Source organism: Aliiroseovarius crassostreae (genome assembly GCF_025137635.1).
Taxonomy (GTDB): Bacteria; Pseudomonadota; Alphaproteobacteria; order Rhodobacterales; family Rhodobacteraceae; genus Aliiroseovarius; species Aliiroseovarius crassostreae.
This window is the reverse complement of the sequence record NZ_CP080772.1, coordinates 852,929-910,599: the sequence shown is the minus strand read 5'-3', so window position 1 is coordinate 910,599 and position 57,671 is coordinate 852,929. Positions and strand designations below refer to the sequence as shown.

50 protein-coding genes and 1 tRNA gene (2 of these 51 running past the window's edge) are annotated in these 57,671 nt (G+C 57.7%); 21 read left to right on the top strand and 30 right to left on the bottom strand.

Annotated elements, in window-relative coordinates:
• Positions 1-952: the beginning of a right-handed parallel beta-helix repeat-containing protein gene (locus K3J57_RS04360; protein ID WP_259797247.1), read on the bottom strand. It extends 1,340 nt beyond the left edge of the window; 952 of the gene's 2,292 nt are visible here — the first part of the coding sequence; it begins with the start codon at positions 950-952; its stop codon lies beyond the left edge, outside the window.
• 377 nt (positions 953-1,329) lie between these two features.
• A complete protein-coding gene (locus K3J57_RS04355) occupies positions 1,330-2,991 on the bottom strand; it encodes a lysine--tRNA ligase (RefSeq protein ID WP_259797246.1) in 1,662 nt (553 codons plus the stop codon).
• Positions 2,992-3,149: 158 nt separating this feature from the next.
• Here K3J57_RS04355 and K3J57_RS04350 point away from each other — a divergent pair, with 158 nt between their 5' ends.
• The gene (locus K3J57_RS04350) at positions 3,150-3,521 is read left to right on the top strand and encodes a tellurite resistance TerB family protein (protein WP_259797731.1); all 372 of its coding nucleotides are present in this window, start codon (positions 3,150-3,152) and stop codon (positions 3,519-3,521) included.
• A gap of 243 nt (positions 3,522-3,764) precedes the next feature.
• Entirely contained in the window at positions 3,765-4,463 is a 699-nt protein-coding gene (locus K3J57_RS04345; protein WP_259786465.1) for a glutathione S-transferase N-terminal domain-containing protein, read from the top strand.
• A 5-nt stretch (positions 4,464-4,468) separates the two neighbouring features.
• Here K3J57_RS04345 and dacB read toward each other — a convergent pair whose 3' ends face one another.
• From dacB to K3J57_RS04330, 3 genes are all read right to left on the bottom strand, one after another.
• Entirely contained in the window at positions 4,469-5,974 is a 1,506-nt protein-coding gene (dacB, locus tag K3J57_RS04340) for a D-alanyl-D-alanine carboxypeptidase/D-alanyl-D-alanine endopeptidase (protein WP_259797245.1), read from the bottom strand.
• A gap of 111 nt (positions 5,975-6,085) precedes the next feature.
• Entirely contained in the window at positions 6,086-6,682 is a 597-nt protein-coding gene (locus K3J57_RS04335; RefSeq protein WP_259797244.1) for a nicotinate-nucleotide adenylyltransferase, read from the bottom strand.
• A 57-nt stretch (positions 6,683-6,739) separates the two neighbouring features.
• The gene (locus K3J57_RS04330) at positions 6,740-7,102 is read right to left on the bottom strand and encodes a hypothetical protein (protein ID WP_259797243.1); all 363 of its coding nucleotides are present in this window, start codon (positions 7,100-7,102) and stop codon (positions 6,740-6,742) included.
• Between the two features lie 289 nt (positions 7,103-7,391).
• Between K3J57_RS04330 and ettA the strand changes: the two genes are divergently transcribed.
• The gene (gene ettA / locus K3J57_RS04325; RefSeq protein WP_259776956.1) at positions 7,392-9,047 is read left to right on the top strand and encodes an energy-dependent translational throttle protein EttA; all 1,656 of its coding nucleotides are present in this window, start codon (positions 7,392-7,394) and stop codon (positions 9,045-9,047) included.
• Positions 9,048-9,122: 75 nt separating this feature from the next.
• On the top strand, positions 9,123-10,409 hold the full coding sequence (locus K3J57_RS04320) for a hypothetical protein (protein WP_259797241.1): 1,287 nt from the start codon (positions 9,123-9,125) through the stop codon (positions 10,407-10,409).
• On the opposite strand, the gene K3J57_RS04315 is transcribed toward K3J57_RS04320, so the two are convergent.
• From K3J57_RS04315 to K3J57_RS04300, 4 genes are all read right to left on the bottom strand, one after another.
• A complete protein-coding gene (locus K3J57_RS04315) occupies positions 10,406-10,783 on the bottom strand; it encodes an acyl-CoA thioesterase (protein ID WP_259797240.1) in 378 nt (125 codons plus the stop codon). The two genes, K3J57_RS04320 and K3J57_RS04315, sit on opposite strands and share 4 nt — an antisense overlap.
• Positions 10,784-10,932: 149 nt before the next feature.
• Complete coding sequence (gene hpaR, locus K3J57_RS04310; RefSeq protein ID WP_055189313.1) at positions 10,933-11,358, bottom strand: homoprotocatechuate degradation operon regulator HpaR; 426 nt, start codon at positions 11,356-11,358, stop codon at positions 10,933-10,935.
• Complete coding sequence (locus K3J57_RS04305) at positions 11,358-11,753, bottom strand: 5-carboxymethyl-2-hydroxymuconate Delta-isomerase (protein WP_259797239.1); 396 nt, start codon at positions 11,751-11,753, stop codon at positions 11,358-11,360. Before K3J57_RS04305 ends, hpaR begins: the two co-directional genes overlap by 1 nt.
• Before the next feature lie 311 nt (positions 11,754-12,064).
• Positions 12,065-12,778, bottom strand: a complete 714-nt coding sequence (locus tag K3J57_RS04300) for an FkbM family methyltransferase (protein ID WP_259797237.1) — start codon at positions 12,776-12,778, stop codon at positions 12,065-12,067.
• A gap of 42 nt (positions 12,779-12,820) precedes the next feature.
• On the opposite strand from K3J57_RS04300, the gene K3J57_RS04295 reads away from it, so the two are divergent.
• From K3J57_RS04295 to pta, 6 genes are all read left to right on the top strand, one after another.
• Positions 12,821-13,813, top strand: coding sequence for a type 1 glutamine amidotransferase (locus K3J57_RS04295; protein ID WP_259797235.1), 993 nt, complete (start codon positions 12,821-12,823; stop codon positions 13,811-13,813).
• A 233-nt stretch (positions 13,814-14,046) separates the two neighbouring features.
• A complete protein-coding gene (locus K3J57_RS04290) occupies positions 14,047-15,432 on the top strand; it encodes an aminotransferase family protein (protein WP_259778853.1) in 1,386 nt (461 codons plus the stop codon).
• Positions 15,433-15,535: 103 nt separating this feature from the next.
• Positions 15,536-16,135: a GNAT family N-acetyltransferase gene (locus K3J57_RS04285; RefSeq protein ID WP_259797233.1), complete on the top strand. Its 600-nt coding sequence runs from the start codon at positions 15,536-15,538 to the stop codon at positions 16,133-16,135.
• A gap of 60 nt (positions 16,136-16,195) precedes the next feature.
• Positions 16,196-17,659, top strand: coding sequence for a MocR-like pyridoxine biosynthesis transcription factor PdxR (pdxR, locus tag K3J57_RS04280; RefSeq protein ID WP_259786455.1), 1,464 nt, complete (start codon positions 16,196-16,198; stop codon positions 17,657-17,659).
• A gap of 113 nt (positions 17,660-17,772) precedes the next feature.
• Entirely contained in the window at positions 17,773-19,548 is a 1,776-nt protein-coding gene (gene xsc / locus K3J57_RS04275) for a sulfoacetaldehyde acetyltransferase (protein ID WP_259786454.1), read from the top strand.
• A gap of 104 nt (positions 19,549-19,652) precedes the next feature.
• Complete coding sequence (gene pta / locus K3J57_RS04270; RefSeq protein WP_259794170.1) at positions 19,653-20,669, top strand: phosphate acetyltransferase; 1,017 nt, start codon at positions 19,653-19,655, stop codon at positions 20,667-20,669.
• Here pta and K3J57_RS04265 read toward each other — a convergent pair.
• The 5 genes from K3J57_RS04265 to K3J57_RS04245 all read right to left on the bottom strand — a co-directional run bounded on the left by K3J57_RS04265 (position 20,662) and on the right by K3J57_RS04245 (position 29,303).
• Positions 20,662-21,531 (bottom strand): phosphate acyltransferase, encoded by an 870-nt coding sequence (locus tag K3J57_RS04265; RefSeq protein ID WP_259794169.1) that lies wholly within the window; start codon positions 21,529-21,531, stop codon positions 20,662-20,664. The genes pta and K3J57_RS04265 overlap by 8 nt on opposite strands.
• Positions 21,532-21,564: 33 nt before the next feature.
• Complete coding sequence (locus K3J57_RS04260; protein ID WP_259787008.1) at positions 21,565-22,779, bottom strand: urate hydroxylase PuuD; 1,215 nt, start codon at positions 22,777-22,779, stop codon at positions 21,565-21,567.
• 213 nt (positions 22,780-22,992) lie between these two features.
• Positions 22,993-26,109 (bottom strand): methyl-accepting chemotaxis protein, encoded by a 3,117-nt coding sequence (locus K3J57_RS04255; RefSeq protein ID WP_259797231.1) that lies wholly within the window; start codon positions 26,107-26,109, stop codon positions 22,993-22,995.
• A 229-nt stretch (positions 26,110-26,338) separates the two neighbouring features.
• Positions 26,339-27,589, bottom strand: coding sequence for an imelysin family protein (locus K3J57_RS04250; RefSeq protein WP_259797230.1), 1,251 nt, complete (start codon positions 27,587-27,589; stop codon positions 26,339-26,341).
• Positions 27,590-27,677: 88 nt separating this feature from the next.
• Positions 27,678-29,303, bottom strand: a complete 1,626-nt coding sequence (locus K3J57_RS04245) for a GMC family oxidoreductase (RefSeq protein WP_259797228.1) — start codon at positions 29,301-29,303, stop codon at positions 27,678-27,680.
• Positions 29,304-29,425: 122 nt separating this feature from the next.
• Between K3J57_RS04245 and K3J57_RS04240 the strand changes: the two genes are divergently transcribed.
• Positions 29,426-29,614 (top strand): hypothetical protein, encoded by a 189-nt coding sequence (locus K3J57_RS04240; protein ID WP_259794165.1) that lies wholly within the window; start codon positions 29,426-29,428, stop codon positions 29,612-29,614.
• On the opposite strand, the gene K3J57_RS04235 is transcribed toward K3J57_RS04240, so the two are convergent.
• From K3J57_RS04235 to K3J57_RS04225, 3 genes are all read right to left on the bottom strand, one after another.
• Positions 29,611-30,075, bottom strand: a complete 465-nt coding sequence (locus tag K3J57_RS04235) for a hypothetical protein (RefSeq protein ID WP_259794164.1) — start codon at positions 30,073-30,075, stop codon at positions 29,611-29,613. The genes K3J57_RS04240 and K3J57_RS04235 overlap by 4 nt on opposite strands.
• 405 nt (positions 30,076-30,480) lie before the next feature.
• Positions 30,481-30,556 (bottom strand) — tRNA-Thr (locus K3J57_RS04230).
• 39 nt (positions 30,557-30,595) lie between these two features.
• The gene (locus K3J57_RS04225; RefSeq protein ID WP_259794162.1) at positions 30,596-32,269 is read right to left on the bottom strand and encodes an ABC transporter permease; all 1,674 of its coding nucleotides are present in this window, start codon (positions 32,267-32,269) and stop codon (positions 30,596-30,598) included.
• 186 nt (positions 32,270-32,455) lie between these two features.
• Here K3J57_RS04225 and K3J57_RS04220 point away from each other — a divergent pair, with 186 nt between their 5' ends.
• Positions 32,456-33,331, top strand: coding sequence for a hypothetical protein (locus K3J57_RS04220; protein ID WP_259794160.1), 876 nt, complete (start codon positions 32,456-32,458; stop codon positions 33,329-33,331).
• 6 nt (positions 33,332-33,337) lie between these two features.
• On the opposite strand, the gene nadC is transcribed toward K3J57_RS04220, so the two are convergent.
• From nadC to K3J57_RS04200, 4 genes are all read right to left on the bottom strand, one after another.
• Positions 33,338-34,186 (bottom strand): carboxylating nicotinate-nucleotide diphosphorylase, encoded by an 849-nt coding sequence (nadC, locus tag K3J57_RS04215; RefSeq protein ID WP_259794157.1) that lies wholly within the window; start codon positions 34,184-34,186, stop codon positions 33,338-33,340.
• Entirely contained in the window at positions 34,183-35,751 is a 1,569-nt protein-coding gene (locus K3J57_RS04210) for an L-aspartate oxidase (protein WP_259797226.1), read from the bottom strand. Before K3J57_RS04210 ends, nadC begins: the two co-directional genes overlap by 4 nt.
• Positions 35,752-35,756: 5 nt before the next feature.
• Positions 35,757-36,806, bottom strand: a complete 1,050-nt coding sequence (nadA, locus tag K3J57_RS04205) for a quinolinate synthase NadA (RefSeq protein ID WP_055192425.1) — start codon at positions 36,804-36,806, stop codon at positions 35,757-35,759.
• A gap of 226 nt (positions 36,807-37,032) precedes the next feature.
• Entirely contained in the window at positions 37,033-37,293 is a 261-nt protein-coding gene (locus tag K3J57_RS04200; protein WP_055191428.1) for a DUF2312 domain-containing protein, read from the bottom strand.
• Positions 37,294-37,549: 256 nt separating this feature from the next.
• Here K3J57_RS04200 and K3J57_RS04195 point away from each other — a divergent pair, with 256 nt between their 5' ends.
• Positions 37,550-37,765, top strand: a complete 216-nt coding sequence (locus K3J57_RS04195) for a hypothetical protein (RefSeq protein WP_055191426.1) — start codon at positions 37,550-37,552, stop codon at positions 37,763-37,765.
• A gap of 41 nt (positions 37,766-37,806) precedes the next feature.
• Here K3J57_RS04195 and K3J57_RS04190 read toward each other — a convergent pair whose 3' ends face one another.
• From K3J57_RS04190 to K3J57_RS04160, 7 genes are all read right to left on the bottom strand, one after another.
• Positions 37,807-39,900, bottom strand: a complete 2,094-nt coding sequence (locus K3J57_RS04190; RefSeq protein ID WP_259794154.1) for a 3-hydroxyacyl-CoA dehydrogenase NAD-binding domain-containing protein — start codon at positions 39,898-39,900, stop codon at positions 37,807-37,809.
• A gap of 155 nt (positions 39,901-40,055) precedes the next feature.
• Positions 40,056-40,370: a TraR/DksA family transcriptional regulator gene (locus K3J57_RS04185; RefSeq protein WP_173485562.1), complete on the bottom strand. Its 315-nt coding sequence runs from the start codon at positions 40,368-40,370 to the stop codon at positions 40,056-40,058.
• Between the two features lie 92 nt (positions 40,371-40,462).
• A complete protein-coding gene (locus K3J57_RS04180) occupies positions 40,463-41,626 on the bottom strand; it encodes a FliM/FliN family flagellar motor switch protein (RefSeq protein ID WP_259794153.1) in 1,164 nt (387 codons plus the stop codon).
• A 122-nt stretch (positions 41,627-41,748) separates the two neighbouring features.
• On the bottom strand, positions 41,749-44,433 hold the full coding sequence (locus K3J57_RS04175; protein WP_259794852.1) for an ATP-binding protein: 2,685 nt from the start codon (positions 44,431-44,433) through the stop codon (positions 41,749-41,751).
• A gap of 5 nt (positions 44,434-44,438) precedes the next feature.
• A complete protein-coding gene (locus K3J57_RS04170) occupies positions 44,439-44,738 on the bottom strand; it encodes a hypothetical protein (RefSeq protein WP_259797224.1) in 300 nt (99 codons plus the stop codon).
• 8 nt (positions 44,739-44,746) lie between these two features.
• On the bottom strand, positions 44,747-45,115 hold the full coding sequence (locus tag K3J57_RS04165; RefSeq protein WP_259794851.1) for a response regulator transcription factor: 369 nt from the start codon (positions 45,113-45,115) through the stop codon (positions 44,747-44,749).
• A gap of 187 nt (positions 45,116-45,302) precedes the next feature.
• Positions 45,303-46,619, bottom strand: a complete 1,317-nt coding sequence (locus K3J57_RS04160) for a helix-turn-helix domain-containing protein (protein WP_259794151.1) — start codon at positions 46,617-46,619, stop codon at positions 45,303-45,305.
• A gap of 221 nt (positions 46,620-46,840) precedes the next feature.
• On the opposite strand from K3J57_RS04160, the gene K3J57_RS04155 reads away from it, so the two are divergent.
• The 7 genes from K3J57_RS04155 to K3J57_RS04125 all read left to right on the top strand — a co-directional run bounded on the left by K3J57_RS04155 (position 46,841) and on the right by K3J57_RS04125 (position 54,625).
• Complete coding sequence (locus tag K3J57_RS04155) at positions 46,841-48,184, top strand: substrate-binding protein (RefSeq protein WP_173485630.1); 1,344 nt, start codon at positions 46,841-46,843, stop codon at positions 48,182-48,184.
• Between the two features lie 110 nt (positions 48,185-48,294).
• On the top strand, positions 48,295-49,326 hold the full coding sequence (locus K3J57_RS04150) for a branched-chain amino acid ABC transporter permease (protein ID WP_173485558.1): 1,032 nt from the start codon (positions 48,295-48,297) through the stop codon (positions 49,324-49,326).
• A 3-nt stretch (positions 49,327-49,329) separates the two neighbouring features.
• A complete protein-coding gene (locus K3J57_RS04145) occupies positions 49,330-50,535 on the top strand; it encodes a branched-chain amino acid ABC transporter permease (protein WP_259797222.1) in 1,206 nt (401 codons plus the stop codon).
• 14 nt (positions 50,536-50,549) lie between these two features.
• Positions 50,550-51,308, top strand: a complete 759-nt coding sequence (locus K3J57_RS04140; RefSeq protein WP_173485556.1) for an ABC transporter ATP-binding protein — start codon at positions 50,550-50,552, stop codon at positions 51,306-51,308.
• A 25-nt stretch (positions 51,309-51,333) separates the two neighbouring features.
• Positions 51,334-52,119 (top strand): ABC transporter ATP-binding protein, encoded by a 786-nt coding sequence (locus tag K3J57_RS04135; RefSeq protein ID WP_371732372.1) that lies wholly within the window; start codon positions 51,334-51,336, stop codon positions 52,117-52,119.
• 105 nt (positions 52,120-52,224) lie between these two features.
• Positions 52,225-54,171: an acetate--CoA ligase gene (gene acs / locus K3J57_RS04130; protein WP_259786437.1), complete on the top strand. Its 1,947-nt coding sequence runs from the start codon at positions 52,225-52,227 to the stop codon at positions 54,169-54,171.
• A 181-nt stretch (positions 54,172-54,352) separates the two neighbouring features.
• Positions 54,353-54,625, top strand: a complete 273-nt coding sequence (locus K3J57_RS04125; RefSeq protein WP_259786436.1) for a YMGG-like glycine zipper-containing protein — start codon at positions 54,353-54,355, stop codon at positions 54,623-54,625.
• A gap of 70 nt (positions 54,626-54,695) precedes the next feature.
• Here the strand turns inward: K3J57_RS04125 and K3J57_RS04120 are convergent, their stop codons facing one another.
• Together K3J57_RS04120 and K3J57_RS04115 are read right to left on the bottom strand one after the other, a co-directional pair.
• Entirely contained in the window at positions 54,696-56,225 is a 1,530-nt protein-coding gene (locus tag K3J57_RS04120) for a class I adenylate-forming enzyme family protein (protein ID WP_259797220.1), read from the bottom strand.
• Complete coding sequence (locus K3J57_RS04115) at positions 56,222-57,379, bottom strand: acetyl-CoA acetyltransferase (protein WP_259797219.1); 1,158 nt, start codon at positions 57,377-57,379, stop codon at positions 56,222-56,224. The genes K3J57_RS04120 and K3J57_RS04115 overlap by 4 nt, the downstream gene beginning before the upstream one ends.
• 106 nt (positions 57,380-57,485) lie before the next feature.
• Between K3J57_RS04115 and K3J57_RS04110 the strand changes: the two genes are divergently transcribed.
• On the top strand, positions 57,486-57,671 hold the beginning of the coding sequence (locus tag K3J57_RS04110) for a helix-turn-helix domain-containing protein (protein WP_082392538.1). 357 nt of this gene lie beyond the right edge of the window; 186 of the gene's 543 nt are visible here — the first part of the coding sequence; its start codon is at positions 57,486-57,488; its stop codon lies off the right edge, out of view.

The following is a 57,671-nucleotide window of genomic DNA, read 5'->3' as shown; positions in this document are numbered from 1 at the left end:
TGAGCAACGAGTCGGATTTTTCATAAGCCGCCTGCATGTCGATCGGCGCGCTCACGTCGATCCGGCGGCCACACATATCCAGAACCTCGTGGTCGGTATAGTTCAGCAGCGCCTGGAACGCCTTTTTGAAGCCCAGCATCTCGTCGCCAAACGCGTCGATATAGGTGGGCAGGTCAAAGCTGCGGGTGAGCGAGAGATAGACATCATCTGCCATGCTCAGCGTGCCTTCGAACCGGACATCCGCATGCAACGTCATGCTGTTTGCAATCCGAAACGTGCCTTCGGGGACCAGAAGCGTGCGCCCGTTGGCCGCGGCATCCGCGGCAAGGAACGCGTTGCGATCATCCGTCACGCCATCCCCCGCAGCGCCAAAATCGCGCACATCAACCCAATCCATCATGTCGCGCAGATAGGCGCCGGTGACATCCTCGATCACGATGTCATCCACCCGCACCACCGCTCCGTTTGATCCGGTGAATTCCAGCCCGAGATGCCCATAGGCCACATCCGCGCCCCAGATCATATCAACCCCGTTGCGCGCGCCCGATCCGATGATCGCGGCCACTTCGACCACCTCACCATAAGCGGTGAGCGGCACCGAGGGGCCGACCTCGACATAGCCATTGGCGTGGCTGTTATTGGATTTGAACGGCTTTGCCACCGCGCGCACCGATGGCAGCGGCCCACTGATTGCCTTGACCTTGGCGGAGATGCGCAGATAGCAGCCCTGTTCATATTGGGTCTGCCCGGTATAGGTCAGCTTGAGGGAGTTGACATTCTTGAACAGCTCAACGCAGCCATCAAAATCCTGATCAGCAGGCACAAGCGCAGCGTTGGAGGCGGTGTCATATGTGGACGAGCCCGGCGCCCCATCCCCGCTGGACCAGACATCCAGACCATCTGCGAAAGGGGGCGGCATAAAGACCACCCCGTCGGTAAGAGCCTTGTTCATCGAATTCCCTTTCAGGTCAAAAATACTGCCTCACCCGAGGGGCCGGTGGTTCCGGACACGGGTGGTCGGACACATGATCCGAAACGCTGAAAGGGGTAACAAAGTGGGTTTAACGCGGGTTAACGGGGGCGAACGTTGCGTCTGTGGCGGCTGGACAGGGGCGCTGCCCCTCGCGCTGCGCGCTCACCCCGAGGTATTTATGGCAAGAAAAAAGGCAGGGGCGCAGAGCCGCCTGCCTTTCGTTTTCTTAAAGCGTTTCGAGATTAACTTGAGACACAAGTTGATTTCGAAACGCCCGCAACATCAGTAGGTTTCGGGCGTTTCGCCTCATTATTGTGTCTCAATAATAAGGCGAAACGCTTTAGGGGCGGATTGGTTTACCCAACCAGCTCTCCGGCCAGTGCGCGGTCAATCAGCGCAGCGGTGTCCTCGACACCGTAAAGCGCGGCAAAGCCGCCAAAACGCGGACCTTGGGAGGCACCGAGCAGCACCTCGTAAAGGGCCTGGAACCATTCGCGCAGATTTTCAAACCCATGCACCTTGCCCACGGCAAAGACGATGGATTGCAGGAACTCATCGGAGGTGAAATCCACCTGCGGAAGCGGGTCATCATTGCCGACGATCTCATTCTTCTTGGCAATCAGTTCCAAGGCCTTGTCACCATCACGGAACGCCGCGGCCAGATCGGCCATGGCGGCACGTTCGAGATCGGTGGGCAGGCGGAACACTTTTTCCGGCTCGACAAAGTCTTCGTAATATTTCACCGCATACCCTGCCGCCGCATCCAGATCCGGATGGGTTTCCGGCGAGGCCTCGGGCGCGTAGCGCTGGATGAAGCCCCAAAGCTGCGCCTTGTCATGGGCCGACGCCACCGACGCCAGGTTAAGCAGCATCGAGAACGGCACCACCATATTCGACACCGGCACGTCGCCACCGTGAATATGCCAGACCGGATTGTTCAACTGCGCCTTAAGGTCCTGTTTGTGATAGGCATTCAGCTGCTGGTGATACTCATCCATCGCCTTGGGAATCACGTCAAAATGCATCCGCTTGGCCGTTTTCGGCTTGAGATACATGAAATAGGCCAAGCTTTCGGTTGAGGCATAGGTCAGCCATTCGTCGATTGAAATCCCGTTGCCCGAGGTCTTGGAGATCTTCTGGCCATTGGCATCCAGAAACAGCTCATAGGTGAAATGCTCAGGTGCGCGCCAGCCCAGAATGCGGCAGATCTTGTCATAGATCGGCGTGTTGGTGCTGTGGTCCTTGCCATACATTTCGAAATCCACATTCAGCGCCGCCCAGCGGGCGCCGAAATCCGGCTTCCATTGCAGCTTCACGCGCCCCCCCGTGACCGGCAGGGTCCATTCGCGGCCCTCTTCGTCATCAAAGGTGATGGTGTGGGTCTCGGCGCAGACCTTTTTCATCGGCACATAAAGCACACGGCCCGTCTCCGGGTGGATCGGCAGGAAAATCGAATAGGTCTGACGACGCTCTTCCCGGAGGGATTTCAGCATCACCTCCATCACCTCGTCATATTTCTCAACCGCGCGTTTCAGCACCTCGTCGAACTGGCCGCTCTGGTAAAATTCCTTGGCCGAGTAGAACTCGTATTTGAACCCGAACGTATCCAGGAAGCGGCGCAGCATCGCGTTGTTGTGATGGCCAAAGCTTTCATGCGTGCCAAAGGGATCCGGCACCGAGGTGAGCGGCTTTTGCAGATGCTCCTGCAGGCTGTCGGCATTTGGCACATTGCCCGGCACCTTGCGCATCCCGTCCAGATCGTCCGAAAAACAGATCAGCTTGGTGGGGATGTCCGAAATCACCTCAAACGCGGTTTGGATCATCGTGGTGCGCGCCACTTCGCCAAAGGTGCCGATATGCGGCAGACCCGACGGGCCATAGCCGGTTTCAAACAGCACAAACCCCTTCTCAGGCGCGCCCTTCTGATAGCGTTTGAGCACCCGGCGCGCTTCTTCAAAGGGCCAGGCTTTCGAAGCCATCGCGGCCTCACGCATTTCAGGGCTGATCTGATCAGTCATCTGCTGTTTCCTTTATCTCTCCGGGCGGTTTGCCCTTAGGCTCCACTCCCTATTGATAAGGGGGCGCGGGGTCAATATTCTGCATTGCAACAAAAGGAGCATTCCAAGTGCAAGACATTCCGCATTCCCTGACCGCCCAGGACAGCCTGGTTGCCGTGATGATGGCCGTATCTGCGTCAGATGAAGAAATCACGTCCGCTGAACTTCTGACCATCGAACGCGTGGTCAATCACCTGCCCGTTTTCGCCAGCTATGACCCGGACCGGATGAAAACCGTGTCGCAGACCGTGTTTGACCTGTTCGCAGTCGAGGATGGGCTGGACGCGCTGTTTGGCCTGGTGCGTGACAACCTGCCCGAGCACCTGTGGGAAACCGCCTATGCGCTGGCCTGCGATGTGGCTGCGGCGGACGGTGTGCTGCATGGGCCGGAACTGCGCATTCTGGAAGAGATCCGTTATGAGCTCGATATCGACCGGCTGCATGCCGCCGCGATTGAGCGCGGCGCACGGGCACGGCATATGGTGCTGTAAGGCGGCACGTTTCAGTTAAGGCAAAGCAAAGGGGCCGCGCGGCCCCTTTTTCATGTCGCGTTTCATGTCGAGCACCCCGCCCGCGGCCCCCACGCGCAGGGGCTCACAACTCCGTGACGTCTCGTCACCTTGAAGGGGCGACCTGCCTGCCCCATATCCGGCGTCAACACAACGCGACACCACTTTCAAAAGTTTAAAGTTTCGGCTTTTCACCCTTTGAAAGTTTAAACTTTGGGGAAAACCATGTTGCAAAAGTTTAAAATTACCAATCGCTGGCCAGCCACGCGTCCGGACGTGATCCAGCTCTATTCGCTGCCCACACCAAACGGGGTGAAGGTCAGTGCGATGCTTGAGGAAACCGGGCTGGACTATGAGCCGCATCTGGTAAATTTCGGAACCGATGATCAGTTCACCCCCGAGTTCCTGTCCCTCAATCCCAACAACAAGATCCCGGCGATCATTGATCCCAACGGGCCAAATGGTGCGCCGCTTGGCCTGTGGGAAAGCGGGGCCATTTTGATTTACCTTGCTGAAAAATCGGGGAAATTCTTGTCGACGGATCCTGCCCAGCGCGCAGAAACGCTCCAATGGCTGATGTGGCAAATGGGCGGTCTTGGTCCGATGCTCGGGCAGTTTGGCTTTTTTCACGCCTATGCGGGCAAAGAGATTGACGACAAACGGCCGCGGGATCGCTATCTGAATGAAGGCAAGCGGTTGCTCGGAGTGCTCGATCAGCGCCTTGACGGGCAGCGCCATATCATGGGCGATGACTACACCATCGCAGACATTGCCACATGGCCCTGGATCCGGGCGATCATGACTGGCTATGATGCGGCAGATGAAATGGAATTATCCAATTTTTCCAATGTGATGGAGTGGTTTGATCGCTGCTGGTCCCGCCCGGCATCACAGGCGGCGGTGACTATTCCTGCACGCCCATAATCCCGTCAGGTTCCGTAAAGAGCCGCCCAACGGTTGATCAACTGATGCTGGAGCCAGCGGGCGCGCGCGCTCCAGCTTTTCGCCCCTGCAGGCCGCTCGCGGTCGGCGCGTTTCACCGCACGCCTTTTGCCCATGTCGGCTGAAAAAATCGCAAAGGCAAGCGTCGTGCCATCCGCTGTGGTGACATAGCCTGACAGGGCCGAAACAAAGTTCAGCGTGCCGGTTTTGGCACGGATGGCATGCCCGGCTCCCGCCAGTTTCTTACCATCCTTCCCACGCGGGGTGATCTCTTTCATCAACCCGTGCAGCGCCCGGTCCGGCCCCAGCTTCACAAGCATCGACACCATGTCCCTTGCGGGCAGGCGCGAGGCATCCGACAGGCCACTATGATCTGCGAAACGCACTGATTTTGCACCTAAATTCTCTCTTGCCCAATCGCTCATCATCTTGCCGGATTCGGCGAGGGTGCGGGGCTTTCCACCGCGTTGTTTCGAGGCTGAAAGCCCGACAACCTCCGCCGTGAGATTGGTGGAATATTTCAACATCTTGCGCGACACAGTCGCCAGATCTGCACTGCGATGTTCAGCCAGAACCGTTCCCCCCGGCAAGGAGCGCACCTCACCCGGCTTTGGCAGGGCAATCCCATGCGCGCGCGCCAGAACCTGAAACACATCCGCCGCATAAAGGCCCGGCCTGCGCACGGGCAACCAACGAGAGCCCCCTTTGCCCAGCGCGCCACGCGCCACGGTCCAGTTGTCGATCCCGGCAGACGCTTTGTAGGTGTAGACCGGCAGATCCCGGTTCACCACCTGCATCCGCGCCGTGCTGACCGCGGGGCGCACCCGATCCGACCGCGCATCCATCGCCACCGAATAACTTTCCCCGGTGCGTTTCCACTCGAAATGCACCCGGTTGTAATTCAGGTTCAACCCAGACACAGACGGGTTATAGCCCAGGTGATCCGGCTGGTCCGGGTCGATCGAGCGCTGATACGGCAAGGCGTTTTCATAAAAGAGAAACTTCCCGTCCACACGGGTTATTCCCTTTTTCTTCAGCGCCTTGACCAGACCTTCCAGCGCATTTGTGTCAAGGGAAGGGTCCGCCCCCCCCACCAGCACAAGGTCTCCCTTCAACCTGCTGCCGGACACAGGACCCGTCGCCAGAACGCGGGTGGAAAACCGATGCCCCTGCCCCAGATGTGCCAGCCCGTAAGCCGTGGTCACCGCTTTCGCCACCGAGGCTGGCGGCAGACCCAGATCGGCATTGCGCGCCTCAAGCACCAGCCCACTGCGGGCATCGGCCACGACAAACCCCACTTTCCCCGAGAGTTTCGCCTGCTCCAGAAGGGCTTCAAGACTGGGAATTGCAGCTTTGGCCGCCCCGCCCGGACGCAGCTTTGGCACAGGGCTTGCAGCCGGAGCCTCGGCAATTGCGGTCGAAGAAAGGGCGGCTGTGACAATCCCGCCGCCAAGCCCGGCCAGAAGACCACGCCGTGTGATTGGTGTTTTCATAAGGGCTTCGTACTATGCAGTTTCTTTGACGAGTAAACCCCGTCACGAAGATCATTTCAACCGTTGAGCACACCGGGGGCTTGAACGGGCTACCATGGACAAAACGCGCCGCTACCAATGCCCTTTTGCGCGGATCTGCGACGAAGAAATATCACGCATCGGCGCGTTGATCAGCGTCCAGGCCGGGGCTTTGCTGTTTGCCAATCGCTGCGCGTCGCGCCCGCGCAGCCGCGCATTCCGGTAGATGAGCGCGGCGACCGACATGCGCGCCTGCACCCGGTCGCCGGGCCGGGCAATCACGCCCACCGGCACATGGTCCATGATCCAGCGCCAATTGTCCCAGCGATGAAATTCGGCCAGATTGTCCGCCCCCATCAACCAGACAAAGCGCACCTGCGGATACAGCCGTTGCAAGGCGGCAAGCGTTTCTGCGGTATAACGTGTGCCCGTGCGCCGTTCGAGATCGGTCACCTCAACACGCGGATGCACCATCACCTCACGCGCATGTCTCAACCGGTCATCCATAGGCGCGGGGCCATGTTTTTTCAGGGGGTTACCGGGGGAGACCAGCCACCACACCCGGTCCAACCCAAACCGTTTCAGCGCCTCTCGGGTGATGTGCACATGGCCGTCATGGGCGGGATCAAAAGATCCCCCTAACAGCCCGATCACCTGACCGGGCGCAGCATATGGAAGTGCGTGGCGCATAGGGGTAGGACTTAGCGGAATGTGTTTTGAATTTGGAGTGGAAAATTCTTCATTGGCTCAATCACATTTCATGAAATTGTGCAAAACCTCTGACCAGGCCTGGGCGGGATCGAAATCCTTGGCCAAACCGCTTTCATTGCCGCCAGTAAACGCTTCGATCCCGTGTTGAACCATATATGACGCAGAATGTGTGGGCACGGGCATGGAGTGAAGCGATGCGCAGAATTTTGCACCCGTCGCCCCCTGCCCCGTATAGGCGGTGAGTACCGGGGCCATATGTTCCTCCCATCCTTCGGGATCTTGCTGAACCACGCCCATCATCAACACAGGGATCGCCTGATGCGCTGTCTTGTCCAAAACCCGATGCGTGTCAAAAACCCCACGCGCATACATCAGCAACGTCAGTTCAGCTGCCGCCACATAATTCTTCTTTTGGAAGCAATCCCAAACACCCGGCTGCAAATCCGCAGGGGAAAGATCAGGGCCCGCCTGCGCAAGCGGGATACAGCCGACAGGCGATGTTGCCTTTAGATTCCCCGGCGTTTCCAAATTTGTAACTTGCGCCAAAGCGGCCTGTCCAAAAACCAAAGCACACAAAACAACGGGGATGATGTTTTTCATAGGGCGCCCTCAATACTCAAACTCAATTGCCCTTTCCTCGCACATTCGCTAGACCAGCGCAAACCGCGACTTTCTACGGAGCATCCCTATGGCCGCTTATCAATATGTCTACCACATGGACGGCGTTTCCAAGACCTATCCGGGTGGCAAGAAATGCTTTGAAAACATTCGCCTGAGCTTTCTGCCCGGTGTGAAGATCGGTGTGGTCGGTGTCAACGGCACCGGTAAATCGACCCTGATGCGCATCATGGCCGGGATCGACAAGGATTTCACCGGCGAGGCTTGGGCCGCCGAAGGGGCCAAGGTCGGCTATCTGCCGCAGGAACCGGAGCTGGACCCGTCACTTGATGTGCGCGGCAACGTGATGCTGGGCGTGAAGGCCAAGAAGGACATTCTGGATCGCTACAACGAGCTGGCGATGAACTATTCGGACGAAACCGCCGAAGAGATGGCCCAACTGCAAGATGAGATCGACGCGCAGAACCTGTGGGATCTGGACGCGCAGATCGACGTTTCGATGGAGGCCCTGCGCTGCCCGCCGGATGATGCGGATGTCTCCACGCTTTCGGGCGGTGAGAAACGCCGCGTGGCCCTGTGCAAGCTGCTCTTGCAAGCGCCCGACATGCTGCTGCTTGATGAGCCGACCAACCACTTGGACGCCGAAACCATCGCCTGGCTGCAACAGCACCTGATCGACTACAAAGGCACCATCCTGATCGTCACCCACGACCGGTATTTCCTGGATGACATCACCGGCTGGATCCTCGAACTCGACCGTGGCCGCGGCATTCCGTATGAGGGCAATTACTCGGCCTGGCTGGAGCAAAAAGCCAAGCGGCTGGAGCAGGAAGCGCGGGAAGACAAGGCCAAGCAAAAGACGCTGGAGCGCGAACTTGAGTGGATGCGTCAGGGCCAGAAAGCCCGTCAGGCCAAGTCGAAAGCCCGGATTGCCGCCTATAACGAGATGGCTGGCCAGTCCGAGCGCGACAAGGTGGGCCGCGCCCAGATCGTCATCCCGAACGGCCCGCGCCTGGGTGGCAAGGTGATCGAAGTCACCGGGTTGAAGAAACACATGGGCGACAAGCAGCTGATTGAAAACCTTGACTTTTCCCTGCCGCCCGGCGGGATTGTCGGCGTGATCGGTCCGAACGGCGCGGGTAAATCAACGCTCTTCAAAATGCTGACCGGTCAGGAACAACCTGACGAGGGCACGGTTGAACTGGGCGACACGGTGAAACTCAGCTATGTCGATCAGTCGCGCGATGACCTGAACGACAATGACACGGTCTGGGAAGCGATTTCCGGGGGCGCTGAGATCATTGAACTGGGCGACGCACAGGTGAACTCGCGCGCCTATTGTTCATCCTTCAACTTCAAGGGCGGCGATCAGCAGAAGAAACTCAACCTGCTGTCGGGAGGCGAGCGCAACCGGGTCCATATGGCGCGCCTGCTCAAGGAGGGCGGCAATGTGCTGCTGCTTGACGAACCGACCAACGACCTCGACGTGGAAACGCTACGTGCGCTCGAAGACGCGCTGGTGGATTTCGCCGGCTGCGCCGTGGTCATCTCGCACGACCGCTTCTTCCTCGACCGGATCTGCACCCATATCCTCGCCTTCGAAGGCGACGCCCATGTGGAGTGGTTCGAAGGCAACTTCGAGGATTACGAAGAGGACAAGAAACGGCGTCTGGGCCCGGATGCACTGGAACCCAAGCGGTTGAAGCACAAGAAATTTACGAGATAAATCCCCACTCCACCTAAGCTTGAATGGCATCTTCTACAATGCTAAGTTGCATGCACAATCTCGAATGGTATGTGCATGCAATTTCAGTCTATTCCACTAAAAAGCCTATCCGTAAACAAAGCAAATGATCGACACGGCCCCGAGCCAAGCGAAGATGCTGCTATAGCATGGCTATTCACCAATAAAGGCAAGCATATGTTAGCGCTTGCTACAGATATTGCGAAACAAGGTCGGATTCTAAATGCCCCGCTTGTAAAACCCAACGGGCGAGATTTCGTTGTTCACGACGGAAATCGACGTGTCACATGCCTTAAACTGATTAATGATCCAGAAAGAACGCCCCAAGCGTTTAGAGCTGCGTTTCGAAAACTCTCTGAGCAATTCTCAGTATCCGAAAATTACCAAGTAGATTGCCAAGTTGAAACTGACCAAAGCTTGATAGACGTTACTTTGAGCAGAAGGCACAACGGCACTGACGGTGGGCGTGGCCAGTTAGATTGGGACACACGAGCGAAGGCAAATCACGCAAATCGAGTTGGGGGCACAAACCAGTATCCTATTGCAGAGGCAATCGAAGGTTTTCTTAAAGCGGAGGGCTTCACCGACGCCGAGAAAGTTGGTCGTTCAACGCTCTACAGGCTGGTGAATGCAAAAAAGAGGCAGTCACTGATTGGTGTGTCTTTAACTCAGGATAGCAAACTAAAACTAGAACGCCCAAAAGACGAAGTGCTGACCGTTCTCACAAAAATCGCTAATGACATCATATCCAAAGATGTCACGCTTAAGCGAATTCTAGATTCTGAAGGAGTGGACAGCTATTTCGAAGAACTTAGGCAGTCAGGGTTACTCTTCACTCCACATAAACACAACTCTAACACCTCTTCCAACAGCAACGGCAAAGCACCCCAAAAAAAATCTCCGCCAAGACGTGACACCCTGATACCAAACAGCATCGCAAGCCAAGTTCAATGGAAACCTAGGCAAGGCAAAATTCAAAGGCTTTGGGAAGAGCTTCAGTTCAAACTCACACTCTCCCGACATGAGCTTACCATCGCAATCGCATTCCGCGTTCTAATTGAGCTAACTACCAACCAATACCTTAATCTCAAAGGCATTAGTCTTAGTGGAAAGCTGGCGAAAGATGTTCGCAGTGCTACCGATGATTTGAAAGCAGCAGGAAAAATCACAGACAAAGAGCTGAGAGATCTTCACCGCGTATCGAATGACACCAGTTCTCCACGAGAGTTAGAAGCTCTCAACCGAGTAATCCATAGTAGTAGCTTCTCAATGAGCCGAGAGGACCTCATCGGGCTCTGGGATAGCTTCGAACACTATCTGATTGAGTGTATCAGGGCAGATTAACCCGGCACCGCCACCTTGTTCCCGTCCTCGTCCAGATGCACAAAGACAAACACGCCTTCGGTGACGCGGGTTTGCGACCGGCCACGGTCGCGTTCGGACCAGGCTTCGAGATGGATGGCGAGTGAGGTGGTGCCGATGCGACCGACGCGGCCGTAGATGCACAAGACGTCGCCCACTTTGACCGGAGAGATGAACTTCATCGCGTCGATGGCCACGGTGGCCACGCGGCCCCCTGCCCGTTCCGCCGCCAACACGCCGCCCGCGATATCCATCTGAGAGAGCACCCATCCGCCGAAAATGTCGCCCGCGATATTGGTGTCCTTCGGCATCGCAAGTGTGCGCAGGATGATGTTGCCGTCTGGTGTATCGCTCATAGGTCCGCTCCTCTTTGCCCCCGTCTGTGCCCCAAGGGTAAGCGAAACGGCGCGGCCCGCAAGCAGGCCGCAGCGTCACATGTTTGTTGGCGCGCAATTTGCCCGAAAACCGGCGCGCACTGTTCCCATTGCGCCTGGGCAAAATCCGGTCAGTGGACCTCAGCCACCTCACGCAGTTCGGTCAGAAGATCCAGCAGGGTTTCCATCTTTTCTTCGCCAAACCGCCCTTCGAGGTTTTCGTAAAGCACGGCGGATTTGGCAGACATCTCTGCGTATTTCTGTTCGCCAGCGGGGGCAATCTTGACCCGGCGACGGCGGCCATCGCTGTCATCCACCCGCTCGATATAGCCCCGTTCCGTGAGATTCTTCAGGATCCGGCTCAGGCTGGGCGGCATCAGCACACAGCGTTCCGCCAGTTCGGTGGCGCAGCAGGGTTTGCCCTCAGCCAGCACGCGGATCACGCGCCACTGCTGCACCGTCAGCCCGATCTGGTCAAGCTCGTGGCGGAAAGGTTTCAGCGTGGCCTCGCGGGCGTGCAAAAGTGCAATGGGCAGGGCGCGATCAAGACTTTTCATCAATTGGTCCTCTCTCGGAGGGCCCATGGGATGGGGGGCCATCCCGTTCGGCTCATCCGGGTTTCGATCCCCTGGACGGGAAGGCTGAAACTGACGGGCGCATCGCCCGGCTGCGGGGTCAGCGCGGTTTTCACCGCTGCGTAAGAGCAATCGACGACACCTTCGCGCATAGCATCGTCCCGGCCCGGTCCCTGTCTCAGTCTTCTGTTCAGGACGTGACAAAGTTCTGCGTCTTCGGTGATGGGCCGCCCATTGGCGCCGATACCCGTGCACCGAACACCACCCGACAGGTGCTTTCCGGGAACAGGCAGGGCGTCACACAGTCGTTTTGCCAAGGCACCGTGATTGGCAACCTTGCCCAGCTCAGGGCTGTTTTCAAACGTCAAATGCGACATGCACCCTCCTAAACAACACAGGTTTGTGCGGCTGCGCCTCGCTCCCCCGTATTGCCCAATACAGAACACCCCACCGAGGTGAGGCCGTTTGAATTTACGCGTTAAGAATTCTTCCGCCTTGCCTTAGATCAAGTCCGGCGCAGGTGCTTTGCAAAAAAATGGCTGAAAAACCGGAGGTCGATCACGTTTTTTTCGGGGGGAGCACGGGGCGGGTATTACAGGATCCAACTGAAACCATGATGGATCAGGGGGGATGGCGGTGTGGCCTCGCGTGCCTCACCGCCTCCGAAAACATCTACGACCGCGTAAGATCAGCCCGCGTCCCGCACACAGGTCCAGACCGTCCGGGTCGAAACATCCTCTTGCTTCACAAACCCCGCCCCGGTCAGGATTTTCTTGCATTCCTGCATCCCCTCCACACCATAGACCTTGGGGTGGAACTCCACCACAACAGCGCGGAAGCGAGACAGGTCCGCGCCACGCAGCAGGTCAAGCTCGCCCCCTTCGATATCCATCACCAGCACATTTGCGCCAATCTCGGACGCGGTGGTGTCAAAATCACGGGTGGGCACGTCGACGCGGCGGCGCTTTTCGTTGTCTTCCCCCACCAAGGACGATCCAAGATAGCTGTTGTGAAGGTAAAACGGGATCGTGTCGGGGCGGTCATCTCCGGTCAGGAGCACCTGGTTGTGAACGGAAATCCGATCTTCGATCCCATTCAGAACATACAGGTCGTTGATCGTGTCGATCAGTTCGGGGTTCGCTTCATAGGCATGCACCGCAGCCGGGGCGCAATTCGTTGCAATGACCCCGCCAACCACACCAAGACCAATCCCGATTTCCAGCACGGTATCGCCCTGCTGCACCACGGCAAGAGAGCCTTTGATCTCTTCCCCTTCATAGCGCCCCTTGTTGATCCGCTCGATCCGCTTTTCGTGCAGAAACCGCGACATGGGCACTTTGGTTCCAAAACACTCCGCGGCCACATCTTTCGAATTGCCGACCTCAACCGACGTCTCTGACATACTTGCACCCCTTTACGGTTCACTGATTTGGTCGCAACCCTAATGCGTTTCGGGATCGACTTGAAACACAAGTTTGTTCCGAAATGCCCACAACATCAAAATCTCTTACCGCATTTCGACTTTTTCCGACCTCAGCGTGACGTCGCAACGCTCAAGAGGGCTTGGCCTGCGGACGGGCGCAGACATCGCACTTTGACCGTCCCATTCATGCGTGATCCGTTGACCACGCAGGGCCTGGAAGTTGGGAACAAACTACCCCACGGTTTGACATCCGCCCGAAAGCCACCCAAACACGTTGCAGGTAACTTCGGAGACGTCATGCGCATCGCCATCCTGAGCCCCCATTCTGATGAAAGCGATTTCGCGTTTGACCTTGCTGGTGACGGTGAGAAATGGTTGAAGCTTCTCGCCAAAAAGCGCCCGGATTGGGTCTTTTCCTCTTTTGCCGTCAACCAGGGGCAGTTCCCAAAGGATATGGACAGGTTTGATGCCTGGATCATTGGCGGCCGCGACCAATCGGTCTTGGATGACGCGGCTTGGCTTCGGCAATTGCTTGATTACATTCGCCTTCTTGCAAGCCAGCGACGCCCGGTTCTGGGCGTGGGATTTGGCCACCAGGCCATCGCAACCGCTCTGGGTGGTGCGGTGTCTCCAAATCCAAATGGATGGGTGCTCGGGTCAACCGAAACTGTAATCACCACCCCCCCACCCTGGATGCCAGCGGCACGTATCTGGCTTTATGCCTCGCATCATGACCAGGTGACGCAGCTTCCGGAAGGGGCGACAACCACCATGTCCCATCAAGACTGCCCCATCGCCGGCTATGTCATCGGCGACCACATCTTCACCACCCAGCTTCACCCCGAAATGAGCGACAAGGTCTTTGCTGCCTGGATCACGGAGCTCGACGCAACCAGCCCCTCGGAGGTGAGCAATCGAGCGAAAGCCTCCTTGCTTCGTGGCGATGATAACTGGGTGTTCAGCAACTGGATCATCAGGTTTTTTGAACGGGATTTCGACCCCAACCAGAGGTGACTGGCAAAAGGGGCTGGCCTGACCACCTGTTTGCTCTCCATTTTGCAGAAGGGTCATCCCTTCCCTCCCGTCTTCATGCATTAAGAACCGCAATCTGGACCTAATCAAACAAACTTTTGGCCCTATGTTTTTACCCCCATTTTGGGCTGATAATTTGATCAAGAATCAGACAAACTCGCCAGGCGGCAGGCCCCCTTAAGCCTCTTCCCGGCACAGCCCCAGGAGGTCCCGTCATGGATGGTGGAATGAACGACAATGACATCAGCAAAGTGGTTGCAGCCGACAAGGCACATGTCTGGCATCACCTGACGCAACACAAACCGTTTGAGACCAGCGATCCGCGCATCATCATTGAAGGCAAGGGCATGTCGGTCTGGGATCAGAACGGCAAAGAATATCTGGATGCCGTCTCGGGGGGGGTCTGGACCGTGAATGTCGGCTATGGCCGCACTGAAATCGCCGATGTGATCCGCGACCAGCTGGTCAAGCTGCCCTATTTTGCGGGCTCCGCCGGGTCCATTCCGGGGGCGATGTATTCCGAACGCCTGATTTCCAAAATGCCGGGGATGAGCCGCGTTTATTACACCAACTCGGGATCCGAGGCGAACGAGAAAGCGTTCAAGCTGGTGCGCCAGATCGCCCATAAACGTTATGGTGGCAAGAAAACCAAGATCCTCTACCGCGACCGCGACTACCACGGTTCCACGCTGGCGACCATGTCCGCAGGCGGTCAGGATGAGCGCAACGCGCAATACGGCCCCTTCGCGCCTGATTTCATCCGTGTGCCGCATTGCATGGAATACCGCGCCCAGTGGGATCTGTCGGGTGAGGAATATGGCAAACGTGCCGCTGACGCGATTGAAGAGGTCATTCTGGCCGAGGGCGCCGATACCGTGGGTGCGCTCTGCCTCGAACCGGTCACCGCAGGCGGTGGCGTGATCACCCCGCCTCCGGGCTATTGGGACCGCGTGCAGGAAATCTGCAAGAAATACAACATCCTGCTGCATATTGACGAAGTGGTCTGTGGCGTCGGACGCACCGGCACATGGTTTGGCTACCAGCAATATGGCATCAAGCCGGACATCGTGACCATGGCCAAAGGGGTTGCCTCGGGCTATGCCGCAATTGCCTGCTGCGTAACCACTGAAGAGGTGTTCGACCTGTTCAAGGACGACATGTCTGACCCGCTGAACTACTTCCGCGACATCTCCACCTTCGGGGGCTGCACCGCGGGTCCAGCGGCGGCCTTGAAAAACATGGAAATCATCGAGGATGAAAACCTGCTGGAAAACTGCACCAATATGGGCGACCGCATGCTGGGCAACCTTCAAGCCTTGATGGAGAAGCACAAGGTGATTGGTGATGTGCGGGGCAAGGGCCTGTTCCTTGGTGCTGAGCTGGTCTCGGATCGCAGCAGCAAAGAGCCGGTCGCCGAAAAGGATGTTGGTGCTGTTGTGGCGGAATGCGGGGCGCAGGGCGTGATCATCGGCGCCACCAACCGGTCAATTCCGGGGCTGAACAACACCCTTTGCTTTAGCCCGGCATTGATTGCCACCGCAGATGATATTGACCGGATCACTGATACGGTTGACCGCGCACTGGGCAAAATCTTCGGGTAAGTCCAGTCAAATTGGACGGGTGAAATCAGACAAAGGCGGACCTTGCAGAGAGGTCCGCCTTTTTTGATGCTCAGGCAGCATCACATCTGAAAGGATCCCCAATATGTGGCCCAGCCCCGTCACCCTATCCGACACGGACGTCACTCTGGCACCGCTTTCCCATGACCATCTGACGGGTTTGCAAGAGGCCGTGGTTGATGGCGAGATCCACCGGCTCTGGTACACTTCCGTCCCTGCCCCGGACAGGATGGAGGCTGAGATCACACGCCGCCTGGCGCTGCAGGATGCAGGGTCAATGCTGCCTTTTTCGGTTCTCACACCAGATGGCAAGCCTGTTGGAATGACCACCTACATGAATATTGACGCCGCCAACCGACGTGTTGAAATCGGCTCGACCTGGTATTGCAAATCAGTGCAACGCGGCCCCGTGAACACGCAGGCCAAACGCCTATTGCTCACCCATGCCTTTCAAAATCTGGACTGTATTGCCGTCGAGTTTCGAACCCATTTCATGAACAGACAAAGTCGGGCGGCCATCGAAAGACTGGGCGCAAAATGCGACGGAGTTCTGCGCAGCCACATGCTCGGCCCGGAGGGGGCATTGCGTGACACAGTTGTGTATTCCATCATCGCATCCGAATGGCCTACCGTTCGACAAAACCTGACCTGGGCGCTGGAAAAAAGTCGAAAACAGGCACCTTAAGCACGGCTTTAACAACAAGTCCAAATTGCTTAACAGTTAAGTCCAGTATATGATGAATTCATGTCCGTTCCCGTCGAAACATTTTTTCTGGATCCTGACGCGCAAGGCACATTGCAGGCGCAGATCCAGCAGATGATTGCCGAGGCAATTCTGTCCGGCCGTCTGCCACGTGGTGAAAAGCTTCCGTCAACCCGCGCCCTTGCCAAACATCTGGGGGTCAGCAGAATCACGGTGACCCTGTCCTACACCGAACTTCAGGCCTCGGATTATCTTTCCTCGAAAGGAAGGAGTGGCTTCTATATATCTGAAAATGCTCCAGAGCCTCCATCTTTCCAACCACGACACCGAACCGAGGACAAGGTGGATTGGAACCGGGCCATTGGGCATTCCTTCAGCGAAGTCAGCACCCCGCAAAAGCCGCAGAACTGGAGGCAGAACCGATACCCCTTCACCTATGGCCAGTCTGACGAAACCCTGTTTGACCACAACTCCTGGCGTCTTTGCGCCCTGAAGGCGCTTGGGCAGAAAGACCATGATTCCATGGTTCGGGATTATTATGATCAAGATGATCCAGAGCTGGTTGAATTCATCGCAAGACATATCCTTCCCCGCCGCGGAATTCTGGCCCGTCCTGAAGAAATTCTGATCACGCTGGGGGCGCAGAACGCCCTTTGGCTTTCCGCCCAGATCCTGTTGACGCAGCGCCGGACAGCGGCGATCGAAGATCCGTGCTATTACTCTCTGCGCGACATTCTTATGCAAAGTCGCTGCCACCTGGAGCCCATCGCTGTCGATGCCGATGGACTGCCACCAGAGGCGCTTCCAGATGGGACGGACGTGATTTTTGCCACCCCCAGCCATCAAAGCCCAACAACTGCGACCATGCCACTGGAACGCCGGAAACGCCTGTTGGATCGCGCTCGTGAGCTGGATGCGCTGGTTGTTGAGGATGATTACGACTTCGAGATGTCGTTCTTACAGCCCCCTTCCCCCGCCCTCAAATCGCTGGATAAGGAAGGGCGCGTGATCTATGTTGGCAGCTTCTCCAAATCCCTTTTTCCCGGCCTGCGACTTGGCTATATGGTCGGGTCCGAACCGTTCATCCGCGAGGCCCGCGCCCTGCGCTCAACCGTTTTGCGCCACCCCCCCGGCCTGATCCAGCGCAGCGTCGCCTATTTCCTCTCTCTCGGTCACTACGACGCCCTGATCCGGCGCATTGGCAAAGCCTACGAATCGCGCCGAAATGTCATGGAGCAAGCCATCTCGGAACATGGCCTAACCGCTTCTGGCAGTGGTGTTTTTGGCGGATCCGCCTTTTGGATGAAAGCCCCTGAGACCGTGGATACAACCGAGCTGGCCGAACAGTTGAAAGCGCAATCGGTGTTGATTGAACCCGGAAAGCCCTTTTTCGCTGGCAGCGGCCGACCGAAAAACTTCTATCGCCTCGCCTATAGTTCAATTCCGACCGACCGCATCCCGAAAGGGATTTCGCTGATTGCTCAGGAAATCGACAGACTGCGCTAACTGGTTATATTTCAGATTTCCAACTGGCCCTATTTGCACCTGTTTTCACGACCTATCATCAAGTCAGAAAACAGGCGCATTTGCCACCGCTTGCGAGAAGAGGAAATCCATCCATGAAAATGACCACAGAAGAAGCATTTGTAAAAGTCCTGCAAATGCATGGGATTGAGAATGTGTTCGGAATCATTGGCTCTGCCATGATGCCGATCTCAGACATTTTCGACGAGGCCGGCATCACCTTCTGGGACTGTGCCCATGAAGGATCAGGCGGTTTCATGGCGGATGGCTATACCCGCGCCACCGGGAAAATGTCGATGATGGTGGCGCAGAACGGCCCCGGCATCACCAACTTCGTGACCGCGGTGAAAACCGCCTATTGGAACCACACACCGCTGCTTCTGGTGACACCACAGGCGGCCAACAAAACCATGGGCCAGGGCGGTTTTCAGGAAATGGAGCAGATGCGCGCCTTTGCCGATTGCGTCTGTTATCAGGAGGAGGTCCGTGACCCATCGCGTATGGCCGAAGTTCTGAACCGGGTGATCATGCAGGCCAAGCGCAACTCGGCCCCCGCACAGATCAACGTGCCGCGCGACTATTTCACCCAGGTGATCGACATCGACCTGCCGGCCATCGTGGATTTCGAACTGCCGCAAGGGGGCGCTGAGGCGCTGGATCAGGCTGCTGCGCTGTTGTCAGAGGCCAAGTTCCCCGTCATTCTGAACGGCGCTGGTGTGGTCATCGGCGGAGCGATCGAAGCGTCCAAAGCCCTGGCGGAACGTCTGTCGGCCCCGGTCTGCTGTGGCTATCAGCACAACGACGCCTTCCCCGGCAGCCACCCCCTGCATGCAGGCCCCCTTGGGTATAACGGATCAAAAGCCGCGATGGAGCTGATTTCGAAAGCCGATGTGGTGCTGGCGCTCGGAACCCGTCTGAACCCGTTCTCGACCCTGCCCGGTTATGGGATCGACTACTGGCCGGCACAGGCCAAGATCATTCAGGTCGACATCAACCCGGATCGAATTGGTCTGACCAAACCCGTCAATGTCGGGATCGTCGGGGATGCCAAACAAGTCGCCAACACCATTCTTGCAAAGCTTTCGGATACCGCGGGGGATGCAGGACGCGACGAACGCCTGAACCTGATTGCCACGACCAAATCGGCCTGGGCACAGGAACTGAGCTCAATGGATCATGAACAGGACGATCCGGGCACCACCTGGAACGAGCGCGCCCGCGCAGCCAAACCGGATTGGCTCTCGCCGCGCAAAGCCTGGCGGGCAATCCAACAGGCGCTGCCCAAAGAGGCCATCATCTCATCCGACATCGGCAACAACTGCGCCATCGGCAACGCCTATCCTTCATTTGAAGCGGGTCGCAAATACCTTGCACCGGGGCTGTTTGGTCCCTGTGGCTATGGTCTGCCCTCGGTGGTCGGCGCCAAGATCGGTTGCCCGGACGTGCCGGTCGTGGGCTTCTCTGGTGATGGCGCATTTGGTATTGCCGTGACCGAATTGACGGCCATCGGTCGCGAGGAATGGCCTGCAGTCACGCAAATTGTCTTCCGCAACTACCAATGGGGCGCAGAAAAGCGCAACTCGACCCTGTGGTTTGACGACAATTTTGTCGGCACCGAGCTGGACACCCAGGTGTCTTACGCCGGGATCGCCCAGGCGTGTGGCCTGAAAGGTGTGGTTGCACGCACTCAGGACGAGTTGACCGCTGCACTGGATCAGGCCATCAAGGATCAGAAAAACGGCATCACCACCCTGATCGAAGCCATGATCAATCAGGAACTTGGCGAACCGTTCCGACGCGATGCCATGAAAAATCCGGTCAAGGTCGCGGGTATTTCCAAGGATGATATGCGCCCGCAGCAGGCAAAGTAGTCTCCTCTGGGGCTGCGCCGTGATGGCGACGTGGCCCCTTTTACGACTGAAGAGAGCGCCCCTCCTCCTATCGGCGCTCTCTTATTTATCGGAAGGGCCACCCCATGAAACCCCTTGAAACCCTTTTGAAAAACGCCGCCCGGTCCCGGTTTCGCATTGTTCTGTCCGAAGGGGCGGACCCTCGGGTGGTTGAGGCAGCCTTGCTTGCCGAGCGGGACGGGATCGCCCGTATGATCCTGATCGGCGCACCAGAAGAGGTCGAGGCGGAGCTGTCTCGGCAAAATGCGCCCAAGGATCATGGCATCACGGTGTTTGATCCCCAAACATCCTCCCTTCTGCCAGAGCTCGCCTCTCTGTATCATCGCCTGCGCGCCCATAAGGGCATAAGCGCAGAAGAAGCCTTGAGCATCGCACAGGATCCCCATGTCTTTGCCGCCCTTCTGGTCAAATCCGGTCGCGCCGACGGAACGGTTGGCGGCGCCGTCGCAACCACTGCGGACATTGTGCGCACAGCCATACAGGTGATTGGCCCGGCCCCCGGCTCCAAACTGATTTCATCTTTCTTCCTGATGTTGTTCTGCGCGGATCATCACGCGAGGAAAGGCGCACATATTTTTGCCGATAGCGGTCTGGTCGTGGATCCGAATGCCGAAGAAATGGCGCAAATCGCGGCTGCGTCCGCGGTCAGTTTCGAGGCGTTGACCGGCGAGGTTGCGCGGGTTGCCATGCTGTCTTTTTCGACCCATGGCAGTGCACAACACAACTCGGTCAGCAAAGTGGTGACCGCAACGGAGCTTGCCCGCAACGCCAACCCAAAATTGCTCATCGACGGTGAATTGCAGTTTGACGCAGCTTTTGATCCTGGCGTGGCAGAGAAAAAGGCCGGGCTTTCTCCGCTGAAGGGCGAGGCGAATGTGTTCATTTTCCCCAATCTCGAAAGCGGGAACATAGCCTATAAGATTGCACAGAGGATCGGCGGAGCTATTGCGATTGGCCCGATTTTGCAGGGCCTCGCGAAACCGGCAAATGACCTGTCGCGCGGCTGTTCGGCCGAAGATGTCTTGCACATGATTGCAGTGACCGCGGCCCAGGCAACCGCGCAGCTGGGTGATGTCAGCTAACAGCCCGCTCTGACAGGGAAATGGAAAGAAGGGTTGCGCCAACAATTTCGTCCACCGTGGCCCCTCTGCTCAGATCGCAAACCGGCTTGCGAAACCCTTGCAATATTGGTCCATACGCATGGGCACCTGCGAGCTCCTGCAACAGCTTATAGGCAATATTTCCGGCGTTCAGATCCGGGAAAATCAGCGTATTGGCGACCCCGGCCCCTCCCGCTCCTTTTCGGGCTGCAATCATGGGATTTAGCGCAGCATCCCCCTGAATTGGCCCAAGAAACCCTGTGGCTTCTGCCGCGGTCTTTACCTTGTCCACCAACGGGCCAATACCCGAACTTCCCGTAGAAAAAGACAAAAGCGCCACGTCAGCCCTGCCCAACAGAACACGTGCCGACCGGGCGGACGCCCGCGCGATATCCGCAAGTTCAGCTGCACTTGGGTCCGTGTTGACGGCACAATCGGCAAGAACCAACTGCCGCCCATCCGGCATCTCCATCAGGAAAAACGAGGACGCGGTGCGAATACCGGGCGCATATCCGACCGCCAGGGCGGCGGCCTCAATCACGCGGCGAGTTGGCGCGATGGCCCCGGCAACCATGACATCTGCCTCACCACAGGCCAGCATTGCGGCCGCCCGGATCAGGGGACGCGCCAACATGCGTTCAGCAATGGCGGCCTTCATTGGGCGAGCTGCCATCAGGGCATCAAACTGCGCCTGACTTACATCCGGCAATCCCAGCGGCTCCGCCAGACCTTCTTTTTCAAGACGGGCCATCGCCTGAGTGACGCGTTGATCATCGCTTTCTGGAAAGACGACTCGCAGCGAATGATTGCGCGCCACGTCTTTTGCTTTTTCCAGCATGTCCATCCACATCCCCCGCGCTGTCGCGCCAGCGGGGCATCATCCCCCGTTGACCGATCTATACCACGCAACGATTGCTGCCCGTTCAGCAGGTTCCATAAAGGACAGGTTTGCCGGGGGCATCGCATTTGTCACGCCTGCCTGTAGATAAACCGCCTTTGCCTGCCGGGCAATCTGTTCAGGCGTGTCCAGCCGCACCCCTTTGGGGGCAGAGGCAATCCCATCCCAGAACACTTCCTCCGCATGACACATGGAACAGCGCCCCAGCAGAATTTCATGCACCTCTTCAAACCCCTCAGCCTCAACAAATCTTTGTTGCGTCGGGGTGAGCGACACCGACTCTGTCTCGGAATATGGAGCGTGAAACTGCGGTGCTGCCGAAAGATAAACAATTGCTGCAAACAAAAACGCGGTCACCCCCCATGTCCAGTTTGGACGTCCTTGTCGCGCATGCATCGTATTGAAATAATGTCGTATCGACACCCCCATGAGGAAAACCAACGACGCGATGACCCAGTTCATCGAGCTGGCGAAAGCCATCGGATAATGATTTGACAACATTAGAAAAATTACAGGAAGGGTCAGATAGTTGTTATGGGTGGACCGCTGTTTTGCGATCTTGCCGTATTTTGCATCCGGTGTGCGGTGCGCCAGAAGATCAGCCACGACAATCTTTTGATTGGGAATGATGATCAGAAACACATTGGCCGACATGATCGTCGCCGTGAATGCACCCAGATGAAGCAACGCCGCCCGCCCAGTAAACACCTGAGTATACCCCCAGGCCATGATCACCAGGAGGATAAAAAGCAGGAGCATCAGTCTTGTGTTGTCTTTTCCCAGCGGGCTTTTGCACAAAAGGTCATAGACCAACCAGCCAAAAACCAGAGAACCACCGGAAATCAAAACCCCGGCCCAGGTTGGAATGTCCAGCCTGTTCGGATCAATCAGGTAAAGTTCTGCCCCAAGATAATATACAAGCACCAACATGACAAAACCGGAAAGCCACGTCGCATAGCTTTCCCATTTGAACCAGACAAGGTCATCAGGCATTTTCTCAGGTGCAACGAGGTATTTCTGGATGTGGTAGAACCCGCCCCCGTGAACCTGCCACTCTTCACCAAACGCTCCATGAGGCAAATCTGCCTCCCTTCGCAAACCAAGATCCAGCGCGATAAAGTAAAAAGACGAGCCGATCCATGCGATCGCGGTGGTCACGTGCAACCATCTGACCGCAAACTCGATCCATTCCATGACAATCACGCTGTCCAATGTTTTTCTCCCCTGGATAACTCTTAGGTGCCGGGCATTTTCAGAACCCGCCTCCCTAGAAAGAAACATCGAACTTCAAATTGTCAACAATCTTGCACGCGTGCCCCGCTTTGCCCGGCCATCAAGCCCTCGAAACAAGGCAGTTGTCCCAACCAGACAGGAGTACCTCAACCTCAAGCCACCTCCTTCTCACTTTCAAAACTCATCCCAATCCTCATAGGTATGGTCCGCTTCGACCTGCTGTGCGATTGCTACCGAGCCTTGGGGGCCCGGGAGGGGGTGGGGATGGATGGCACTCTCTTCAGTTTGTGAAATGGGTTCGACAAAAACATCAGTTTCAATGATTTGTGCTGCAGGCCGTTCCGCCTGACCGGTTTTGAAACGGGACATGGTACTGGTCAGCGTTTTGGCCTCACATGTCAACGAATGGCTGGCTGCGGTTGTTTGTTCAAACATGGCCGCATTTTGCTGCGTCACCTGATCCAACTGGTTTACCGCCTCATTGATTTCCGCGAGACCTGCGCTCTGCTCTCGTGCAGATATGGCTATTTCTCCGACATTCCGGCTGATTTCACTGACACTTTCCACAATCCCGACCAGGGCTTCTCCCGCTTGGTCCACCAGATGCACGCCACGTTTCACCTGGCTGCCTGAAGCGGAAATCAGTTCATTGATCTCTCGTGCAGCGTCAGAAGAACGTTGCGCCAGGGCCCGCACTTCCGAGGCGACCACCGCAAAGCCCCGCCCCGCCTCACCCGCGCGTGCCGCTTCAACCCCGGCATTCAACGCCAACAGGTTGGTCTGGAACGCAATATCGTCAATCACGCCGGTAATTTTCGAGATTTGCAGGGACGAGGTTTCAATCTCGCCCATGGCCTCTACGGCCTCCCGCACAACCTCGCCAGAAACTTCTGCATTTTTCCGTGCGCTTTCAACCACTTCATTGGCATGCGCTGCACCATCTGCTGCGGAACGCACCGATGATGTCAGCTCATCCAGCGCCGCGGCTGTCTCCTCCAGCGTGGCTGCCTGCCTTTCGGTTCGCTGTGACAGATCATCCGCTGCATTCGAAATCTCGGACGCTTCCCCCTGGATCATCTCGGCATTCTCAACCACCCCGCGCATCGCTGTAAGAAGGTTGTCAACAGCCCGGTTGAAATCGTGGCGAAGCTGTTCGTAATTCTCGGAAAACGCATCCGAGATCTCGGTGGTCAGATCTCCGTCCGACAAACGGCTCAACCCCTCGCGCAGCGCGTCAACTACACGGTTCTGGGCCGCCTCCATCTCAGCCCGACGAACCTCAGATGCCTCTATCTCCCGCCGCGTCTCCGTAACATCCGTCGCTATCAAAACGATGTTCAGCAGATTGCCCTTGTCACAAATGACAGGGGTGATGCCCCCCTCAAGCGTGACCCTTCCAACCTCTGAACTGACCAGATCATATCGGCCAAATACGCTTTCGCCCCTGTGAATGGCCGCAAGAATATCGTCCACTTTGCCCTGTTCCATCTTTTGCTCTTTGAGCAGGCCCTCAAGTGTCAGGTCATCCAATTTCGGTCCCGCACCCAGGATTTTTCTGAAGAGGTCATTGCTTTTGCTCGCAACCCCATCAGGTGCGAACTCGATCTTCACCTGATTGCTGTCGATCGACGAGAGCAGCGCGTTGTTCATGAAATCTTCGGTGACATCCACCCATTCCACCACATAACCGATCGGATTGCCGTCGGGGCCATGCACCCGGTTGATATCCAGATTCAGGCGGAGATTTGTCACAGAAATTGTCGCACGATAAGGCAGGTTTTCTTCCTGCAACAAAAGATTTCGGACACGTTCACGTAGCGCCGGGGGATGGAAAAGATCAGCGTTTTTCCCGATGATATCCTTGGCGGTAAAATCAGGAGCACACTCGCGCAGCCTTGCCTCATGCTTTTGCAGGAGCGCCATGCCTGCTTCATTCATGTGAAGGATATCCAGGTCATTGTTCACCATCATGATCGCCGCCGAAGAAGACGAGAATGCGGCGCCGCGAAATTCATTTTCTCTGGCGGTTTCTTCTGCCTCCAACAATGACAGGCGAAACTGTTCAAGCGATTTGGAAATTTCACCTATTTCATCACCACGCTCGGTTCCATCCACCTTTACCTTGTAGTTTTTTTTCCCGATTTCAGCCATTGAACGTGTCACTTTGGCGAGAGGATTGACCAGACTTCGCGAGAACCAAAGTGCGACAACAGACACGAGAGCCGTGACAATCAAGCCGTTCAGAACCAGCATGTTGAGCAGGTCACGAACCCCTGACATCACCTCAGACATATCCTGTTCAGCAATGACCGCCCAATTTTTTCCCAGCGCATTCAGGGGGGCAAATGCCACAAGAACACGTTCCCCCCCATGCCCTTGAGTTTCCAAACTACCGCTTTCCCCCGCCAGGGCCATCTGCACAGCCAGCGTTTCGACCCGTTCCGACCTATTATGCACGCTGCCATCCCTGTGTGTTTCACCTGCGCCGGATCGATGGAGAAAATCTCCTCCTACAAAGTAAACTCGACCGGTCTGGCCAAGCCCTGTCGGAGCGTTGGCGATACCAGAAATCAGGGTGTCGGAAATCTGATAAACGAGGGCCCCGACACGTCCGCCTTGCCGGTCGAAAATGGGATGGGCAATGAATGCGGCGGCGCCTCCGGCGCTTGGCGCATAGGGGGAGAAATCTTCAAATGCCGTCTCACCAGCCCCAAGTTTCATCACCTGCTGATACACGCGGGCCAGGCCTGACTCCCGGAATTTTCCGGTCTGCAAATTGGTCGCGAAGTCCTCTTCTTTCTTGACCGAGTAGATGACGTTCCCCTCCAGATCGACCAGAAACACATCATGGTAGCCATAGGTTTCAAGCATGGCCCGAAACTCATCATGGGTCTGGGCATGGACCGTGGAATAGGTGCTGTTATCACCTGACCAAGACAGGTCAGCGCGCTTTCCCTGCGGGTGTGGGTTGTCGGTTATAAAGGTTTTCTGAAGCTCCTGCTGCGGATCATCCAACAAGCGCCAGGACCTTGCAAAGCTGTTCATTGTGCGAACGGTTGCATTTCTGGTCGCCGCCACAACGATTTCAGCAGAAATCGCTGTCAGATCACGTTCCAGTCGCTCTCGTCGTTCCGTTCGCAAGGCCTCTAGCGACTGAGTTGCCAATTTCATCAGTTCCTGGCTTTCAGCCCGGTAGGACACCCAGGTTGAAACCCCGACAGACACCAGGACCAGAGAAACCATTGCAACAGGCAACAGCACGGCAATTGAGAACTTGCTCAGAAAGCGCATTGACACTCCATTCTTTCAACGAGGGGGCAAAGCTCTCCCGACTGAAGTTCTCGAAAGGCAGCTTCAACATCCCTTAAAAGTCGCTCATTTTGTGACAGACAGGCATGAAGAATTGTTTAAACGACGCCCGACGGGAGGGCACCGACGCGCGCGCCTGCTTCGCAATCCTGACCACAACACAAAAGGGCGGCCAATGCTGGCCGCCCTCAACATATTGATTTCACAGGTTTTACTGGAAAACGGCGTTCGGATTGTCCAGGCTGTCAGAGCCTTCTACCTCCATCCCCTCAGCCCCAATGATGATCACAGCACGTTCGATATTGCGGGTCTGGGCCACCAGTTTGTCGACCGCATTTTGAACAAGCGCGCCACCGGGATGGTCAACCCCCAGCATCTGGTCATAAGACGTTCCACTTTCCGCTGCGGTTCGAATATCGCCCAACGCCATCATGGTGGCGTTCATATCCCCCAGCAATGCACCTGCCAGTGCGGCATCTTTTTCCGACACGAGATCATAAAGCGAGGGTCCTTCGACCACGGTTCCATCCACGCGCACATAGCGCCCCGTATAAACATTTCGAATGCCCAAACCGTCGAAGTAATGCGAGTTATGAGTATTGTCCGAGAAGCAATCATGTTCTTCTTCCGGATCATTCAGCATCAGGCCAAGTTTCATCCGCTCACCTGCCTGTTCCCCGTAAGACAAGCTGCCCAGACCGGTAAAGGCCATGACGATGCCTTTCCCTGTATCGGTGGTGACATCGGTGCGTCCCTGCCCCCCCTCGGACCAGTTGGCCACAGCCTCTTCAAGATCTTGGATCAGCAGATCGGTCGCCGCCACCAGATACTGAGCCCGCCGATCGCAATTCCCCCCCGTGCAGTTCGCCAGGTCAAAATCCGTTGCAGGACGGGTACCCGCCCCGTGATCCGTTCCCGAAAGGTCCTGCCCCCAGAGCAGGAACTCGATCGCATGATATCCCGTGGTTACATTGGCTTCGATCCCCTCCACCTCATGCAGGTTTGCCAAAAGCTGCGGGCTGATCGTGGTGGCATCAATCATCGCCCCCGCCACGTTCAGCTTGGCATTTGCGATGAGGTTTGCCGTCGAGAAGGGGTTTTCTTCGTTTTCGCCGTAATCTGCCGCGATATAGTCGATCAATCCTTCGTCAAGCGGCCAGGCATTCACTTTGCCTTCCCAGGCATCCACCGTCGGGTTTCCGAACCGGAAAGCTTCGGTCTGCTGGTAGGGAACCCGGGCCCGCAACCAGGCGGTTTTGGCGGCAGCAAGCGTGGCGTCACCCGGTGAGGCGACCAGCTCTCCCACGGCGGTTCTCAGGTCTTTTGCCAGGCTCAGACTGTCTTCATACCCGGCCAGGGCAATATCGGCATAGGTTTCCAAAATGGCTGAAGGATCGGCAGCAAAGCTTGAAACGGTGGAGCCCATCAGGAACGGGAGGGCCAGGAAAGATGTACGGATCATGATTATCCTCATGTATTGCAAGTATTGGCACCGGCAATAGATGAGTCTTTTAGTCAAGTAAAGTTATTTCATAGTATTTTTGTCGGATTTAAACCTCCCTGCCCTCCTCCCTCCTGATCAGATCAGAACATTTCTCAGCAATCATAATCGTGGGAGCATTGGTGTTGCCGCTGACAAGAAGCGGCATGACAGATGCATCCGCCACCCGCAGAGCCTCTAAACCGTGCACCCTCAATTGCGAATCCACCACCGCGCCGGCATCCTCCCCCATGCGACAGGTGCCAACCGGGTGGTAAATCGTGTCAGCCCGGGCGCGAATATGTTCCTCCCATTCTGCATCACTCAGGCCATCCTCTACGCCGAACAACTCCCTATGACGGTATTTTGCCATTTCAGGAGCTGACAGGATCTGCCGGGCAATTCGCACCCCCCGCACCATCGCCTTTATGTCATCAGGGTGGTGCAGGAAGTTCGGGTCAATCAAAGGCGGCGCCATGGGATCCGCCGAGCGCAACCCCACCCGCCCGCGCGATTTAGGTCGCAACAAACAGACATGACAGGAATACCCGTGCCCATAATGCAGCTTGCGCGCATGGTCATCCACAATGCCGATCACAAAATGGGTCTGAATATCAGCCCGGTCCACAGAAGGGTCCGACTTAAAGAAACTACCCGCCTCCGCCATGGGGCTTGCCACCATCGACCGACCATCACGACGCCATCGGAGCATATGGCGGATAAACTGCACGCCAGCGCGCAGGCCAATCCCCAAATTATCCCGGTCACGGGTCTTGAATGACATGGTGAAATCCAAGTGGTCCTGCAAATTCTGCCCCACACCTGGCAACACATGCTGCACCTCGATCCCATGCGCGCCAAGCTCCTGCGCGCATCCGATACCGGACAATTGCAATAATTGGGGCGAGTTGAAGGCGCCACCACACAGGATCACCTCTCGCCGTGCGCGCAGCTCACATCGCTTTTCATGCCTCTGGTAGGCAACCCCAACCGCCCGCTTGCCCTCAAGCAGCACACGCGTGGCATGGGCATGTGTCAGAACCGTGAGGTTGGGACGGTCAAGAACCGGATGCAAATAGGCGGCCGCAGCAGAACAGCGTTCCCCGCGTCTTGCGTCGTCATGGAACTGGGTCACCTGGAACAGCCCAGCGCCCTCATTGTCCTCGCGGTTGAAGTCATGGATCTCGGCGATCTGAACCGCCTGATGCGCCTTTACAAAAGCACGAGAAATGGGGCGCGGTGCAAGCTGCTCGCTGACCTGCAAGGGGCCATTGACTCCATGCCAGGCATCCGCCCCGCGGATATTGTTTTCAGCGCGTTTGAAATAAGGCAGCACATCCTGCCATCCCCAACCATCGCAGCCCGCCTCTCTCCAGGCGTCAAAATCCGCCGCCTGCCCGCGCACATATAACATTGCATTCAGGCCGGAGGATCCCCCAAGCATACGTCCGCGCGGCTGATAGCCAAGGCGCCCGTTCAGCCCCTTTTGCGGCACGGTCTGATACGCCCAGTTGTTCAGCTTCACCGGGCGCCCTGGCAACATGGCCACCACCCCCACCGGCGCACGCACCAAGAGGCTTTTGCCAGCCCCCCCGGCCTCAAGCAGACAGACCTCGACCGAGGGATCTTCGCTCAGACGCGCGGCCAACACAGACCCGGCAGACCCACCACCAACGATCACATAGTCAAATTCCATCATCCCCTCCGCAGACTGCCCCCCTATCGAGCCAGCATCCACGCCGCGCTGTCCATGGGAAATGTCAAATCCAAAGCCAGACCTCACGTCACCCGGACCGCAAAGTGAGAAGACCATCTGGCATGAGAAGGATTGGCCCGACCCGGCCCGCGGTGGCGGAAGCGGTGGTGCGGTTTGAAGGGGCGGCGGCGCGTTTTTTTGACACGCCGCATCTGGTGGAATTTGCCGGGGAGCGGGTGGAGATTGTGGTCAGCGTGGTGGAGGAAAGTGCGAGTGGGCAGCCGCTGCGCACTCAAACTCAATTACCCTAACGATGCTGTCCCTCTGGGTTCTTCCCAAATAGCTCACTATAATCAATAGATTGCAGATTTTCACCCAATGCGCCCGCAATCAAGCTATCCAAGTCCTTATGCACGTTCCTTACACGTGGAGAACCAAAGTATAAAGGGTAGTACGGCAGTGACGTAAGTACCACGTAGTCCTTTCCATCTCTTCTTATGAGCTTTATTGAGGCTCCATCTCTCCCAAAGTCGCCAACGGTCCAGCGCACGCATTCACCGCTTTGTGCTTCTTTGGTACAGTGGGATTGGTATTTTTTTCCTGTAGTTGATTTCAGGGCGCTAAGTTCTTCAGCGGTTATGTGCCGCTCCAGCCCGAAATAGGTACTATAACTCTGCCCCCCTCTACCGATACCAACTACAAAAGCGGCAGCAAAAAGCAAAGCCCCAAGAAGCCCCATTAGCACGATGGTCAGTAAAATCGTTTTTGTCATTTGAACGCCTCAATTATGTTCGCAATACCATGTCTCGCCGTGAAAGACCAAAATCCGTGGTTCCCAACATTCACGAGATTTCTGGGAGCAATAGTTTCTAGTAGGCCAGCGGGACTATTCGAAAGCGGGTCAATGCTTTTCAATCCATCCTCGGTTAGACTGGCAGAAACAGTGTTAGTTATTTCCACCCTTTCTGATGCCCCATGAGGATCTGAACCAGCTGGCTGCACAAGCCGACACTGCCCCCAGCGCACGGGTCCATTTCGGACTTGTGTTGGCACTTTTGTTTGATGCCGGGATGCTGAGATACGCCCCGAAACCTAAACATCCGACTCGGACGCCTTCGGACGTTCGGGCGGACGACATCCAAGAAAATGATATTTTTCTTAAAAATCAGGTGCTTGATGGTGCCCCCACACGGACTCGAACCGCGGACCTACTGATTACAAATCAGTTGCTCTACCAGCTGAGCTATAGGGGCACGCCCTCCCTTTACTCAACTCTTTCGGGGGGTTCAAGCCTATTTCCCAGCGCGCGCCAGCATGGCAACAGCCACCAGCCCGACGGCAATCACCATCAGCGCCGGAGGGGCCGCCTGCTCCAGTTGTTCCAGGGAGGCCTGTTCATAGACACGCGTTGCCAAAGTGCCGTAATTAAAGGGCCTCAGCAGCAGGGTGGCGGGAAGTTCCTTGACGCTATCGACAAAAACCAGAAGCAGTGCCGTGCCAACCGATCGACGGATCAGGGGGACGTAAACTTCGGCCAATGCCCCTTTGGCTGATCGTCCAAGCGAGCGTGCGGCCATGGGAAGGCTGGGGGAGACCCGCTCAAACGCTGCATCTGCGGTGCCCTGGGCAATTGCAAAGAATCGCACGCAATAGGCATAGATCACCGCAAAAGCGGTGCCTGTCATCAACAACCCGGGATCCCACCCGGTCACAGCCAGCACACCATCCGCAAAATAATTATCAGCCGCCGCCATGGGGATCAGGATCCCCACCCCCAGAACTGCCCCGGGTGCCGCATAGCCAATTGTGGTAAGAGGCATCAGCTTGCGGGGCAATTGGCGCCCGGACATGCGCACGCCATAGACCAGAAACAACGCACCGATCACCGAAACGGCGGCCGCCGCGCCGCCCACGGTCAGCGTATGCACCAATGCCGAGAGCAGCCCGTTTGAGAACCAAAACTCCGGTTTATTGATGGCGTGATACGCCAGCACACCCACCGGCAGGACAAAGCCGATCACGAAGGGCACCGCGCACAGCCCAAGACAGAGAGCCGCATGGAACCCGGTCAGGTGCCGCGCTGTAACCGGACGACTTTGCCGGGAGGTGCGATAGAAACGCGACCGTGAGCGGCTGATTTTCTCCATGGCCGCAAGCAGGAACACGAAGCCCAGGATCACCAGGGCGATCTGGGCAGCTCCACCGGCATTGTGGCTTTCAAGCCAGACCGTAAAAATCCCGGTTGTGAGCGTCTGCACGGCGAAGAAATCCACCACCCCGAAATCGGACAGTGTCTCCATCATGACAATGGCAACCCCGGCCGCGATGGCCGGGCGGGCCAGTGGCAGCCCCACGCGCCAGAACCGCGCCAAGGGGCCTGCCCCAAGCGCACGGGCGACTTCATAGGCATCCCCCGATTGCTCGCGCAGGGCCGTGCGCACCAGCAAGAACACATATGGGTTCAATGCCGCTGTCAGCACGACAATGGCAGCCCAGCGCGACCGAATCTGAGGAAACCAGTAATCTTGTGAGCTTTCCCAGCCGAACAGGGACCGCAGCCCCGTCTGCACCGGTCCGGCATATTCCAGGAAATCCACCAACGCATAGGCCCCGACATAGGCAGGAATGGCAAGCGGGGTCAAAAGCAGCCACTGCATCGCCCGTGATCCCCAGAACCGATACATGGTCAGCATCCAGGCCGATCCGGTGCCAATCGCCGCTGATAAAACCCCAACTGACAGACAGATCACCAGCGTGTTGATCGTGTAACGCGGCAATGTCGTGGCCATCAGATGCGGCCAGGCGTTTTCCTCGGGGGTCAGGGCCATCCAGACGATGGACATCAGGGGCATCAATACCAACAGCGCAATCACCCCTGCCCCCACGGACCACGGGCTGACGCTCCAGCGCAGAGGACGATGGCGCTGGGGATTGGAGCCGGTTAGCTGAGTGTTTTGCTCGGTCATACACTGCCCTTACCCTTATTGGGTTTCCCTGTCCAGAAAAGCGGCTTATGTTTATGGAAAAGCAGTTCAGGACACCTGTCCTTCGGCGCAACAGCGAACCCCGCCGTCACCACCTCGCAGCAATTGGCGGCGTTCTGGTTTGATGCGGGCAAAAACCGCTGACAAGACAAAAGGATACAGGCCGGGATGAAAATCTCCTTTCACATCGGGGCCCATTGCACGGACGAGGAACAGTTGTTGCGGTCTTTGCTCCGCAACTCTGGTGTTCTTGCGCGCGAAGGGATCTGTGTGCCCGGCCCCAGCCGCTATCGGGGGGTTCTTGCGGATGTGCTGAACAAGCTACAGGGGGCCAAGGCCGACCTGGACACGCAGGAAATGCTGATTGAGCATTTTGTTGACCTTGAAGACGCGGAAAGAATCGTCTTTGGGCATGACAATTTCCTCGGCGCCAGCTTCAGGGCCTTCGAAGGCGGCGTGCTCTACGGTTTGGCGGAGCGAAATACCAAACGCCTGCGCAACTTGTTTCCGATGCATCAGGTCGAATTTTTCATGGGGATGCGGGATATTTCCACATTTCTGCCCGCACTGGCCGCAAAGGTGCCCGAGGACAAGTTGCATCAGCTTCTGGCAGGTGTCGACCCACGCCACCTTTACTGGTCCGACACGCTGCATGCGATACGGGAAGCCACGCCCGACTGCCCTATCACGGTATGGTGCAACGAAGATACGCCGTTGATCTGGCCCGAAATCCTGCACGAAGTGGCCGGGCTGGACCCGGAGGTCAAACTGATGGGGGGGCTGGATATTCTGGCCCAGATCATGGCCAGACCAGGGATCAAACGCCTGCGCGACTACCTTGCCTCACATCCGATCCACAATGAAATCCAACGTCGACGGGTTCTGGCCGCCTTCCTCAGCAAATACGCCCTTGAGGAAGAGATCGAGGAAGAAATTACTCTGCCCGGCTGGACACAGGACCTGATGCAGGAGTTGTCGCAGTCTTATGACGACGACATGCTCGAAATCAAATCCATCCCCGGCGTCACGTTGCTGACTGCCTGAGCTGTCTCAGAAATCGAGACCAAGATCCACAGTGCGTGCCGAATGGGTCAGCGCGCCGGATGAAATATAATCGACCCCCGTGGCTGCGATGGAGGCAATGCGATCGAGTTTCACATTGCCGCTCGCCTCGGTGGTCATACGTCCATCCACCATGGCAACGGCCTTGCGCAGCATGTCGTTGTCCATATTGTCAAAAAGCACAACCGAGGCCCCACCAACCTCAAGAACCTCTTCCAGCTGGTCGAGGCGATCTACCTCGATCTCAACCGCCATCATATGGCTGGCGCTGGCCTTGGTGGCTTCCAGCACCTGGCGCACACCGCCGGCGGCGGCAATATGGTTGTCCTTGATCATGATCGCATCTGACAGGGAATAGCGGTGGTTGAACCCGCCCCCATGCAGCACGGCCAGCTTTTCAACGATCCGCAGCCCCGGCGTGGTTTTCCGGGTGCAGGTCACGCGGGTCTTCGTGCCCTTGGTTTCAGCCACAAACCCTTCGGTCATGGTGGCGATCCCGGTCAGACGACCGGCAAAGTTCAGCGCCACACGCTCACCAGACAGGATCGAGCGCGCCGATCCCTTGATCTCCATCAGCACATCCCCCGCCTTGCAGGGGTGCCCATCAGCAATATGCGTCACGATCTCAAGCGACGGATCCACGAGGCGAAAGGCAATTTCCGCCACCTGCATCCCGGACACAACCGCGTCTTCACGCGCGTTCAACCGTGCTTCATAGCTGGCATTGGGCGCGATCACGGCACGGGTGGTCACATCCCCATAGCTGCCAAGATCCTCCATCAGTGCATTGCGCACCATAGGTTCAAGGATGAGATCAGGAACAGAAGCATAACTCATTGTATTTCCTCGCAAACCTTCGCCCGTATTTCGAGCGCCTGCGTCAGTGTCATCGACGATCGCAGCCCCAACCCGGCAACAGGTTCCGGGTAGTCGGACCGCTCATGTGCGCCGCGGCTTTCGCGCCGTTCCAGCGCCGCTGCGGCAATCAGGGTCGCGGTGGCAGACATGTTCATAAAGGCAAGGCTCTGCGCCTGTTCCGCCTCAAGCCGTGCAAGTGTCACAAGGGCCGTTTTCAACCCGGCCTCATCGCGCACCACCCCCACATGTTCGGTCATGGTCTGACGTAACTGGGCCACGGCCTGCGCATCCGGGGCCTGTCCACGCCCTTGAAACTTCAGCTCAATCTCGGGCGCATCCTGCCGCTTTCCCACTGCTTCGGAGATATCCCCGGCGCAAAGACGGGCATAGACCAGCGCCTCCAACAGACCGTTTGAGGCCAGGCGATTTGCCCCATGAAGCCCGGTCGAAGACGCTTCACCGCAGACCCAGAGCCCGCCGATACTGGCGCGCCCCTTTGTATCGGTGGCAATGCCCCCCATGTGGTAATGCGCAGCAGGGGCCACGGGAATGGGCTGTGACACCGGGTCAATCCCATTCCGGGCGCAATATTCGGCCACGGACGGAAATTGCGTCAGGATCCCCTGCCCCAGAGCCTCGCGCGTATCAAGCATGGGGCGATTGCCCGCCTGCACCTCAGCAAAGATTGCACGGGCAACCACATCGCGCGGAGCAAGCTCGGCATCCGGGTGCACATCCAGCATGAACCGCTTGCCATGCTTGTTGATCAGCACCGCCCCTTCCCCCCGCAGGGCTTCGGTCGCAAGCGGGGCCGGATCCTCCCCCACATCCATAGCGGTGGGGTGAAACTGCACGAACTCTGCGTCGTCAATCCGCGCGCCAGCGCGCGCCGCCATACCAATCACCTGCCCACGAATGCGGGGGGGGTTGGTGGTCAGCGCATAAAGCCCGCCAGAGCCACCACCGGCCAACAGATGAGCCGCGCCTTTGAGAAGGATTGGTGCGGAGCGGCTTTCGTCGCTTTCGGTGATCATCACCCCGGTGACGCGACCCTGCTCCACCTGCAGATCCACTGCCATTGTGCCTTCAAGCACCTGGATCGAAGAGCTGGCCCGCACCTGTTCGATCAGCGCGGCCATGATTTCAGCCCCGGCCTGATCCCCTTTCACACGCACGACCCGCGCAAAACTGTGCGCTGCTTCACGGGACAGGACATATTCGCCGGTTTCGGTGCGATCAAAGGGCGTGCCCAAGCGGGTCAGGTCAAGAATATGCGCACGCGCTTCGCGGGTCACCATGCTGGCGACATTGCGATCAACCGTGCCGGCCCCGGCACGTTCCGTATCCACCGCATGATTTTCCGGGCTGTCATCGGCATCCATTGCCGCAGCGACCCCGCCCTGTGCCCAGGCCGAACTGGCCCCTTCGCCAAGCGGTTCGGGTGAGATCATCACAACCGGCAGCGGAGCGAGTTTGAGCGCCGCATAAAGCGCGCCCATCCCGGCCCCGACAATGACAATGCGGTCAGTTGTGATCACCTGCATCTGGTTCAGAGGCCCAGTTTGCGCGAAAGGTCGATCATGCGCTGCACGGAAAGACGCGCCTTGTCCGCGACATCGGCATCAACCTCCACCTGGTTTTCCATCGTGTGCAACACATAGAGCACCTTTTCCAGCGTGATCTTTTTCATGTAGGGGCACATGTTGCACGGGCCAATGAAATCCACTTCAGGCAACTCATCGGCAATATTCGATGCCATCGAACATTCCGTGATCAACATCGCCTGAGCCGGCTTTTCCTCGGTGACATATTTGATGATGCCGCTGGTTGAACCGGAATAATCCGCCTCGGCAACCACGGCCGGGGTGCATTCCGGGTGGGCAATCAGGCGTGTGCCCGGGTTCCATTCACGGAAATCGCGCAGGTCCTGAGGGGTGTATTGCTCGTGCACAATGCAGGATCCGGGCCAGAACACCACATTCTTGTCCGCCTCATTGGCCACGTTCTGCGCCAGGTATTGGTCCGGCGTCATGATGACCGTATCACTTTCCATCGCGTTCACGATCTGAACAGCGTTGGCAGAGGTGCAGCAGATATCCGAAGCGGCTTTCACCTCGGCCGTCGTATTGACGTAAGACACCACAGGAGCCCCGGGGTATTTCGCACGCATTTCTTCAACGCCTGCTGCCGTGATGCTTTCAGCCAGCGAACACCCTGCTTCCATATCCGGCATCAGAACCGTTTTTTCAGGGCTGAGGATCTTTGACGTTTCCGCCATGAAGTGCACACCACATTGCACGATCACATCCGCCTCGACATCCTGCGCCTTCATTGCCAGCTGCAGGCTGTCGCCTACAAAATCAGATACGCCGTGGAAAATCTCGGGTGTCATGTAGTTATGCCCCAGGATCACCGCATTACGCTGTTTCTTCAGCTCGTTGATCGCCTTGATATAGGGGGCATAGATCGCAAAATCCATCGGCGTGACGACCCGGTTCATCCGCTCATAGATCTCGGGCATGCTTGCGGCAAGATCAGGGGACGGTGCAAGGTCATAATGGCTGGCGAGCGTGGAGCGGACGAGCGTGAGATCGAGCAACGGGAACTTCTCCGTAAATGAGCGTTGCCGTTCCATAAACAATTTCACCTGCAGTCACAGCAAAAATCTGAACCATCAGCGGAGAAATCCCCTATTTTTCACCGCCAGCGCCACTGATAGGCCCCAAAAGTTCCCTTTGAGAAATGTCATTTCACGCGGGATTGCATGAAAAAGGCGCCCGGCACCTGAATGCCGGACGCCTGAAACCTGTCAGAAAAAGTGCCGCTCAGGACATGCCCAATGCTTCCTTATACATCTCAAGCACGGCTTCCTCTTCGGCGATGTCATCCTTGTCGCGCTTGCGCAACGCAATCACCTTGCGCATGACCTTGGTGTCATAACCGCGCGATTTCGCCTCGGCCATCACCTCTTTCTGCTGTTCAGCGATATCTTTCTTTTCCAGCTCAAGGCGCTCAAAACGCTCGATAAACTGGCGAAGTTCGTCGGCGGTCACACGGTAGGTCGTGTCGGGATGGTATTCGTCCATTCTGTCCTCTCGGGCGTTTCAGTTTTGTTCCGAATGTTGTTGGATGACATGAGTATCGACAAGCGTTCTCACCTTCAAGGGGTTGCGCGAGACTAGAATGCGGGTTAGGCGCTTTGCCACCAACGCTGGCGTTTTTTGGTTTGACCTGAGGCAAGGGACAGGCCAAACGGCCGCGAGCTAAGTCAATGTATTGGGCATTTCGGAACGACCCTGACGGTCACCTTTTTTTCCGAAGCGCGTTACTGGGGGAAATAAGATGGAATGGCTGATCATTGTCGGGGCGGTTGTATCCTTTGTCGGGCTAATCGGGCTGGTCACCTCTGCCGTGAAGGTCATGAAGGCCAAACGCGCCGGTCTTGACGACGCCGCCCTGCGGGCGCGCATTCAAAAGGCGATGGTGCTGAACATGGGCGCGCTGGCGCTGTCGGTGCTTGGCCTGATGTGCGTGATCTTGGGAATTTCTCTGTCGTAACGGCGGGTTGAAAAGCCGCGCGAAGGATGCGCGGCCTTACCTTAGCCTTCATTCAGATCCGAGAAATGCCGTCCGTTCTTGATCATTTCGGAAAACATCTGGCTGGGCTGCCAGAATTCCGGGGCCTCGGGCAAATAGGATTTAAGCGCATTCTCAACCGCCAGAAGTCCGGTCTGGTCCGCCCACATCATCGGCCCACCGCGGTGACGTGGAAACCCATAGCCAAAGAGTTTCACAACATCGATGTCGGACGGGCGCAATGCCACCCCCTCCTCCAGAAGCCGCGCCCCTTCATTGGCCATGGCTGACAGGCAGCGCATCTGGATTTCATCCTCGGCAAATGGCCGGGGGCGGATGTTTTTTGCCCCCCGTTCCCGAGCGATGATCGACAGAACATCCGGGTTTTCAACCGGGCCATTTTCACCACCATAAATATAGTATCCCCGGCCGGTCTTCTGCCCGAACCAGCCCTGCTCGCAAATTCTGTCGCCAATCGCCACATATCGGTCCTTGGGATTACGGCTTTCGGCCAGACGTTTGCGGCGAGCCCAGGAAATATCCAGCCCTGCCATATCAAGCACCTGATACGGGCCAACCGGAAAGCCGAAAGAGCGCATCGCGGCGTCGATTTCCGCCGGGCTTGCCCCCTCTTCCAGCATGAAATCTGCGGCAAGACGGTAAGCCGCAAGGATGCGATTTCCGATGAAACCATCTGCCACGCCCGCCCGAACCGGCACCTTGCGCAGCTTCTTTGCCAAGGCAAATCCCGTCGCCACCACATCCCTGTGGGTCTTTTTGCCAACAACAACCTCAAGCAGTTTCATGATATGGGCTGGCGAAAAGAAGTGATACCCAACCACATCTTCGGGCCGAGATATCGTAGCGGCCAAAGCGTCAATATCGAGGTATGAGGTGTTGGTCGCCAGGATCGCGCCAGGGCGCATGACCGCGTCAAGCTGGGCGAACACACCGCGCTTGACCTCTTCATCCTCAAACACGGCCTCAATCACCAGATCCACCTTTGACAGATCCGACATCTCCGTCGTTCCGTTCAGCTGCGCCATGCGCGCTGCGCGAGTTTCCTCGGTGATGCGCCCCTTTTCCACGGAGCGAAGATAGTTCTTTTCTATCTTAGCAATGCCCGTATCCAAACCGTCCTGATGCCTCTCAACCAGCGTAACCGGGAAACCTGCGTCGAGGCAGGATATGGCAATACCTGACCCCATGGTGCCGGCACCAACAACGCCAATCTGCTTGATCTCCCGCAGCTCTGCCCCATCCAGCTCAGGCACTTTTGCTGCCCGACGCTCGGCAAAAAACGCGTGTCGCAGCGCCTCGGCCTGCGGGCTGGTTTCGCATTCGTCAAACGCCAGACGCTCCATGCTGATGCCCGCATCAAATGGCAGCAGCAAAGCAGCTTCGACACAATCAATAATACGGGAAATGTTGTTCAAAGGAGATTTCGCGTGTTTTTCCCGGGCCCGCGCCACCGCCGCACCAAAAGCCGCAACATCCCGCAGACCATCCTGTCGCGCGCGGGTCGGTCGCGGGCCGGCCTTATGCGCAATCAGGTTGCGCGCCGAGGCCATCGCCGCCTGATGCAGATTGCGATTGACGGCACGATCAATCAGGCCAAGGGCTTCGGCAGCCGGGGCGGAAACCGGTTTCCCGGAAATGATCATATCAAGCGCGCGCTCCGCACCGACCAGACGAGGCAACCTCTGGGTGCCTCCTCCGCCCGGCAGCACCCCCAACCCAACCTCAGGCAACCCCAAACGTGCAGATTTGTCTGCGATACGGTAATGGCATGCGAGCGCAAGTTCGAACCCTCCCCCCAGAGCGGTTCCCTGAATTTCAGCGATCACGGGAATGGAAAGCGCCTCTATCCTGTCACATATCTGAGACAGGATGGGCGGGGTGCGAGGGCGCCCAAATTCGCGAACGTCAGCACCTGCCGGAAAGGTGCGTCCTTCCGCTCTCAGAACCATCGCCTTGACCGAGGGGCTGCCGTCCAACCGATCCAGATGCTCCCATAATCCGGCGCGCACCTTATGTGACAACGCATTTACCGGCGGGTTGGCTATGGTCAGAACAGCCACTTCGTCATGGATTTCACAGGTTACCGCTTCGCTCATCATCCCCTCCTTGGCTTGCGGACAAGAAACGGCCTGACTTGCGGGCTGTCAATGCTGTGCTCAGGATGGGCCCAACTTTCCCGACCATGCGGTCGAAAATGCAACAGACCCTCCTGCTCGTCAGGAAGCGGACGCCATGCCAGCTTCCCCCGAGCTCAGGCACATTTTGGGCAAAACGGCGTGAACGGAACCACCTCCAAACGGGCTTCGGGAATATCGTCTCCGCATTTTACGCAGACCCCATACTCCCCTTCATCAATCCGCACCAGCGCAGCCTTGATCTTGGCAATCTCTTCCTGGCCTGAGGTGCCGAGCCCTTCCAGGACTTCATCTTCTTCACGCTCTACCGCCAGCTCCTCCCAGTCTTTCGACTGGTGACTGTCAAGCTCATCCTCAATCTCATGGAGCCGGACATCCAGTTCCTTCAGACGATCCTCGAGAATTTTTCGATATTTTGCTGTGTCGGTCATGGCAGAGCTCCTTTCTTCAGGATGCTGACATTCCAACGGAAAACTGACCTTGATACAGGTCAACCCCCGCGGAAAGTCATCGACCTCTTGGCTTAGTCATGCCCCCCGAGAGAGGCGAGATCGGATAGGTCAGGCAGGTCCCCAACCGCTTCGAGCGCAGGAAGATCGCCAATCCCCGCCCCGGCCTCCGCAGGATCAAGCGGGGGCAGATCAGGCAGGTCTGGCAAACCCGTCAAGTCACCGTCACCCGCCCCAGCCAGGCCGGGCGCGGCAGGCAAGCCCCCCAGCGCAGGTTGTTCCGACTTCTGGGGAAACAGCCCGGGATCTGACGAGAGGTTCCCAGCGGACAAGGCATTGATCGGGTCCGGCGCATCCGGTTCGGAAGCCGAGAGGTTGATCCGCAAGGCCCTGTGCCCCGCCTTGCCACCGAGAGCACCGTGGCACACCTTTTCACCCAGAATATCCTCCAGCTGGATCTGCGTGATCATTTTAGACGGAATTGGGAGCAGACTTCCAACCTCCAGCGCGGTGACCTGAGACAGGGGCATTTCCAACCGGTGCAACACAGCCTCCAGTCGGGTTTCGGCCCCCTGCACGACCTCTGCCAGCGCGCCATCTTCTTCGGCCTCCCCCACGGAGGGGGCAGGTGCGCTTTGCGGTGGCTCAAATGGAAACATCAGCCAGATGCGCCCCTGTTTGGCACCGTTTTCCATATCCAGATGCACGTCAAACAGACGATAGGGAATGTCCTCCATCGTCATTTGAATTGCTCGCGCATTTTCGAGCGGCATCACATATTTAAACCCTTGCCAGTTGGTGGCGCCGGGCAACCCTGCGTCTTCGCCTTCCGCGTGGAACGCGCGCAGAATATCGTCTATCAGATCCGCACACATGACCGCATCCGTGCGCGTTGGCGCCCGCTCGGCCGCAGGATTTGGCACCACCCGCCCGGTGGTCTGCTTTTCGATCACCCCCGCAAGGGCCTGGGCATCAAACAGGACCAGCCCCATCTGGTTCTTGGGGCCTTGCAAAAGGGTCACGAGGGCGTTTTCCGGCAGCTCCTCCACCAGTGTCGACAGAACAAGGCGCCGCATTTCGACCGATTGCGCAAAAACCTCAAGCGCAACCGAGGTCTCGCAGGCCCGCGCCAGCGCCAGCTTCAAAGCAAGCTCTGGCGTCATGCGACCGATTTCCGGCGGGGGTCGCCCTTCGCCAGCCAGTCGCCGCTTTACGTTTTTCTGGTCCGCGTCACTCATCACATCTGCCTGTTCATCCTGCCCCAAAGATGACCCGAACAGGGTTTACAAATCATTGAGATCGGGAAGACATCGGCAAAAAAGAACAGGTGGAACTTGGGGCAACTCTGCATCTGTCCGTGTCAGGTCACCAGCGGCAGCGATACCCGGAAGGCCGCCCCTCCCTGCCCCGGAAGATAGGTCAGTGTCCCCCCCAGCTTGTCCATGATTTCGCGGCAGATCGCGAGCCCAAGACCGGCGCCCCCGGCCGCCCTCTGATCAGACAGCCGAAAGAATTTCTCAAAAATCATCGCCTGGCTTTCCGCAGGAATTCCGGTCCCGTTGTCAATGAAATCAACGCGAAGCACCCCGGGGCGCCGGCTGACATGGATCTTTAGCCGTGCGACTGGTGCGTCACAATATTTGGCCGCATTGCTGATGAGATTGATAAAGACCTGAGCCAGCCGGTCCGTGTCAGTATAAAGATCAATCTGCTCCCCTTCCTCCCAGCGGCGGATGGTAAATTTATCTCTGGAAATGGAGCTTGTTGCCGCAACGGCGCGATCCAGGACCTGCTTGAGGCTTTCATGTTGCGGATTGAGCTGCACCTGCCCGTTTTCCAGCACGCTGAGGTCCAGGAGGTCATCGAGAAGACGGGTCAGGCGCACCGCTTCACCATGGATGATCGACGCATATTTCTCATGCGCCTCGGCATCCAGATCCCCCATGCGCAGGATCTCTGAAAAGGCACGGATCGATGTCATCGGGGTGCGCAGCTCATGACTGATCTGACTGAGAAAGGCATCTTTCTGGATCGATAGCTGTGTCAGTTTTTCGTTGACCTCGGACAGTCGGCGCGCCGTCGTGGTCAATTCGCTTTGCTTGGCTTCCAGTTGAGAAGAATATTCCAGCATCTGCTGCGTTTCATCGGCAACAGCCATCAGATCTTCCACCGAAACGGAGGCGCCGCCAACAATCTGACCGACCATGGCATGTGCCGTCGCGGCCCCAACGGATCCAGACAGTTCGCGCTCCAACTGCGCAATGAAATCTGGTGTTGTATCAGGCAGATAGCCATCTTTCCCCTGCCGCGTGGCGACATTCTGGAACAGCACTTGCGCCTCATCCGGCCCCATGATCCGTTGCGCCATGATCAGCAGGTCTTCGGCCTCCGCGCCCCCACGGGTCCAGCTCGGGGCATGTTCAGAATGATCGAACACATTGACAAACTGCGCGCCCTGAAGGCGCTCAAGCGGCGAGGGAAATGACATCAGGGAAACAGTGACAAAGGCACTGGTGTTGATCAGCATCGACCAGAAAAACGCATGGACAACAGGATCCATACCGCCCAGCCCAAACAGGGCGCGCGGACGCAACCATTCAATCCCCCATGGCCCATCCACCAGCATTTTTGCACTCATCAGACCTGCTTCTCCGAAGCTGGGAATGAACAGCGTATAGGCCCAGACGCCAAAGCCCGCGATCAGCCCAACCGCCGCCCCGTTGCGCGACGCCCCACGCCACAGGATACCGCCCAACAGTGCGGGCAGAACCTGGGCAACACCGGCGAAGGAAATCAGACCGATCGACGCCAGCGCCTCCCCCCCTCCGGAGAAGTGGTAGTAGAAATATCCCAGCAGCAGCACCGCCCCGATCGACAGACGGCGCGCTGACAGGACCAGATGGCGCACATCGCCGGACACGGTGGCCTCATCCACCCGGCGGGCGGCCAGCCAGATCGGCATGACAATATGGTTGGAGACCATGGTTGAAAGGGCAATTGAAGCGACAATCACCATCGAAGTGGCCGAGCTGAACCCGCCCAGAAATGATAGCATCGCCAGCCCCTGCTGATCGAAATGCAGCGGCAGGGTCAGCACGAACAGATCCGGGTTCGACCCTTCAGGCAGCACGGTCAATCCAACGGCGGCAACCGGCAACACAAAAAGGCTCATCAGCATCAGGTAGGTCGGAAAGGCCCATGAGGCGGTGGAGAGCTGGTTTTCATCAACATTTTCGACCACCAGAACCTGAAACATACGTGGCAGCGTCAGGAAAGCAGCCGCAGACAGAAAGGTCAGACCGGTCCAGCGCCCCGCACTGATGTTCCACGCGGCAATCGGGCTTTCTGAAATGGTTTGTGCAATCTCCCCAACGCCACCTGCCACACCCCAGACGACAAAAATCCCAACCGCCAGCAGGGCCACGAATTTCACAATTGCCTCAACCGCAATGGCTGTGACCACCCCGTTGTGACGTTCATTTGCGTCAAGGTTCCTGGTGCCAAACAGAATGGTGAAAAGCGCCAGCCCAATTGCCACCCAAAGCGCGGTGGCGGTGTGATCCACCCGCTCCAGCACCCCTTGCCCCAGCGCCGCCTCATGTTCGGCAAACACGGCAAACGAAAGCGTAACGGATTGAAGTTGAAGGGCAATATACGGCGTTGTCCCAACCACGGCCAGCAAGGTGACCAAAACACCCAGCCCGTTGGACTTGCCATATCGCGACGAAATCAGGTCCGCGATTGAGGTCACTCTCTGCGCGCGCCCAATCCGCACCAGCTTGCGCAAAATGCCCCACCAGCCAATCATCACCAATGTGGGGCCAAGATAGATCGTGACGAACTCCAACCCTGAACGCGCCGCATAGCCCACGGCACCGTAAAACGTCCAGGCGGTACAATAGACCGACAGGGACAAGGTGTAGATCATCGGATTGCGCAGCCAGCTGGCGCCCCCGTGGCGCGCCCGGCGATCCGCGCCAAAGGCCACGGCAAACAGGAACACGACATAAAGCAGGCAGACCAGAACCAGAATATTGAAGGGCAAAGCCATCACGATGACCTTGTTCGCGAGGCGGGTCCCGTGTCCGTTCCGCCCTCGTCACCCCGTCCGGCAGCCGGGCCCCGCCCAACGCCGCGCGACAGGATCGCGGTCACGATGATCAGCATGCACCAGGCGCCAAACAGATAGGCCAGCCAGCCCACCGTATCATTGCGCCCCTGACCTGCGGACAGCAAAGGCAGGAAAAACAACACGATCCCGAACAGGGGCACCACTCGCGCCGCATCTGACACCCGACGTCGGCGGTAATTCTGTCGGGCCAGGAACAAAGGTTCACGCCGTAGGCTCATTCTGCCCCTCAGTCACCGGCAATCTGTCGTAACGTTTCCAGCACCTCGGCATTTGAAAACGGCTTGGTCATGAACTTGCTGACCCCCAGGCGTTCTGCCAGTTCACGGTCATTTTTCTGACCACGCGCAGTCAGCATCAGCACGGGAATATCCCTGGTCGCGGGGTCCGCGCGCAGGTCCTGCAAGATATCATAGCCAGAGCGCCCGGGCAGCATCACATCCAGAACCAGCACATCCGGGTTGATCCGCAGCACGGTCTCCACGGCGGTTTCTCCGTTGGAATGGGTGCTGACGGTCCAGCCATCACGGCTCAGGATAAAGCTGATCGCCTCGATGATATTGGGTTCGTCTTCGATCAACAGAACCTGACGCGACAACCGGGCTGTGCGGCCTTGCTCTCTCGCCGCCTGATCTGGATTTCGATCCGTCAAATTTGTCATTCGTCCTCCCCGACTGACGATACATGACGCCTGCCGCCCCTGACTATGTGAAAATCCGGGCCATATGTCAAAACGGATGTTCTGTTCGGGCGGGTATGGCAGTGGATTTCCTGCCCCAAAGCACTCAACCAGACAGGATCGACGGTTCGCGGCGCGACGCACAGCCTTCGCGGGCGCAGACCCGACAGGAGGACCCAGCAAGAATTGGGTTCTCGGCAGGTGGTGCGACATCATCCTCGGGCAAAATCAACATCGTGACCTCGTTACGTGGTGGCACATCAAACTGCGGCACACCAACAGGCTGAGAGATTGCAAGGCACCTGAAGCGGCGCGCATTCCGTCCCCCCATGTCCAGCAGGGCTGAAACCGGCTCTCCCGGTCGCGACAATGCATGATAAAGCGGCCAGAGCGGGCATCCGGCGCCAAATCGCGGCAGGGCAAACCCACTGACCGGCTTTCGAAAAGTGATCGCCCCTGCCCCATCACAAATCAGCAATCCAGAGCTTTGCGCACCGTCTTCCGCTTTGGGCAAGGCCGCGACACGACGCAGGATCCGGTCGATCGGCTGGGCAAAATGTGCGGCAAGAGCAGAAATATCCCCCGCGGACCGCTCCCATTGCTCCGTGAACCGTGCCATCGGGACCAGCTGCGCATCCTCGACATAGCGTTCGAGCCAGCTCCGGGTCAGCAATCGCGCTTCATCGCTTTGAAGATGTTCTGATGTTTCAATCAGCGTTGCAATCTGCGGCCCCAGATCCGCCTGCTCCCCTTCCAGCGACGCAAACACCCACTGGTGCGCTGCGAAAAAGGCCGTCATCTCTTCCTGCGGAACCAGGGGCGTGGTCTCTTGATCTGCCCCGGCATCAAGGTAATCCACCAATCCCTGCGCCGAGGCCGACAGACGGCGGCTTTCCTCTCGCATGTTGCGCAGGAAACGAGATTGCCATTCCGGGTCGATATCCACGTTGTCGGACAGGATCGACGCGGTGGACCGAATGGCCGTAACGGTTGAAATGACTTCATGCAGGCTGGCGGCAAGTTGCGGGTCATGGGTCAAACGGTCGGTCAGTGCCTCGGCGGTATGCTCAAGCGCCTCGATCCGGCGGTGCTGGGCGGAAATCAACGCGGTCCAGCCCGGAAAGCGCCCGGCCAGATCCTCGACCTTGTCAAGCTCCGCCGCGGCCTGCGGCAGGCGCACCGCCGCGTCCTTCAGACGGCCGACCAATGCGTCCTCGGCCCCCTCAGTCAGCTGCACCGGATCAACAGCAAGCGCGCGTGCCAGATTGTTCAGAAGCTTGCCGCCGATTCTGCGCCGATTGTGTTCGATCAGATTGAGATAAGCGGCGGAAATTCCGACCTCGCGTGCCAAGGCCGCCTGCTTTTGCCCCAGATATAGACGTCTTTCGCGGATACGGCTGCCGGTCAGGCGGGATTGCGGCATGGGTTTTCCTAGTATTATGAACCACTTTCTGCATATGCGGGAAAATGTTTTTACATATTTCGCAACTGCACAGTTCAGAGCTTAACAAATAAATCCTTATTTAAAAAGCACTTGTTGATTGGTTTTCAGATCCACCCTTAAACTGAACACGTTCTGTAAATAAGGAACACGGGCGCGTGCGGAGGAGGCACAGGCCCAAAATGACCAAACGGGAGGATTACATGTCCAATTCGAATTTCACACGTCGCGGCCTGCTGAAGACCAGCGCCGTTGCCGGTGCTGGCGTTGCGCTGCCGACGATTTTCACGGCCTCGTCGGCCGCCGCCTATACCAACGAACCCACTGGCGGCACCGTGACCCTGGGCTTCAACGTGCCGCAGACCGGCCCCTATGCGGACGAGGGTGCAGACGAACTGCGCGCCTATCAGCTGGCGGTTGAGCATCTGAACGGCGAAGGTGACGGTGGTATGCTGAACACCTTCAGCTCGAAGGCGCTGAAGGGCAACGGTATTCTGGGCAAGAAAGTCGAGTTCGTGACCGGCGACACCCAGACAAAATCGGACGCGGCACGCGCCTCGGCCAAGTCGATGATCGAAAAGGACGGCGCGGTGATGATCACCGGCGGCTCGTCCTCGGGCGTGGCCATCGCCGTTCAGGGGCTGTGCCAGGAAGCAGGCGTGATCTTCATGGCCGGGCTGACCCACTCGAACGACACCACCGGCAAGGACAAGAAGGCCAACGGTTTCCGTCACTTCTTCAACGCCTACATGTCGGGTGCCGCGCTGGCCCCGGTGCTGGCAGCCCGCTATGGCGCGGATCGCAAGGCCTATCACCTGACCGCCGACTACACCTGGGGCTGGACGCAGGAAGCGTCGATCACCGCTGCGACCGAAGCCCTGGGCTGGGAGACCGTGAACGCGGTGAAGACCCCGCTGTCAGCCACCGACTTCTCGTCCTACATCACCCCGGTTCTGCAAACCGATGCAGACGTGCTGGTCCTGAACCACTACGGCGGCAACATGGTGAATTCGCTGACCAATGCGGTGCAGTTTGGTCTGCGTGAGAAGCAGGTGAACGGCAAGAATTTCGAAATTGTCGTGCCGCTGTTCTCGCGTCTGATGGCGCGCGGTGCGGGTGAGAACATCAAGGGGATCCTTGGCTCGACCAACTGGCACTGGTCACTGACCGACGAAGGATCGCAGGCTTTCGTAAAATCCTTCGGCACCAAATATGGCTTCCCGCCGTCCCAGGCCGCCCACACGGTTTACTGCCAGACCCTGCTTTATGCTGACGCCTGTGAGCGCGCCGGCACCTTCAACCCATGTGGTGTAGGCGAAGCTCTGGAAGGGTTCGAGTTTGACGGGCTGGGCAATGGCAAAACCATTTACCGCGCCGACGATCACCAGTGCTTCAAGGACGTGCTGGTTGTGAAAGGGAAAGACAACCCGACCTCCGAGTTCGACCTTTTGGAAGTTGTGGAAGTCACCCCGGCGGCCCAGGTCACGTATGACCCGGAGCATCCGATGTTTGCAGGCGGCAATCTGGGCACCTGCAACGCAGGCTAACACCCTGTAACCACTCACAATCCACCCCGCGCATTCCCGAATGCGCGGGGCCTTGGGGCCGGGGCGATCACGCAACCGGGCTCGTCACACATACCTATTCGGTGGGGAAAATGGACGGCATTCTTCTTCAGATCCTGAACGGGCTCGACAAGGGCTCGGCCTATGCGATGATCGCACTTGGGCTCACACTCATCTTCGGCACATTGGGGGTCGTGAATTTTGCCCATGGGGCATTGTTCATGATCGGCGCCTTCTGTGCCGTGACCCTGCAACGCATCTTCAGCCTCAGCTTTGAGACATTGGACCCGACCAGGAAGGACTTTCTTGGCAATCCGCTGAAGGTGAAAACCCCCTATGTGGAAAGCTGGTTCGGACCAGAGATGGGGGCATCGATCATCGACTGGTCGGTGCCGTTGGCGATCCTTTTCTCAGTGCCGATCATGCTGTTTGTCGGCTGGGCGATGGAGCGCGGTCTGATCAAGCATTTCTACAAACGCCCCCATGCGGATCAGATCCTTGTGACCTTTGGTCTGGCGATTGTCATGCAGGAGATCATCAAGCATTACTACGGCGCCAACCCGATCCCCACTTCTGCGCCTGACGCTTTCAAGGGATCGTTCGATTTTGGCGTGATGTTGGGGTTTGATCCCAATGTGATCATCTACCCCTATTGGCGCCTGGTCTATTTCCTGTTCTCAGCCATCGTGATTTCTGCGGTCTTTGCCTTCCTCAACTTCACCACTTTCGGAATGGTGGTGCGGGCAGGCATGGCTGATCGTCAGACCGTGGGCCTTCTGGGCATCAATATTGACCGGCGTTTCACCATCATGTTCGGCATTGCCGCCGCCGTCGCGGGCCTGGCCGGGGTGATGTATGCGCCCATCAACTCGCCCAATTACCACATGGGCATGGATTTTCTGGTTCTGAGTTTCGTCGTTGTGGTTGTCGGTGGCATGGGCAGCCTGCGTGGCGCCATTGCGGCTGGCTTCCTGCTGGGCATCCTTGAAAGCTTTGCCTCGATGAACTGGATCAAAGATCTGATCCCCGGCATTGACCAGATCATCATCTACCTGGTTGCCATTCTTATTCTGCTCACCCGCCCGCGGGGTCTGATGGGCCGCAAAGGCGTGATGGAGGACTGATACATGCTTGGACTTGATAAACGCGACACCAAATTCCTGCTGATTGTCATCTTCCTGACACTGGCAACCCCGATCCTGCTGCAACCCTTCCCGGAAGGGTCCGCGCTGGCGCAGTTCAACGCGGGCTACCCGGACCTGATGCAGCGCTTTGCAATCTTTGGCATCTTTGCCATCGGTTTTAACATCCTCTTTGGCCTGACCGGCTATCTCTCCTTCGGTCACGCGGCCTTTCTGGGCATCGGCTCCTACTCGGTGGTCTGGATGTATAAGCTCTTGGATTACAACGTGATCTGGGGCCTGCCGCTGGCGGTTATCATGTCGGGGCTGTTTGCTCTCCTGATCGGCTATGTCAGCCTGCGCCGCTCAGGCATCTATTTCTCGATCCTGACGCTGGCCTTTGCGCAAATGTCGTTCAACCTGGCCTATTCGGTGCTGACGCCGATCACCAACGGCGAGACCGGCCTTCAGGTTTACACTGATGATCCGCAGATCCTGCAGGCGGCGACTGACCCGACCAGCCCGCATCTGTTTGGCATCGTGATGAACCAATCGTCAAAGATCAATGTGGGAGATTGGGTGTTCACCTTCAACAATGGCTACTATTTCTGTGCCGTGATTGCGATCATCGCCTTTTACATCTCGCTGCGCATCTTCCGCTCGCCGTTTGGCCTGATGCTGCGCGCAATCAAATCGAACCAGCAGCGCCTGAACTATACCGGCCTCAATGCCCGTCCCTATACGCTGGCTGCCTTTGTGATTTCGGGCATGTATGCGGGGCTTGCTGGCGGTCTGATGGCCTCGATGGACCCGCTGGCGGGTGCTGAACGGATGCAGTGGACGGCCTCGGGCGAAGTGGTTTTGATGACCATCCTCGGCGGCGTTGGCACCATGATGGGTCCGGTTCTGGGTGCAGGTGTGATCAAATACATGGAGAACATCTTTTCCAAGATCAACGAGCAGGTGCTGCACGAGTGGTTTGGCTGGCTGCCCGATGGGCTGGAAAGCTTTGTGATCTACGTGGCGGAACATTTTGTCGGCTCTGGTTGGCATATGACCTCGGGGGTTCTGTTCATGCTGGTTGTGATCTTCCTGCCTGGCGGACTTGTCGAAGGGGGACAGCGCCTGAAATCCCTGTTCAAGAAAGGTGGGGATGGAGATCAGGACGACCCGGAACATCACCCGAAACATGCGCCCCATGTGGCCGAATAAAAGGAGCCTGACAGATGGGAATTCTTGAAGTCAAAGGTGTAGGCAAACGGTTCGGCGGCCTTCAGGCGCTCGGCGACGTGAACCTGAGTGTGCAGGAACAGACGGTCCATGCGATCATCGGCCCCAATGGGGCAGGCAAATCAACGCTGCTCAATTGCTTCGTCGGCAAGCTGATCCCGGACACGGGCAGCGTGATGTTCGACGGGCAGTCCCTGTTGGGGCGCACCCCCCATGAAATCACCCAGATGGGGGTCAGCCGCGTGTTCCAGACCCCGGAAATCTTTGGGGATCTGGACGTGATGGAGAACATGCTGATCCCCTGCTTTGCCAAACGGGACGGGGCGTTTCGCCTGCATGCCTTCGAAGGCATCAAGGATGAGAAGGCGCTGATCGAAAAAGCCGAGCAGATGCTCATTGACGTCAATATGATCGACAAGCGCCATATGCAGGCATCCTCGATGTCACGTGGTGACAAGCGGCGGCTCGAAATGGCGATGTGCCTGGTGCAGGACCCCAAGCTCCTGCTGCTGGACGAACCCACCGCCGGCATGGCGCGCGCGGACACCAACAACACGATCGACCTTTTGAAAGAGATCAAGGAAAAGCGCGACATCACCATGGCGATCATCGAACATGACATGCATGTGGTGTTCTCGCTCGCCGATCGCATCACCGTTCTGGCCCAGGGCACGCCGCTGGTCGAGGACACGCCGGAAAATATCAGAGACAACCCGAAAGTGCGCGAAGCCTATCTGGGTGAGACACAGCAATAAGGAGCGAAACATGGCTGACTCGTCGATGAATGAGACCTTGCTGAGCGAACAACCCAAGGTGAAACGCAAGGATTTCTCGAAAAACCGCAACCACGCCGCCACCGCGCCTGCTTATTTCTCGGTCTGGGATCTGCACGCCTATTATGGCGAAAGCTATATCGTGCAGGGCATCAGTTTTAATGTGCATGAAGGTGAAATCCTCGCCCTTCTTGGGCGCAACGGGGCGGGCAAGACCTCAACCCTGCGCGCCATCGCACGGATGGATGAACCGATGCTGACCCATGGTGAGATCTGGCTCGATCATCAGCATCTGCACGACCGCAAAAGCTATGAGGCCGCGCAGCTGGGCATGGCGCTGGTGCCCGAAGACCGCTCGATCATCCAGGGTCTGACGGTCGAGGAGAACCTGCAACTGGCACAGATTGCCCCGCCGCTGGGCTGGTCGCTGGATCGGGTCTATGACCTGTTTCCCCGCCTGAAGGAACGCCGCAAGCAAGAAGGCACCACCCTGTCAGGTGGCGAACAGCAAATGCTCGCCATCGCCCGCGCTTTGGTGCGGGATATCAAGGTCTTGTTGCTGGACGAACCTTATGAAGGTCTGGCCCCGGTGATCGTGGACGAGATCGAAAAGACGCTTAATATCATCAAGGAACAGGGCATCACCACGGTGATCGTCGAACAAAACGCCGTGCGTGCGCTGCAGCTTGCTGACCGCGCGGTGATCCTGGATACGGGCAGTGTGGTCTATGACGGAAGCGCCGACGAAGTGCTGGAAAACGAAGCCCTGCGCAATGAATACCTCGCGATCTGATGTCGGATACGGCCTGTCAATTCGTCGAGTTCGCGCTGGACAGGGGATGCCTGCTGGTATCCCCTGACAGAACCACACGCTCATGACGACAGGAAGAGATCCGCAATGACTGACACAACCTATCCCCCCTCCGCCGAATTTGCGGCCAACGCCCTTATCAATGCCGACAAATACCAAAAGATGTATGCCGCCAGCGTAAACGACAGCGATGCGTTCTGGCGCGATCATGTCACGCGGCTGGATTGGGCCACGGCTCCGACGGTCATGAAAAATGTGACCTATGCCCATCCGGATGTGTCGATCAAATGGTTTGAAGATGGCGCGTTGAACGTCGCCGCAAATTGCATCGACCGGCACCTGACCGAGCGGGCAGATCAGACCGCAATCATCTGGGAATCCGATGATCCCAATGTGGACAAGCACATCACCTATCGAGAGTTGCATGAGAACGTCTGCAAACTGGCCAATGTCTACAAAGACCTCGGCGTGGGCAAAGGCGACCGCGTGGTGCTTTACCTTCCGATGATCCCCGAAGCGGCCTATGCGATGCTGGCCTGCGCTCGCATCGGTGCCATACATTCGATTGTCTTTGCCGGGTTTTCCCCGGAGGCGCTCGCCTCGCGCGTCGAGGATTGCGGCGCATCCCTGGTGGTCACGGCGGACGAGGCCCCGCGCGGAGGGCGCAACACGCCGTTGAAATCCAACGTGGATGCAGCCCTTGAACACGGCACCCTTGGCAACACCCCGGTTCTGGTGGTCGAACGCACCGGCGGCGACGTGAAAATGGTCGAAGGCCGCGACGTCAGCTATGCGGCGAAGATGGCCGATGCCAGCACCAACTGCCCGGCGGAACCGATGAATGCGGAAGACCCGCTGTTTATCCTCTACACGTCGGGCTCCACCGGAAAACCCAAGGGCGTGCTGCACAGCTCCGGCGGCTATCTCCTATGGGCGGCGATGACCCATGAATATGTGTTCGATTACCATGACGGCGACATCTACTGGTGTACGGCGGATGTGGGCTGGGTCACGGGGCACAGTTACATCGTCTACGGGCCGCTTGCGAACGGCGCCACGACGCTGATGTTCGAAGGTGTGCCCACCTACCCGGATGCGGGGCGGTTCTGGGCCGTTTGCGAAAAACACAAGGTCAACCAGTTCTACACCGCCCCCACCGCAATCCGCGCGCTGATGGCGCGTGGTAATGAGTTCGTTGAGAAATATGACCTCAGCGATCTGAAAGTGCTGGGCACTGTCGGCGAACCAATCAACCCCGAGGCCTGGAACTGGTATAACGAGGTGGTGGGCAAAGGCCGCTGCCCCATTGTCGACACCTGGTGGCAGACGGAGACAGGCGGTCATCTGCTCACCCCCCTGCCCGGTGCGACCGCCACCAAACCCGGATCGGCCACCACGCCGTTTTTCGGAGTGCAGCCCGTGATCCTCGACCCGCAAACAGGTGAGGAAATTCACGAAACCGAAGCCGAAGGTGTGCTGTGCATGAAAGACAGCTGGCCCGGTCAGATGCGCACCGTTTACGGTGATCACGACCGTTTCGTGGCCACCTATTTTGCCGATTACAAGGGCTATTACTTTACCGGCGACGGCTGCCGTCGTGATGCGGATGGGTATTACTGGATCACCGGTCGTGTGGATGACGTGATCAACGTGTCGGGCCACCGGATGGGCACTGCCGAAGTGGAAAGCGCACTGGTGGCTCATGCCAAGGTGTCTGAGGCCGCCGTGGTTGGGTTTCCTCATGATATCAAGGGACAAGGCATCTATTGTTACGTCACCTTGATGGATGGAGAAGTCTATAGCGACGCGTTGAAAACCGAATTGCGCAATTGGGTCCGACAAGAGATCGGCCCGATTGCAAGCCCGGATCACATACAGTGGGCCCCCGGCCTGCCAAAGACCCGGTCCGGCAAGATCATGCGCCGCATCCTGCGCAAGATTGCCGAAAACGATCACGGCGCGCTGGGGGACACCTCAACGCTTGCCGACCCGTCCGTTGTGGAAGAGCTGATAAGCAATCGCAAGGACGCGTAACCTCACTCCCCGAGAGGGTCCTTCCTGACATTTGGGACCCTCATCTCTCAGCGCCGGTGCTTATGCATCGGCGCTCTTTTTTGCGCATTTTTCCGCGTGTTTCCCGGCTTTTGAAAACGGGAATTGCGCCAAGCTCAGGGAGGGGAAATGGTGGGGTATCAACAATTTGTGAGGGCAAAAAATGTATAAGTCCATTATCATCCTGACCCTGTCCGCGGGCCTTGGCCTGGCCGGGTGTCAGCGTCTTCCCGATGACCAGCAACGCGTCATTGCCACCGGATCAGGGGCCGTCGCAGGCCTGGCACTCGCCGATCTTCTGGGGGCCAACTCCAATTGGAAAGTGGTCGGCACAGTGGCAGGGGCCGTTGCAGGCAACCTGATTGCCAAGAATGCCGAAAAGAACCAATGCGCCTATGCGGATGGCAGGGGCGGGTATTACACCGGCGCGTGCTGAACAGGATCGGAGGCCTTGGTCACAGGGCCTCCACCATCCACGCTGAGCCAGCCCTCAGCCAGACTACGCTTCAGCTGTCACCGGATATACCACCGGCCTCCAGTCGCTGACGCAACACGGTTTTCAGCACCTTGCCATAGTTGTTTTTTGGTAATTCCGAGAGTTGGAAATAGGCTTTCGGTCGCTTGAAGCGGGCGATCTGCGCCAGGCAATGGGCATCCAGCGCCGCCTCGTCCAGATGTTCACCGGGGGCTGCGACCACAAAGGCAACCACATCCTCACCCCATTCCGCATTCGCTCTCCCCACCACGGAGACTTCATGCACCGAAGGGTGGGTCAAAAGCGCCTCTTCCACCTCGCGCGGATAGATGTTGGTGCCACCGGAAATAATCACGTCCTTTGAACGATCCCGCATGGTCAGGTATCCATCCTGATCCAAAAACCCCATATCGCCAGTCATCAGCCATCCGTTCACAAGGGTCTTTTCCGTAGCCTCCGGGTTCTGCCAATAGCCCGGCATCACCGGGGTGCCCCGCACCATGATCTCTCCCACCTCACCGGGGGGAAGAGGGGCCCCAGTGTCGTCCCCGACCATCACCTCAACCACGCTTTGCGCACGCCCCACCGACGCCAGCCGCTCCCGCCAGCGCGGATGGCTGCGATCCGCCACTTCTTCCTTGCGCAATGCCGTGATCGCCATCGGGCATTCCCCCTGCCCATAGATCTGCGCAAAGACCGGACCAAACCAGTCCACCGCCTCAGCGATATCGGCCACATACATCGGGCCACCACCGTAGACGATGGTCTTGATCCCCGCGCCACGCCGCCCAGCCCTTTTGGCGACATCGGTCAGGCGGCGCACCATGGTTGGTGCCATGAACATCGACAATGGTCCCTGAGTTTCGGCAGCCTCCAGCAGCTCCAATTCATCAAACCCGCCGGATGCGGGGGTGATGTGACGTGCGCCTTTCGCCACGTGGATCGGGGCATAGATCCCGGCCCCGTGGCTCATCGGAGCCATGTAGAAAGCCGCATCCTCCGGGTGCACCTCGTCGCAATCAAGCAGATAGGACAGGGATGTTGCGCGGATCATGCCATGGGTGATGAACACACCCTTGGGCTGTCCGGTGGTGCCCGAAGTGTAAAAGAGCCAGGCCAGGTCCCGATCAGCACGTGGCACAATCGGAACAGGATCCGTCGCAGAGATCTGGGCAAACTCGGCGCTGGTGACATCCAATATTGGCAGGTCTGTTTCGCCCTGTAATTCCGCCCCCAATTCGGGGGTGACCAGCACCAGACTGGCGCCGGAATTGTCCAGTATATAGGCCACTTCTTTCGGGTGCAGCTTGGCGTTGATTGGCACAACCCCCGCACCAGCCGCCCATGCCCCATAGAACCCAAGCAAGTATTCCGGGCAGTTTTTCATGAACAAGGCCACACGGTCCCCCGGCGCTATTCCCCGCGCCTGCAGCCCCGCAGCCAGACCAAGGGACGCACGATAGAACCCTGCATAATCAAATACCTGCGTCTTGCCCTGGAAAATTGCCGGTCGATGCCCCTGAACTTTCGCAATCCGTTCCAACCACAGCGAAAGGTTCATCGCACTCCCTCCAGGATAGACGCATAGGAGGCAACACCCGAGCCGCCCATATTGAAGACCAGCCCCCGCTCGGCCCCGGCGACCTGCATCCCCGCTGCCGCACCTGTGACCTGACGCGCCATCAGAACATGCATCGACACACCGGTGGCACCTACCGGATGCCCTTTGGCCTTCAGCCCACCAGACAGGTTGACCGGGAGCGCCCCGCCGCGCTGCACGATCCCATCCTGAAGGGCCTGAGCCCCCTGCCCCGGCTCGGCAAGTCCCATCGCTTCGTAGATCATCAGCTCGGCAATGGTGAAACAATCATGCACCTCGGCCAGATGCAGGTTAGCAAGCCCCATGCCCGCCTCGGTGAGCGCCGCCAGAATGGCCCGCTTCGGCCCTTCAAACGCGGTCAGATCCCGGCGCGACATTGGCAGGAAATCATTCACCTGCTGGCTGGCCGCAAAACGCACCGCGCGCGGCATGGACCGGGCCACATCATCCGACACCATCACCAGCGCCGCCGCCCCGTCGGAGACCAGCGAACAATCGGTGACCTTTAACGGGTCCGCCACCATCGGGTTCTTGTCGCTCACCTCGGCGCAGAACTCATAGGAAAGTTCCTTGTGAAGCTGCGCCAGTGGGTTGCGCATTGCATTGGCATGATTCTTCACAGCAATCTGCGCAAGCGCATCGGACTGATCACCGTATTTGTCGAAATAGGCCCGCGCAAATCCGGCAAAGACCTGCGGAAAGCTCATTCCCGTCTCTTCGGCCTGATAGGCCGCATGCCCCAAACCGCGCGCCACCTCAGACGTGGGCAAGTGGGTCATCTTTTCCGCGCCGATCACCAGGGCAATCTTGGTGCGCCCGCTTTCAATCGCATCGCGCGCGGCAAAGATCGCAGCCGCCCCGGACGCACAGGCATTTTCAAGCCGCGTCGCGGGGGTGAAACGCAGATCATCATGGATACCAAGCGCCAATGACGCCGGAAACCCATCCCCCACCATGCCCCCGTTGAAATGCCCAAGCCAGATGCCGTCAACATCCCCGGGCGCCACGCCCGCATGGTCCAACGCTTCACGCCCTGCGCTGATGATCAATGCTTCAAGATCAAAATCCGCTAGTTTGCCAAATTTGGTATGGCCCCAACCCACAATTTGCACCATGCTCCACTCCTGTCATTTGGCCTGTTCACGACAAAGAGTATCACGTTCCGGGGCAAGGTGGCGCAATCAGGTAGAAATACCCGCAAACCTCTGGCAGGATGGCGAAATGACGCAAATGGACATCGCTTTCATGCATGCGCCAACCGGGCTGGCGCTGACCGAAAACCGCATCGTTCGCCGGTGCAACCTGCGCTTTGCGGAGATGTTTGGCGCCGCTGTCGATGATTTTTCAGAGATGCCTCTGGAACGGCTTTATCCCTCGCTCAAGGACTATGAAAAGGTCGCACGCGTT

Excerpts from the sequence above, each read along its gene's own strand:
- K3J57_RS04355 (WP_259797246.1), bottom strand. The coding sequence starts at position 2,991 with ATGACTGATCAGATCAGCCCTGAAATGCGTGAGGCCGCGATGGCTTCG.
- K3J57_RS04350 (WP_259797731.1), top strand. The coding sequence starts at position 3,150 with ATGATGGCCGTATCTGCGTCAGATGAAGAAATCACGTCCGCTGAACTT.
- K3J57_RS04345 (WP_259786465.1), top strand. The coding sequence starts at position 3,765 with ATGTTGCAAAAGTTTAAAATTACCAATCGCTGGCCAGCCACGCGTCCG.
- dacB (WP_259797245.1), bottom strand. The coding sequence starts at position 5,974 with ATGAAAACACCAATCACACGGCGTGGTCTTCTGGCCGGGCTTGGCGGC.
- K3J57_RS04335 (WP_259797244.1), bottom strand. The coding sequence starts at position 6,682 with ATGCGCCACGCACTTCCATATGCTGCGCCCGGTCAGGTGATCGGGCTG.
- ettA (WP_259776956.1), top strand. The coding sequence starts at position 7,392 with ATGGCCGCTTATCAATATGTCTACCACATGGACGGCGTTTCCAAGACC.
- K3J57_RS04320 (WP_259797241.1), top strand. The coding sequence starts at position 9,123 with ATGCAATTTCAGTCTATTCCACTAAAAAGCCTATCCGTAAACAAAGCA.
- K3J57_RS04315 (WP_259797240.1), bottom strand. The coding sequence starts at position 10,783 with ATGAGCGATACACCAGACGGCAACATCATCCTGCGCACACTTGCGATG.
- hpaR (WP_055189313.1), bottom strand. The coding sequence starts at position 11,358 with ATGAAAAGTCTTGATCGCGCCCTGCCCATTGCACTTTTGCACGCCCGC.
- K3J57_RS04305 (WP_259797239.1), bottom strand. The coding sequence starts at position 11,753 with ATGTCGCATTTGACGTTTGAAAACAGCCCTGAGCTGGGCAAGGTTGCC.
- K3J57_RS04300 (WP_259797237.1), bottom strand. The coding sequence starts at position 12,778 with ATGTCAGAGACGTCGGTTGAGGTCGGCAATTCGAAAGATGTGGCCGCG.
- K3J57_RS04295 (WP_259797235.1), top strand. The coding sequence starts at position 12,821 with ATGCGTTTCGGGATCGACTTGAAACACAAGTTTGTTCCGAAATGCCCA.
- K3J57_RS04290 (WP_259778853.1), top strand. The coding sequence starts at position 14,047 with ATGGATGGTGGAATGAACGACAATGACATCAGCAAAGTGGTTGCAGCC.
- K3J57_RS04285 (WP_259797233.1), top strand. The coding sequence starts at position 15,536 with ATGTGGCCCAGCCCCGTCACCCTATCCGACACGGACGTCACTCTGGCA.
- pdxR (WP_259786455.1), top strand. The coding sequence starts at position 16,196 with ATGTCCGTTCCCGTCGAAACATTTTTTCTGGATCCTGACGCGCAAGGC.
- xsc (WP_259786454.1), top strand. The coding sequence starts at position 17,773 with ATGAAAATGACCACAGAAGAAGCATTTGTAAAAGTCCTGCAAATGCAT.
- pta (WP_259794170.1), top strand. The coding sequence starts at position 19,653 with ATGAAACCCCTTGAAACCCTTTTGAAAAACGCCGCCCGGTCCCGGTTT.
- K3J57_RS04265 (WP_259794169.1), bottom strand. The coding sequence starts at position 21,531 with ATGGACATGCTGGAAAAAGCAAAAGACGTGGCGCGCAATCATTCGCTG.
- K3J57_RS04260 (WP_259787008.1), bottom strand. The coding sequence starts at position 22,779 with ATGGAATGGATCGAGTTTGCGGTCAGATGGTTGCACGTGACCACCGCG.
- K3J57_RS04255 (WP_259797231.1), bottom strand. The coding sequence starts at position 26,109 with ATGCGCTTTCTGAGCAAGTTCTCAATTGCCGTGCTGTTGCCTGTTGCA.
- K3J57_RS04250 (WP_259797230.1), bottom strand. The coding sequence starts at position 27,589 with ATGATCCGTACATCTTTCCTGGCCCTCCCGTTCCTGATGGGCTCCACC.
- K3J57_RS04245 (WP_259797228.1), bottom strand. The coding sequence starts at position 29,303 with ATGGAATTTGACTATGTGATCGTTGGTGGTGGGTCTGCCGGGTCTGTG.
- K3J57_RS04240 (WP_259794165.1), top strand. The coding sequence starts at position 29,426 with ATGAGAAGGATTGGCCCGACCCGGCCCGCGGTGGCGGAAGCGGTGGTG.
- K3J57_RS04235 (WP_259794164.1), bottom strand. The coding sequence starts at position 30,075 with ATGACAAAAACGATTTTACTGACCATCGTGCTAATGGGGCTTCTTGGG.
- K3J57_RS04225 (WP_259794162.1), bottom strand. The coding sequence starts at position 32,269 with ATGACCGAGCAAAACACTCAGCTAACCGGCTCCAATCCCCAGCGCCAT.
- K3J57_RS04220 (WP_259794160.1), top strand. The coding sequence starts at position 32,456 with ATGAAAATCTCCTTTCACATCGGGGCCCATTGCACGGACGAGGAACAG.
- nadC (WP_259794157.1), bottom strand. The coding sequence starts at position 34,186 with ATGAGTTATGCTTCTGTTCCTGATCTCATCCTTGAACCTATGGTGCGC.
- K3J57_RS04210 (WP_259797226.1), bottom strand. The coding sequence starts at position 35,751 with ATGCAGGTGATCACAACTGACCGCATTGTCATTGTCGGGGCCGGGATG.
- K3J57_RS04200 (WP_055191428.1), bottom strand. The coding sequence starts at position 37,293 with ATGGACGAATACCATCCCGACACGACCTACCGTGTGACCGCCGACGAA.
- K3J57_RS04195 (WP_055191426.1), top strand. The coding sequence starts at position 37,550 with ATGGAATGGCTGATCATTGTCGGGGCGGTTGTATCCTTTGTCGGGCTA.
- K3J57_RS04190 (WP_259794154.1), bottom strand. The coding sequence starts at position 39,900 with ATGAGCGAAGCGGTAACCTGTGAAATCCATGACGAAGTGGCTGTTCTG.
- K3J57_RS04185 (WP_173485562.1), bottom strand. The coding sequence starts at position 40,370 with ATGACCGACACAGCAAAATATCGAAAAATTCTCGAGGATCGTCTGAAG.
- K3J57_RS04180 (WP_259794153.1), bottom strand. The coding sequence starts at position 41,626 with ATGAGTGACGCGGACCAGAAAAACGTAAAGCGGCGACTGGCTGGCGAA.
- K3J57_RS04170 (WP_259797224.1), bottom strand. The coding sequence starts at position 44,738 with ATGAGCCTACGGCGTGAACCTTTGTTCCTGGCCCGACAGAATTACCGC.
- K3J57_RS04160 (WP_259794151.1), bottom strand. The coding sequence starts at position 46,619 with ATGCCGCAATCCCGCCTGACCGGCAGCCGTATCCGCGAAAGACGTCTA.
- K3J57_RS04155 (WP_173485630.1), top strand. The coding sequence starts at position 46,841 with ATGTCCAATTCGAATTTCACACGTCGCGGCCTGCTGAAGACCAGCGCC.
- K3J57_RS04150 (WP_173485558.1), top strand. The coding sequence starts at position 48,295 with ATGGACGGCATTCTTCTTCAGATCCTGAACGGGCTCGACAAGGGCTCG.
- K3J57_RS04145 (WP_259797222.1), top strand. The coding sequence starts at position 49,330 with ATGCTTGGACTTGATAAACGCGACACCAAATTCCTGCTGATTGTCATC.
- K3J57_RS04140 (WP_173485556.1), top strand. The coding sequence starts at position 50,550 with ATGGGAATTCTTGAAGTCAAAGGTGTAGGCAAACGGTTCGGCGGCCTT.
- K3J57_RS04135 (WP_371732372.1), top strand. The coding sequence starts at position 51,334 with ATGAATGAGACCTTGCTGAGCGAACAACCCAAGGTGAAACGCAAGGAT.
- acs (WP_259786437.1), top strand. The coding sequence starts at position 52,225 with ATGACTGACACAACCTATCCCCCCTCCGCCGAATTTGCGGCCAACGCC.
- K3J57_RS04125 (WP_259786436.1), top strand. The coding sequence starts at position 54,353 with ATGTATAAGTCCATTATCATCCTGACCCTGTCCGCGGGCCTTGGCCTG.
- K3J57_RS04120 (WP_259797220.1), bottom strand. The coding sequence starts at position 56,225 with ATGAACCTTTCGCTGTGGTTGGAACGGATTGCGAAAGTTCAGGGGCAT.
- K3J57_RS04115 (WP_259797219.1), bottom strand. The coding sequence starts at position 57,379 with ATGGTGCAAATTGTGGGTTGGGGCCATACCAAATTTGGCAAACTAGCG.